Source organism: Tsuneonella troitsensis, from assembly GCF_001441535.1.
Lineage (GTDB): Bacteria > Pseudomonadota > Alphaproteobacteria > Sphingomonadales > Sphingomonadaceae > Tsuneonella > Tsuneonella troitsensis.
On record NZ_LMAU01000001.1, the window covers coordinates 614,569 to 672,080 of the forward strand.

Below are 57,512 nucleotides of genomic sequence, written 5' to 3' on the forward strand. Positions count from 1 at the left end.
GCGATATTGGCCGCCGTCGCGTCGGTCGGATCGATGTTGTTGCCCGACAGGTAGTTGAGCCACGTCGCCACCGCATCGCGGCCGATGGTGTAGGTCCCGTCGTTGCCCTTCTTGTTCGAGGCGTCGACGACCTTTTGCGCATCGGATAGCGAGATGAAGAGCACGTCTTCGCCCGGATCGCGAATGCCGTCCATGTCGTAGTCGCCGATCAGCAATCCGGCCTTGTCCGCTCCGTCGATGACGCCGTCACCGTTGCTGTCGACGGCATAGAGCAGGTCCTGGTTGCCATCGACCTCTGGATCGCCATCGGGGAACGTGTCGCCCTGATGCGGCTGGTTGTCGGCGATGCCGTCCCAGAACTTGAGCCCATTGTTCGGGCCCTGCCAGAAACCAGGCGTCCGCACGCCCGGGCCTTCGTTGACGAGGACGTAGTAGTACGCGTCGTCCGAAATCGGCCCGGCCTCGTCGAACTCCACCGTGACCGTGTTCTTGTGATAGCCCACGTCTAGCGGCTGGTCGTACAGCAGTGTCCAGGTCTCACCCACGTCGAGATCGCCGTCGCCGTCGTCATCGCCCGACAGCACTGCACCGCCGAGATCGATCGTCGTGCCGTTCACCGTGTCGAAGGTGTAATTCACGTCCTCGATCGTGAAGCCGGTCAGCGTGATGTTGCCCGTGTTCGCGATCGTGATGAGGAACGTCGGCGCCTGCATGATGCTGGCCTGCGGCCCATCGGGATCGTCTGCATCGTCGAATGTGACGCCGTCGAACGAGACGGCCTTTTCGACGGTGAAGGAGGGCGAGTAGTCGAGCGGCACGTCCTCGCTGTCGTCGACCTCTTCGGTCTCGTTGGAGTCCGCGGTGGCGGTGTTGTCGATGTCGCCATCGCCGCCGCCCTTGCCGTCGAGGTCGGCCTGGGTGACCTCTTAGAACAGGTCGTCCGAGGTCCAGGTCGCGCCGGGTGCGAGCGTACCGACCGCGACGTCGAGGCCGGTGAGGGGGTCGACCACGGTGACGCCGGTCAGCGTGATGTTGCCCTCGTTCTTGACGGTCACCTTGTAGGTGATCACGTCGCCGGCCGCGTCGGCGGTGCCGTCCGGACCGTCGCCGTCCACGTCGACCACTACCTTGTCGATGGCGATTTCGGGATTCGGAAGCAACGGTGCGTCTTCACTGTCGCTGTCGGAGACCTGCCCAGAATCGCCCAAGAACGACCAGTCGCCGGTTACGCTGGCGGTGTTGTCGACGTCGTTATCGGCACCGTCGGCACTGTCGTTGCCGCCCGAATCCAGGTCTTCCTGCGTGACGGTGTGTTCGGCCGTGTATTCCCAGATCTCGCCTGGATCGAGGATCTGATCGAAGTCGACATCGCCCACGTTGTAAACCTGGCCGAGCTGGCCATTGGTTCCATCGCCGTCGACAGTGGTGGCGAGGATGCTACCGGGATCTGCGTTGTCGTCGGTAACTACGATGTTCGTCAGGCCCAGATTGCCTTCGTTGAACACCAGCAGGTCGTAATTGATGACGTCGCCAGCGTCGTCCGCTCCGCCCAGGCCGTTGGGGCCACCCACTCCGCCGGTGATCGACGGGACTTCCTTCTCGATACGAATTTCGGGATCGGGCAGGAAATTGCCGACCACAAGGGTCGCGTTCACGCCCCCGGTGGTGATGGTCACCGCGTGGTCGCCGTCTACGCCGGTCGTGTTGATCCAGTCGCCGTTGGGGACTTCGCGGATGATGTAGTTGCCGGCCAGCAGGCCGTAGAACGTGAAGCTGCCGTCGGCTCCGGAAGTCGCGGTCACCTCGCCAACGTCGTAGATGTTGTTGTTGTTGCTATCGATGTACATCACGAAGCCGGCAAGGCCGCCCTCGTTGCCGTCCTTTACGCCGTCGCCGTCCAGGTCGTTGAACTTGACGCCGTTGATGCGCGAGGTCGTCTGGACGCGCCATTCCTCGGGTGTCGCGCCTTCGTCGGGAGACGGGCCGAACTGCGAGAACAGCGTGAAGTAGGAATCCGGTGACGCGCCTTCGAAGGTGCTGAGCGGAATGTAGAAGATGTAATCGTCCTTGCCGCCGCCGGGATTGGAATCGAACAGCAGGATCGTGTTGTCGCCGTCGGCATCGAGATCGAATACGAGGTTGAAGTCGTCGCCGAGGGCGCGATCCTCGTAGTTGTCCGGATCGTAATCCTCCAGCACCGCCTGGCGCGAGGACGTGTAGATCTGCATCTCGGTGAGCGCCAGTTCGCGATTGGGCTCGCCGGTGCTGTCGATGCCTTCGTTGTTCTCCTCGTTGATATCGAGGCGAATTTCATAATACGCGACGGGATTGTCGATACCGTCGTCGGTGAAATCCTTGAAGACGATCGGAATGTCGCCGAGCCGCAGCGCTTGCGTGCTCGATGCCGACATGTCGAGGCCTGCATCGTTGTTCGATGCGGTCGCGTCGCTATCCCTCGAACTACACCGGATCGAACTGCGACTGGAGGTCGGGAAGACCCGCTTTTCGTCGAGATACGATCGACCCGTTGCCGGAATAATGTTTTGGGGACCGGTGCTGCGACTCGCCGAACCGAACGTGACAGTTAACCTTTCGTTAGTTTGAGTCAAACGAAAACCGGTTGAGCCAAACCTGTGTCAAAACGGCACAATATGGCGAGGCGCTGGCGAGATTGCGTTCGCTTCGTCCCGCGCCTAGTGGCGCTCGGCATGACGGCATATCCCAAGACATCCGCGCTCATGGCGCGGGGCACCGCGTTCCTTGGCAGCGAATACGCGATCCTGTGCGGCGCGATGAGCTGGGTTTCGGAGCGCAGCCTCGTGTCCGCGATCAGCAACGCGGGCGGGTTCGGTGTGATCGCGTGCGGCGCCATGACGCCCGAACTGCTCGACGCAGAGATCGCCGCCACTCGCGGCCTGACCGACAAGCCGTTCGGCGTGAACCTCATCACCATGCACCCTCAGCTGTTCGACCTGATCGAAGTGTGCGGACGGCACCGGGTCGGCCATGTGGTGCTCGCCGGCGGCATTCCGCCCAAGGGGAGCGTCGAGGCGATCAAGGCGTTCGATGCGAAGGTGATCGTCTTCGCCCCCACGCTCGCGCTCGCGAAGAAGCTGCTGCGTTCCGGCGGGGACGCGCTGGTGATCGAGGGCATGGAGGCCGGCGGGCACATCGGCCCGGTCTCGACCAGCGTGTTGGCGCAGGAGTTCCTGCCCGAACTGGCCGCAGATCACCTGGTGTTCGTGGCGGGCGGCATCGGCCGCGGAGAAGCGATCGCCGGCTACCTGGAAATGGGCGCGGTGGGCGTCCAGCTCGGCACGCGCTTCGCCTGCGCGAAGGAAAGCATCGCGCATCCCGCTTTCAAGGCGGCCTTCTTCCGCGCCAATGCACGCGATGCGGTGGCCAGCGTGCAGGTCGATCCGCGCCTACCGGTCATTCCGGTCCGTGCGCTCAAGAACAAGGGCACCGAAGCCTTCACCGCCAAGCAGCTCGAAGTCGCGCGCGCCCTCGACGAGGACGGCATCGCGATGGCCGAGGCACAGCTCCAGATCGAACATTACTGGGCGGGCGCGCTGCGCCGCGCGGTGATCGACGGCGATGTCGAAGGCGGCAGCCTGATGGCCGGTCAATCGGTCGGGATGGTCAAGAGCGAGGAGCCCGTGGCGGATATCATCGCCCAGCTCATGGCCCAGAGCGAGGTAGCGCTCGGCCGCCGTTAAGGCCTATTGCATCGGCTTGGGCTGCCACAGCTCCAGCTTGCGGCCTTCGGGGTCCATGATGTGCGCGAAGTCGCCGTTCGCCTCGCCGAACATCTCGAGCACGGGCTCGACTCCGTGTTCGGCACAGCGCGCGAGCATGGCGCGCAGATCGTCGACCATCAGGTTGATCATGAAACGCTCCTGCGACGGAGCGAAGTATTCGGTCTCGGCCTTGAACGGGCTGAACACCGTGCCCGCGCCCGGGTGCGCCGCGGCGGTTTCCGGCAGGAAGACCGTGCCGCCCCATTCCTCGAACGCGATGCCCAGCACGCGGCCATACCATTCGCGGGTGCCGTCCGGGTCGTCCGACTTGAAGAACAGACCGCCGAGGCCGAGAACGCGCGCTATCTCAGCGGAACCAGCGAAAACGGGGCTTCTGCTGGGGAAGCCGGCCCGACAGCCCGAACAGATAGTTCGCCAGCACCGCGGCCTGGTTCTTGGTCATCATGTAGTGGAATTCGTCGAGCGGCGCTTCGGAATCGGGCGATGGCGGGCCCTTGCTCTGCAGGCAGACAACTACCCGGTCCCCCAGGTCCTGATGGGTCCAGCCCGCCAGCGCGCCATAGCAGCGCTGAGGCGCTCCGTCGGCTGCCGCCATCTCCGCCGCGTTGTCGTTCGCCATTCCCGTACTCCCTCCCGAAGGAGAATACCCCTCAACCATCGTAAGTTAAACAGCCAAACTAACGCCGTCCGGCAGCGGGACGCCGCGCGCGTCCCGCCAACCGGCGATCAGGCGAAGGCGTCCTTCTTCACCGTGATGACCTGGGCATAGGTGAATTCCTTCAGCCCATCGATGCCGTATTCGGCGCCGAAGCCCGACTGCTTGTGCCCGCCGAAGGGGGCGAACGGGCTGATGTGGAGATACTCGTTCACCCAGACCGTACCCGTCTCGAGCTGTTCGGCGATCTCGACCCCCTTGTCCGCGTCGGCTGTCCAGACGGCGCCGGCGAGCCCGTATTCCGAGTTGTTCGCACGCGCGATCACTTCCTCGGTCGTGGAGAACTTCATCAGCGGCATGACCGGGCCGAACTGCTCCTCGGCCACGATGCGGGCATCCTCGGGCGGATTGTCGAGAATGGTGATCGGCACGTAGTAACCCGACCCCGACGGGTCGACATCGCCGCCGACCAGGAACTTGTAGCCATTGTCCTTGGCATCCTCGATCAGTTCGCAAACGCGGTCGAACTGCTTCTTGTTCTGGATCGGGCCGACCCCGGTGCCCTGCTCCGAGCCGTCTCCGACCTTCACCGTCTTGGCGTAGTCGGCGATCGCCTGGCTCAACTCGTCGTAGATGTCCTCGTGAATGTAGATCCGCTTGGCCGCGACACAGATCTGGCCCGCGTTGGAGAAGCTCGACCAGAACAGTTGCTCGGCCACCTTCGACACGTCGGCATCGGGCAGCACGATCGACGCATCGTTGCCGCCCAGTTCCAGCGTGATGCGCTTCAGGTCCTTCGATGCGCCTTCCATGATGCGCTTGCCGGTCGCGGTCGAGCCGGTGAAGGTGATCTTGTCGATATCGGCATGCTCGGTGATCAGCGGGCCGAGGCTGTCTTCGCCCGTGATGATGTTGACCGTGCCGGCGGGCACCACGTCCTTGATCAGCTCTGCGATCTTGAGGGTGGTCAGCGGCGTGAACGGCGAGGGCTTGAGCACGATTGTGCAGCCCGACATCAGCGCCGGGACGATCTTCTGGATCGCCATCATGACCGGGAAATTCCACGGCACGATGCCGCCCACCACGCCCACGGGCACGCGACGGGTGCGCGACAGGCGCGTATCGTCGTCCTGGTTCACCACTTCGTCGAGCTTCAGGGTCGATTGCGCGGCAGCAAGACCGGCGGCACCGTGAATCTCCATCTGGGCCTGCGCGTGCGGCTTGCCCTGTTCGGTGGTGAGCAGGCGAAACAGTTCGTCGGCATTGGCCTTGATCGCTCCGGCGATGCCCTGGACCACGGCCTGGCGTTCCTCGAACGAGGTCTTGCGCCAGGTCTTGAACGCCTTGCGCGCCGCGGCGACCGCGCGGTCGAGTTCGTCCGGCCCGCAGGCGGGCACCAGGCCGACGACCTGCTCGTTCGCGGGGTTGAGCACCTCAAGCGTCGCGTCCGTGGTGACGAGTTCGCCGTCGATGAGGCAAGGGTAGGTCTGGGTCATTGGGTCTCTCCCGTAAGGCGGGCTGCCGAAAGCGCCCGGCCGATTCGAATCCGGTTGTGGGCTGCAACCTAACATGGCCAGCCGCCTCGCCAATGGCTATTGCGGCAATGCGTGCGAGACGGTCTGGACGAGGCCGGACGCGATGCTAGGCTGGCAGCCGACGGGACCCAGTATGAGGACGCGAACCGATGTGCGATGAAGACCAGATGACGGCATTCGAAGGCAAGGGATTGAGCCGGCGCCAGTTCGCCGCGACCGGCGCGTTCGCGGGGCTTGCCGCCTGCACATCGATGGACCCGGCGGGCGATGCCGCGCTGACCGAACGAATGGTCTCTGTCGCGACACCGGACGGGACGGCCGAAGCGTTCTTCGTACACCCAGGGAAGGCTGCACCTGCCGTCATCCTCTGGCCCGACATCGCCGGTTTGCGCGAGGCGAAGAAGGCGATGGCGCGGCGCCTTGCCGCTAGCGGTTACGCGGTCCTCGTTCCCAATCCCTACTACCGCGACGTGCCGTGGGCCCAGTTCAGCGATTTTGCGGATTTCCAGGCGAAGAAGGGCTTCGAGAAGGTCGGCCCGTGGCGTGCCAAGGCGACGGCGCCGGATGCGGTCAATCGCGACGCCAAGGCGATGATCGCCTGGCTCGATAGCCAGAGCGCGGTCGACAAGAAGCGCGGCATCGGCAACCAGGGTTACTGCATGGGCGGCCCCTACACCGTCTATACCGCGGCGGCGGTTCCGGGCCGGGTCAAGGCAGCGGCGAGCTTCCACGGCGGCGGCCTTGCGACCGACAAGCCGACCAGCCCGCACCTGATGCTTCAGAAGGACGCCGGCTACCTGATCGCGATTTCCGAAGACGACGACGCCAAGCAGCCCGAGGCCAAGACGATCCTGCGGCAGGCCGCCGACCGGACGGGCGCCTTCGCCGAGATCGAGGTCTATCCAGCCAAGCACGGCTGGTGCGTGCCCGACAGCCCCGTCTACGACGCGGCGCAGGCCGACCGCGCGTGGGGCAGGTTGCTGGCGCTCTACGAAAGGCTCTAGGCCGTCAGGCGAAATCCTCGGTATCGATCGAGGCCTGCATCGACGGGCTGTAGCGCGGGCCGCTGACGGTCTCCTGGCTGATCAGCGCCCCGGCCTCGTCCAACACGGCAGCGGGAATATCCAGCGACAACGTCGCGAAGTTTTCCTCGAGGTGCGCGATGCTGGTCGTGCCGGGGATGGCATGAACGTGCGGCCCTTGCGCCAGGACCCACGCGAGGGCGAGCTGGCCGGGGGCAAGCCCGTTGCGTTCGGCCAGTGCCTCGAAACGAGCGATGAGCGCCCGATTGGCGGGCCAGTGTTCGGAAGAGAAACGCGGCATCCCGGCGCGTATGTCGCGCGCGCCGAACTGCGGCTCGTCTCCCAATTCGCCGCCCAGCGCTCCGCGCGCCACCGGAGAGAACGCCACGAACGCGATCCCCAGCTCGCGGGTGGTTTCCAAAACGGCGATTTCCGGCTGGCGCGTCCAGAGCGAATATTCGGTCTGGACAGCTGCCATCGGGTGGACGGCGTGTGCCTCGCGGATGTGGGCGGCGCTCCATTCGGATACGCCGTATCCCCCGATCTTGCCCGCCTCGATAGCGCGGGCGAGCGCGCCGACCATGTCCTCGATCGGCACCTTCGGATCGAACCGGTGCATGTAGAACAGGTCGATCCGGTCGGTCTGCAGGCGCGCCAGGCTCTCTTCGATCGAGCGGGTCATCGCGTCGGGCGAGCAGTCGATCCCGCGCCGCTCGCCTTCGACGACGATGCCGGTCTTGCTTGCCAGCAGGTAAGAACCGCGCCGGTCCGCGATCGCTTCGCCGATGAGGGATTCGTTGCGGCCGAGGCCGTATATGTTCGACGTGTCGAGATGGTCGTAACCCAGCTCGATCGCCCGTTCCAGCAGGCGGATCTTGTCGGCGTGGGGCGGCGGATCGCCGTAGGCCCACGACAGGTTCATGCAGCCGAGGCCGATCGGCGCGACCGAACGGCCGGCGAGTGTGCGTTTGTCCATCGCCGGCGACGCTAGACCGCGGCCGCGCGGATTAGAAGTTGCCGCGCACCGAGACCTGGAAAATCGGTCCGATAGACCGGTCCCGGCTTTCCACGAAAGCGATCGGGCTCGCGCCGCGAAGACCGGTGTAGACGGTGCGTTCGCGCCGGGACCGTGCGCCGAGGACATTGTTCACTTCGGCCCGCACGGTCAGCCCCATCACGTCCTTGTGCTCCACGAACACGCCCGCGAACCACGGGCCCTCCCACGCGCGATCCACCTCGTTTCGGCGGTAGCGGGGCAGCACGTAGTTGTGGCTGGCATAGGCGCCCCAGGCCCAGTCGGTGTCCGGCACGTCGTGCCGCAACGTGGCAAACGCCTGACGGGTGACGAAGCCCCGCCACTGGCGGATTTCGCCGGTGAACGGATCGCGCAGGCGCGAAGTCTGCAACACGAACGTGGCGTCGAGCCGCAGGCCCTTCAGCCCGGCTGGATCGAACTTGATCGTGCTGGTCGAAACGATCGCGGCAGCCCAAGTCTTGTCGATGTTGCCGATCGACTGTCCGGTGCCGATCGGGATCACGTCCACGTAATCGGACACGTCGCGATAGACGAGGCGGACCTGCTGCGATCCCCAGGCGCCGAGGTTCTTGTTGATCTCGCCCTCGAAGCTCCAGTCCTGTTGGGGCCTCAGGTCGGTGTTGCCCGAGTTGACGTTGCCGTCGTTGAGGAATGCGCGGGCGAGGAAGTCGTAGAACGACAGCTGCAGGACCCGGCGCCTGATCTTGAGCGACATGTCCAGCGTGTCGCTCGGCTTCCACGCGAGCGACAGCGTGCCCTTGGGCCGGAAGAAACTGCGCGTCAGGCCGTTCGCGCCGGTCTGCGTGATCGTCGAGTGTTCGGCGCCTCCGACGATCTGGAACGACAGCGTATCGGTGAGCGGCCGCCCGAAGCTGAGCATCGCTTCGTAGCGGTCTTCCCGGACGCCTCCGGTGCCGCCGGGGAAGGGCGACCAGACGAAGTCTCCCGCCGGGTCCAGCGTCGCGATACTGGCGACGTTGTCGAGCGTGTTGAAGGCCGCTTCGCCCGAAAGCTGCCAGTCGCCCCCCAGCATCTTCCAGCTGTATTCGCCGCGGGCGATCGTTTCGCCGAGGTCCCCGGTCTGGGCGTACCCGTCCCCGATTGCGGGGCTGCCATCGGCGAACTCGCTGACGATCTCCTGCCGATAGGGTTCGCGGCTGAAACGGCGCAGGCCGATGGCTTTCAGGCGTCCCGGTCCCAGGCCGAACTCGTAATCGCCGCCGATCTCGTAGTTCCAGGTATCGTTGCGGTCCTTCACCGTCCGGACCTGCTCGGGTAGGCCGGGCGACGTCCGCACGCCGATCTCGTCGTAATGGTTGTAGGTCCGTTGGTAGTGCCCGTTGAGATGGGCGACTGCGCCGGTTGCGCCCGTGTGGGTCAGCTTCCCAGACAGCTTGGGCGCATCGTAGTTGTTGGTCCACACGTCGTCGCGGGTTTCGATTATCGCGCCCGTGCCGTCGCGGATCAGCGTGATGCCGCCCGCCGCACTGCGACCGGCCTGGTTGTTGTCGAGGCCGACCTCGTATTCGAGCGCTCCGCTGCGCCCGCTGACGGATACGGCACCTCGGGTGAACAACGGATCGGCGAAGCGCGCGCGGGCTTCTCCCGTCCAACTGAACTGGCCCGTGAGGGCGCTGGTGGACTTGTAGACCACGTTGGCCACCTGGCCCGACAGTCCCGGAAGGTCGAGCGTGGCGCCGTCGACGATCTCGATCCGCTCGACGTTGGCTGCGGGGATGCGCGAAAGGAGCGTGCCGAGGTCGTCCGATTTGGTGGACGGTCGCTGCCCGTTGAACAGGACGTTGCCGGTCGCCTGGCCGAGCCCCCGCAGGTTCTCGCTGTCGCGAATCTGGAAGCCGGGTACCTGTCGCAGCATGTCGGCGGCGGTTCGAGGCGCAAACTGGGCGAAGTCGGCCGGCAGGTAGGTCATGCGCCCACTGGCTTCGGCAGCAGGTTGCACGGCTTCCGTCGATGATGGGACGCTGCCTTCCGATGACGTGGGCTGTGCCAGCGCAGGCGACGCGAGCGTCGACGACACCAGCATCGAAGCGGTCAAGGCCAATCTCATGCAATCCTCCCCTCGGCCCCGAAAACCGTCCCCTTATCAGCCCCCTAGGGAAGCCGGCCGGGTTCGGCCCGCCGACCTCGACGAGGGGGACCGTCGGGTCGATGGATGACGGATTTACGGACGAACTGCCGATGCCGGCGGACGAACGGCCCGATCCGATGATTCAATGAAGCGGCGCTCGATTTCCGCCGATCGCGGTCCGGTTTTCCTTGCTAGGAAGGCGGCGGGCTATACGATGCCGGAAGAGGCAGGAGGTGTTCGACATGGGTTCGCTGATCACGCTGGCGCTCGTCGTCGTCGTATTGTTCATCTTCGTGTTGTCGTCGATCAAGGTGGTGCGGCAGGGGTACGTTTATACGATCGAGCGGCTTGGCAAGTTCACCAAGTCGGCCGATCCCGGCATGCACATCATCATCCCCTTCGTCGACCGGGTCGGCCAGAAGGTGAACATGATGGAGCAGGTGCTCGATATTCCGGGCCAGGAAATCATCACCCGCGACAATGCGATGGTCGGCGTCGACGCGGTAGTCTTCTTCCAGGTGCTCGACGCGGGCAAGGCCGCCTACGAGGTGCACAACCTCTACGGCGCGATCATGGCGATCACGACGACCAACCTGCGCACGGTCATGGGCTCGATGGACCTCGACGAGACGCTGTCGAAGCGCGACGAGATCAACGCTCGTCTGCTGGGCGTGGTCGATCACGCCACTTCGCCATGGGGCGTCAAGATCACGCGCGTTGAGATCAAGGACATCCGCCCGCCGCTCGACATCTCTGAAGCGATGGCCCGACAGATGAAGGCCGAGCGCCTCAAGCGCGCCGAAATCCTCGAGGCGGAGGGCGAGCGTGCCAGCCGCATCCTGCGCGCCGAGGGCGAAAAGCAGTCCGCCATCCTGTCCGCCGAGGGCAAGAAGGAAGCCGCATTCCGCGACGCCGAAGCGCGCGAGCGTGCCGCGGAGGCCGAAGCGCAGGCGACTCGCGCCGTCAGCGACGCCATCGCGCAGAGTGGCAGCCAGGCGATCAACTACTTCATCGCGCAGGAATACACGAAAGCGGTCGCCAAGTTCGCAACTAGCCCGAATGCCAAGACGATCCTGTTCCCGGTCGAAGCGACGCAGTTGATCGGCTCGCTGGGCGGCATCGGCGAACTGGTGCGCGAGGTCGTGAAGCCGGGCGACGTGACGACGCCGACACCGGACCAGGCGGGCGTCGCGCTCCCGCACCAGCGTTCGCGCAGCGCGGTTCCGCGCACAGGCGGCGAGGCATAGGGCGCACACGATGGACTGGCTTGGAGACTTCGACGCCTACTGGGCCTGGTTCGCGCTCGGCCTGGTCCTCGCGGGGCTCGAGATGGTCGTTCCCGGCGTTTATCTCTTCTGGCTCGCGCTCGCCGCGCTGGCGACGGGAGCGCTGACTTTTGCGTTCGATCCCGGGGTGCCGCTGCAGATCGTCAACTTCGTGTTCCTGTCGCTGATCATCGTGTTCAGCGCCAAACGGATCCTGAGGGAGCAGCCGATCGCGAGTTCCGATCCCCTGATGAACAACCGCATGGGCCGGCTTGTCGGCCAGACCGGCACGGTCGCGGTGGCCATCGAGCACGGCGAGGGCCGCGTGCGGCAGGGCGACAGCGAGTGGTCGGCCCGCGGGCCGGAGCTTGCCGCCGGCACCCGGGTCCGCATCACGGGATTCGATGGCGGCACGCTGATCGTGGAGCCGCTCACCCTGATCGCCGGCGCGGGGAGCGATCTGGAGGTCGACGGAGGCACTGCCGCACCTACGGGCGACTGACGCCCGATCAAGACTGCCTAGCCTGCGATCTTGTCGTTGAACCGGCCATGCTTGCGATGGCGCACCATCCAGCGGTCGAGAAACAGGCCGAGAGGCCGCGGTGCGATCCCTAGCTCCTTCATCCCTGGCAGATTGCCCGACGGACGGTTCCCCGCCTTGAGCAAAGTCCACTGATCGGTGTTCATCGGCGTACCCGGCAGCATCGCGAACACCGCAGAAGCGCCATCGGGGACGTTGATGAAGGTGCGTTCGCGGAATTGCGCCCTGGCGATCCTCTCGTTGAGGTCGCGCATCGTGATCGCCTCGGGTCCGGCAATCTCGTAGGTCTTGCCGCCGTGCCGTGCGGGATCGGCGAGCGCCGCGACGACCGCGGCCGCCGCATCGTCGACATAGAGCGGCTGGACCGGCGCATTCGGCGCGAACACCGGGAGGATCGGCATCTTGGCGATCAACCCGGCGAACATCTGGATGAAGTTGTCGTCCTCTCCGAATACGATCGAGGGACGCAGGATAGTCGCATTCGGATAGGCGGCGAGCACCCCGGTTTCGCTCTCGGCCTTGGCGCGGGCATATCCCGCCAGCGATTCGGGATCGGCACCGATGGCGCTGACGTGGACGAGCGCCGCGCATCTCGCATCGGCAGCGGCTTGCGCCACGTTGCGCGCGCTGCCCGCGATGGCTTTCATCAGGTCGCCGGAGAACGTGCCGACGAGGTTCACCACGGCATCGGCGCCGGCCACTGCGGCGGCCGCGCTTGCCGGACGGGTCGCGTCGCACTTCGCGAACTGAAGCTGCCCCAGTTGCGCGAGCGGCTTGAGGTCAAACGCCTTGTGCGGATTGCGGCTGGCGATGCGAACCCGCGCGCCATGCGCCAGCAGCGCCTGGGCAACGTGGTCGCCGAGGAAGCCGCTGCCGCCGATGACTGCCACCAGCTTGCCGTTCAGGGTATGAGTCTGAGCCATAGTGTCCTGCTTCGAATTGCGCGCCGGCCCTGCCGCAAACGGGGCAATGTATCAACGGCCAAGCGAAGCCACGTTGACAAGTCCGCAGCCCCTCCGTATCGGCGCCCCCCTACCCGGCAGCCACTCCACGATGGATGGTTGCTACCGTGCCCAGATGGCGGAATTGGTAGACGCACCAGCTTCAGGTGCTGGCGCTCGCAAGGGCGTGGAGGTTCGAGTCCTCTTCTGGGCACCATTTGTTCTTTCGCTGACGTTCGTCAGTGGATTCACAAACCCATTGGAATATGGTACAAAATCCTCGGATTTGATCGCTGGCGTTCGCCTGCGTCCGTTTACGACCTTGGGGGCTCTGGGGGCCTTTTTTGCCCGAGGCCCCATCCGTAAACGGACTCGCAAAACGCCACTTTTCGAGGTGAGGCCCCATGGCGTTGACCGATCTTCAGCTGAAGCAAGCGACTCCACGCGAGCGCGACTGGAAGCTCTCCGACGGCGGGGGGCTATACATTCTCATTCGCACCAACGGCTCTAAGTTGTGGCGCATGAAGTACCGCCAGGACGGCCGGGAAAAGAAATTGACCTTCGGGCGCTATCCCGAGGTAGGCCTGCGCGAGGCGCGCCTTAAGCGCGACGAAGCCCGGGTCGAGATCGGCCGGGGCGGTGATCCGGCCCGGCGCAAGCGTGAGGAAAAGATCGCCGCCTATATTCGCGCTGGCGACACGTTCGAATCGGTTGCGCACGACTTCATCGCCAAACGCGAGGTCGAGGGGCTGGCGATGGCCACTCTGGTCAAAATGAACTGGCTGGCTGCCGTGCTGAACAAATCGATCGGCAAGCGCCCGATCGCCGAAATCTCTCCCCACGAGATGCTCAGCGTACTCAAGAAGCACGAGCACGAAGGCAATTACGAAAAAGCGCGGCGCCTGCGCAGCTTCGCCTCTCGGGTGTTTCGTTTCGGGGTGGCAACGCTACGCTGCGAACATGATCCCTGTGCGCCGCTTCAAGGGGCGTTGATCGCACCGAAAGCGAAGCACTATGCGGCGATCACCGATCCCGCGGAGCTCGGCGGTTTGTTGCGGGCGATCGACAAGTACGAAGGCAACTACACCACTCGCTTTGCCCTCCAAATCGCGCCTCACGTGTTTGTGCGCCCGGGCGAGCTGCGGCACGCCGAGTGGGACGAGCTCGACATTGCAGCATCAGTATGGCGGATCCCGGCTGGGAAGATGAAGTCACGGCGCCCGCATGCGGTGCCGCTTTCGCGCCAAGTGCTCGCGATCATCGAGCAGATCCGAACCGTGAATGGCGGGTCGCGGTTCGTCTTTCGGTCGATGCATGCGCGTGGTCGGCCGATGAGCGAGAACACGGTCAACGCAGCGCTCAGGCGCATGGGATACTCGGGCGACGAGATGACCGCTCATGGTCTGCGCGCGACTGCGTCCACGTTGCTCAACGAGTCTGGTTTGTGGAGCCACGATGCAATCGAGCGGGCGCTCGCGCACCAAGATCACAATGCCATCCGCGGCATCTATCACCGGGGTCAGCATTGGGATGAGCGCGTGCGCATGGCGCAGTGGTGGAGCGATTATCTCGACCAATTGCGCGGCGCCCAATGAGGTTCATGCGTCTTCTTTGACCCTCGTCAGAGCTGCGGTGAAGGCCTCGTCGGCGGGTTCGATCTTGGTGAAACGCCACGCATGCCATCCGACCGCCGGCGGCCAGTGATCGAGATCCTCCAGTTCAACGCCGAAGTGTGGGCCGCTCGAGCTTATGCTGGCGACACGATAAGCCCGGCCAGCCTTTACCCAGGGCTCACCGATCCGAATGATTTTCTCCGGAAGGGGCTTGTCGTTGATGCAGATGACGAGGTCGCCGGGTGCAAACGGATGCATATGGTCTTCTCCACGTGTCGGCAGGAGAAGGCTTGCGATGTCGCTCGAGACGCCCGCTTGATTGCCGCTCGGCCACATCTCCCCTTGGGGAAACCACCTTACCCGGGCGGGCAGGTTGGTGAGGGCTGAAGCCCCGCTCCTGATGCTGTCTTATCCTTAGCATACCAATGAATCCGGGTGCAACCGCGCCGATTCAAACAGTCAGCACGACATCCCGCGAGAGTCGTTCGCGTCCCGAGTGTATGGAGTGAACAACACACTCCCCGCCTGACCTATTCTTCTCGGATCAGCAGCGGAGAATACCATGCGCCGGTTTGAACAGCTTCTCGTTTCGGTCGAAGACGCCAGAGCCATGCTCGGGAACATAGGAAGAACAAATCTGTATGCGATGTTGTCGAGGGGCGAGCTCGAGAGCCGCAAACTCGGCAAACGGCGCCTCGTCCTGGTTGCCTCAATTAGGCGTTTGATTGACAGCGCGCAGGATTAGACATGACCGAACAACTGGGTGCCGGCCTCGAGCAATGGCACCACTGGAGCATCACCCTCGGGCTGGCCGAGCATCTGCTGCCCGTGGTGGTCAACCCCGACGCGCCAATCTCGCCTGACAGCAACATGAAGGCGCTGGGCAAGACGCCCAGCCGCTACAACTACAAGCACGAGGTCTCTGGGTTCGCGAAGTGGACCGACCACCGCGCGACGCTCAAGGAGATCGGCAAGTGGGAGCTGGAAGAGGACTACGGCATCTGCATGCAGAGCCGCGAGGGCGGGCTGCGCGCGATCGACATCGACGTGCCGGGGACCAAGCGCAGCCGCAAGATCGTCGAGCACATCGAAGGGCACTTCCCGCACCTGAAGTTCTACCGCCGGTCGCGTGAGCGCACCGGGAAGGTCCTGCTGCCGTTCAGGCTCGAGGGGCTGCTCACGAAGCGGGTGCTCAAGGTCAATGGCGGCATCATCGAGGTGCTCGGCGATGGCCAGCAGTGGATCGCCGAGGGGGCGTACGTCAAGGACGGCAAGGTCGACGGGCGCTACCTGTGGCCGGCTGGCCGGCCGGAAGTGATCGAGGACGTGCCGGTGCTCACGATGGAGCAGCTCGAGGACCTGTGCGAGGTGCTGGCCATGCTCTTCGAAGAGGGCGACGACGGCTGGTCGATCGCGCGCGAGCGGCGCACGGGGCTGGGCGAGTACAAGGGACCGCCGCGTGACGACGAGATCGGCGCGTGGCTGATCGAGAACTGGGAGATCACGGGTGACAAGGGCGACGGCACGCTGTTCGTGCGCTGCCCGTGGATCGACGGGCACAGCGGCGACAGCGGGCCGAGCGAAACGCAATACGCGCTTCCAGGCAATGGCTTCGGCAGAGGCCACTTCAAGTGCCTGCACGCCTCGTGCCAGCAGCGAACCGATGGCGAATTCCTAGAAGAAATGGGATTTAAGCACGATTTAAGCGACGCGCCGGACCTGCCGGACGTCGATGCTGGTAAGAGGGACAGTTTGGATCTGGCGCTACCTCGCCGAGGGCAGCGGGAAGCGCCTAAGTTCCTCCTGAATCGAAGCGGGCGCAAGGAAAGCCGGGTCTACAACCACGAGCTGTTCCTTCAATGCTCCGAGCTGTGTGGCATTCAGATCGCGTGGGACAACTTCACCGCGGCAATCGTATGGTCATCGGCGGGAGATGCAGTCGGTGAGGAACACTGGAAATCGTTCAGTGATGAGCACTACGCGCGGATCGTGCGCCAGATGGATAGAAACGGGTTCGTAGCGCAGGCCGCTTCCTCGATCCGGCCGGCAGTTTACTCAGTAGCGAGGCAGCGTCCGATCGACACGGCCATCGAGTGGGCACGGCGGCTACCGGAGTGGGACGGGATTTCGAGGATCGAAACTTTCCTACCTACTTATTTCAAAACCGAAGATCGGCATTATACGCGTTCAGTAAGTCGCTACATGTGGACCGCCCAAGCAGGGCGACTCCTCGACCCGGGCTGTCAGGCTGACATGGTGCCAATCTTTGTCAGTGCGCAGGGCACGCGCAAGACTTCGGCGATCCGGGCTCTGGCGCCAAGCATAACGATGTTCACGGACGTCAACCTCCTGGATCGGGACGACAACACTATTCGGAAGATGCGCGGCAAGTTGGTGCTCGAGCTGGACGAACTCCGAGGATTGCGAGGCCGGGCAGCGGAAGACGTGAAGAGCTTCATTACTCGCCGTGAAGAGGAGTGGGTGCCTAAGTACCAAGAGTTCACGAAGACATTCAAACGACGTTTTGTGATGTATGGATCCACTAACGACGACGATTTCCTTGGCGATCCTACCGGAGAACGGCGCTATCTGCCTGTGGAGGTAGGTGTCGCAGCTCAGATCGACGTGGAAGCAATTGAGCGAGACCGGCTGCAGCTGTGGGGAGAGGCAATCTTTCTGTGGCAGCGGGATGGAATCGCATGGGAGGAAGCTCAACGGCTCGCGATTAAAGAGCACGAACGCTTCAAGAGTTGCGATGAGTGGATCCCCCTGGTCGCTGAGTGGGCATTGTGTCCTGGTGGCTTGAGTGACCCTCACGCGTCGCCCTGCGACATGCCCTACAAGTGGCGAATTTCAGACGCACTGGCAGGGGCCGTCAATATTAGCCGGGCTACCAAGGCTGACGAGATGCGGATGAGCAAGGTCTTGACAGCAATGGGAGCAGTGAAGCGAAAAACGAACGGTTACTCTCAGTGGCACCTGGACCGATTTTCCGCACATAGCCGAATCTCGCCAAACGCTGACGGTTGAAACCGATCAATCACATCAGGGCGACTGTGGGGCGGCCGCAAGGCGACCTCGAGACCTACCGGTGTGATTGAAAAGATTGCTGGCAGGGAGGCCAGGGAGACCAGGGCAGCTTATTTTCACTAATATGCAGGACTAGTGCGGTATTGAACTGGCGCGGGAAGGCACGAGAAAAATGCTCGCCCTGGTCTCCCTGGCCTCCCCATTGATCTGCGTTGCTTCATCTTTCCAACCATCACGACCCCGCCAAGTCGCTAACAGCCATTCATGAATCCCTCAGAGCGCGGTGTTGCTGGGGCCTGGTCAGGGGCTTCCAGCGCGTGGGCCACCACTTCACCGCCTCAGTAGGGGGTACCGCTGCAGGACTCAAACCTAACACGTACTGAAAACATTACGGTAAATTGGTTTGTCTCACCCGACGCTACCGGAAGAAAACCAGTCCGACGCCGCTCGATTTTGCGGCGACGCCGTTTCACTGGTGAAGACGATCTGCGCCGACAACCGTCGCCGATGCTTTTCATCCTCAGCGATGCATGGAGTGGGCGGTGCGCGTGATTTCGAATGAGTGAGGGGCCGCAGACCCCTCACCCAAGCCGTCAAAAGCCGCGGACGATTGCGAGTGAGACCACGGGGTTCGGAACTCCACGAGCTGCCCACTTGGCATTCTGCTCACGGGCACGCGATTTGACTTCGGCGAGCAGTCGGTCGATTTCCCGCTGATCGTCCGCGATGACGATTGCCGCCTCTACCAGCTGGTTGGGCTGAGCGCCGTCGAACATCGGGTGCAGCGATTTGATCTTGCTGATCGTCTGCCGTCCTACACGATCCAAATTGGGTGCGTGCATTCCAGTCCTTACGGTAGTGATGTTCTGGGGCTTGCCCGTCTTGTCGCAGGTGAACCGGACATAGGTGACGCCGGTTTCGCTCCGCGAGATGTTAACTCGCTCCAGCGCGGAATCGACGCTGCGTGACGTGCTCTCCACCCAACTCGGGAGAGAGGGATTGCCTGTCACTACCATTTGCTGGGGCTTGGCGGACACGGACGTGGCGAGACATGCCGCAAAAGCGGCTAATACCAGCTTGTTCATAAGTAAGGTTCCCTCTGCTGAGCGAAATGCGATGCAAAAAGACCAGCGGGTCGAGCGACCCGTGCGACCTTATGAGAACCGTTGGTCGAGACCAGATATCGTGAGGCAAACTATGAGCGCAATCCTGCGAATCGCCGAAGCGAGAATGTTCGGATAAACGCCATGTGACATCACGATAATTTGTTATCTTGACTGAGATTGCGGAGTTAACTGCATAAAAGTCAGTGACTAAGATTTACAATATTTTGTCACCTCTTTGTCGTTTGTACTATTGAGAGATTCGCTCGCATAGTATCCGGTGATCCGTCAGACCTTGTGCCAATGGGTTAATAGGTGGCCGATCAGCTACTGCACATCACGCGTCATCGCACGAGCGAGTTTTCGGCCTCGGTCTTACAGTCATAGGTCAATTTGGGATCTGCGCAGAAGTCCGGCCACTCGCGCCGTGCGATCCAACTCTCGACGTGTCCGATCTCTTTCATTTTGGCGAAGAAACGCCGATCTCGGCGCATCCCGCTAGCATCAGGCCAAAAGAGGGTGGCGACTCCCCTTGCATCGCGGGGAGCGCGCTCGAGCCATGCGAACCCCCGCTCTAGATCGCCCATGCGCACCGCTGAGAAGGCATTGTACCATGCCTCCTTGGAATCCTTGGCAAAGGCCGCTGACGCAAAGCGATCGAAAGCCGCCCAGTTCAACTGGCTTGGCGCCGCGCGCCACTGCAGCTCGAAGCGCTGGCGTGTGGCAAGCGACGGATTGACCGGGGGGTCGCGGTCGAAGGCGGTAAGGGCCCGGATCGGATCGTTCTGGTAGAAGAGGATGGCGTTACGTGTGTATCCGGTGTTGTGGCTGTCGTTCCAGATGCGCTTGACCTGGGCATCAAGCCGGGCCGCTTCGTCCAGCTCCCCGGCTCCCAGCAGTGCGAGCAGTTGGGCCTGCGCCGCAAAATAGCTGTTGGGCTCAAGGGCACTCGCCCTTTGCGCGGGATCCACAGCGGCGCGGACGTATCCCAGTTCGGCAAGCGCGCGCGAATACCGGGCAAGCAGTCCCGAGTGCTCCGGGTCGCGGCGCACTCCCTCCTCCAGCATGGGCATCGCTGGTCGCCCCGTCAGCTCGGACGCGGCGGCCATGGCCTGATGGGCCAACCCCGAGTCCGGATCGATCGACAGGGCCTCGCGTGCCTGACGCTCCGCCTCGATTGCCAGTGCCGAGCGTTGCTCGGGGGTGGCATGGGCGAGGTTTGCGGTGGCGAGGGCCAGACATGCCCAGCTTGCCGCACTGTCGGGGCGTCGAGCCACGATCTGCTTGGCGAGGCTATGCGCGCGGGGCCAGTCGAACGCCTCGACCGCGTCGCAGGCCGCGAGGTAGAGGCGCTTGCTCACCGGATCACCCAAGTCGCCCGAGGACCGATGCAGTCCGCAGCGAAGGACGCCGGCTATCCCGTATGCAGCCCGCTCGCGCACGATGGCGGGCGCGAGTCCCGTGAACTCCCTGGCCCAGACGACAGCGCCGTTCAGCCTGTCGACCAATTGGACTTGGGCCGAGTGTTCAGTCGAATCGGCGGCCGGGGTGTATGAAACTTTGAGGGACAGGTCGGGCGCGGTCGATCCCCCCGGCTCAACCAATGTCAGAGCGGTCATGGGGCTCATCAACCGCGAAATTTCAGCGTTGAGGTCGCTTGCAAAACCCACAGTGCCGCGGCTGGCGGTCACGGGCTCGATCGTCATCGCCAGAGTGTCTTGCGACCGGGGGATCATTGCCGAACCGAGCAGCGCTGCGATGGCGACTGTTACCGCCACCGCGGTCGCATGAACGCCGCGGCCAGTCCGGGGCGCGATTTCGGCAATCTGCCGCCCGGCTTCGTCCCCCGGTTCGATAGCACCGGCGGCGACCTGCAATCGGTAGCCGACCTTGGGAATGGTCTCGATCGCAACCGCGTCTCCCGCCACAGCGGACAGGTGTCGGCGCAGGATCGAGATGATGCGGTTGACCGCGTCGTCGCCGACTATCCTGCGATCCCAGCATTCCGAGACGAGATCGTCGCGACTGCATGGTACCTCGCCGGAGCGGGCCAGTGCGACCAGCACCTGCATGACCAGCGGCTCGACGAGCGCCTGCTTTCCGCCCGTGCCGACCAGCTTTCGCAGGGCCGGTTCGACGGTTATCGGGCCGACGGTGAACATCCTGAGATGCGCCAGCGGCTCCGGCCCTCGCAGGTGCCGGGAAGGGTAGTCGAACGGTGTCTGCTCGATGTTCACCCCGCCGCCTCCAGTAGAAACGAACGCCTGCGTCATACCACATTGGCGGCGAACAGTATAAAATCGTTGAGACATCGGAAGGAAATCAGGGAAACATCAGGATTTCCCGAAACGCGTGGTGCACCGTTGCCCAGTGAAAGTGCCCTCCGGCACTCGACTATCAGGGAAGGATCCGCGCTGTGGCCAAGCAAAAAACTCCATTCATTTCATCCTGCCACGCCCGCCAGTTGGCGGTGCTGACCGCCGCACTGTCACCCTTTATCGTCGGCGGGGCTCTCGTGGCCAAGGAATACGGCGACTGGAGCACCCCAGTGAGCGCCGAGATCGGATCGGACGTCGATCTCAACACGGCCTCCAATGATGGTTGCCCCATTCTCTCGCCCGACGGACTGAGCCTTTTCATGGCCAGCAACCGTCCGGGTAGCCAGAGTCTCGATATCTGGGTGGCGAAGCGCGATCGCACCGACGAAGGGTGGGGCAAACCCGAGAGGCTGCCTGCTCCGGTCAACTCGGAAACGGACGATTTCTGTCCGACGCCTGTACGCGGGAACCGGCTGTTCTTTGTCAGCAGGCGCGATGAAGCGAATGGCGACATCTACTCGACCCGGCTCACGAAAGATGGCTGGGAAGCGCCTGTGCGCTTGGGGCCGAACATCAATGGGAGCGCGCAGGAATGGAGCCCGTCCTATTTCGAGGACGATCAGGGGCGACCCGTTCTGTACTTCTCCAGCACGCGAAGCGGCAGGCAGGAGATTTATGCCAGCGTGAACTGGGGCCCGGCCAAGAAAGTCGCCGAACTCAGCCCGGATTCAAGCGATGCGGCACGCCCCAATGTCCGTCGCGACGGCCGCGAGATCGTCTTTGACTCGACGAGATCGCCCAACCTTGGCGGTCCCGATGTCTGGGTAGCCACCCGCCCGTCAACGAGTGCGAGTTGGTCGGCACCCCAGCACCTGGCTGGCGTCAGCAGCGCCGCAGCAGACACGCGGGCGTCGTTGTCGTGGGACGGCACGATCATGATGGTCGGCTCGGGCCGAGCTGGGAACGAGGGACCCGCGGATATCTACGTCACCCGCCGGCCGCGGCTGACCGGGATGGGATCTAAGGAATGATGAGAATGGCCATCCTGGGGGTCATGGGCGTGTTTCTGGGCCTGCTTGTAGTAGCGGTCTCTGGACCGGGTTCGAGTGAATCGACGGCTGAAGCCGATCATGGTCAGGCGTTGGGCGGTGCCGATTTCGCTGATCGCATCGGGTTGGATCCGCTGCCGATTGGCGACGACGAACATGAGCCGCCGGCAACCGGTCCATATCCGCGCGGGCCAAGCCCAAGCACCTGGCCGGACGATCTAAATCCATCGGCGCCAAGAGGCCGCGATGCGGGGATCTGGGGAGAACCCGCTCAGTTCGCACCTACTGATCCCGTCAGTTAGCGAGGAGGCAATGAGAATGCACTGTTGTCCCAATTGCGGCAGCAACCTGGGTGCACTTGAGCCAGTCGAGTTCGGCAATGTCGCCATTGATGAAGATGGCACAATCATTCTCGATGGCCGAAGGGTCCGTCTCACCCGCACGCTCTACAGAGTCGCAGAGTGCATAATACGAGCGCGAGGAAGAGGGGTTACGAGAGACATCCTTGCCGCGCGCTTGGATAGCGACGTCTTCGACGGCTCGATCAAGAAGTACATCGAGCGCGTTCGTAGCAGCTTTAGGGCAATCGACCCGGGCTTCGATCAGATCCGGTCGCTGCACGGATTTGGCGCGTACTGCTGGCGATTTCGAGCGGCTCGAATCAGCACGACGCTTTCGAGGAGTGCGGATGTACGGAGCACAACCCTCGGAGGGCAAGCCTCTGGCGGAGCGGTACTGGGGTTCGGCCAGTAAATATGGCGTCGCTGGCGGTGGCGGCAATAGTGGTCCGGCTCGTTTCTACCTAGATGGCTTCTTGTGCGCGATGTCGTCCAGCATGTGACGTCATCCCATCAAATCCCGTCCGCTTTTGGCCGGAATAACATGGGACCGTAGACGAACAGATAAACGGCGAACGCTGCACCCCAGGCAAGCGCCGAGACCTGCATTCCTGGTGTGAAATCGAAGAGCCCCAGCGGAGCTAGCACCCTTAGGGCGGCTCCTACGGTCACGAGCGTGTAAAGAAGTACCGTTGGCGCATCAGCGCGAAGTTGATGACCGGTGTGCCCGAGAGTGGCCCGCGTCATCACCGCGAGGATCATCGTGGCCATGGCCCCCGAGGTCAACGCGTGGATCGCGGCAGAGCGCGGGACGATGTCGCCGAGTATCGAAACTGCCAGGAGCGCGAGGCCGATAGGAATCCACAGATAACCGACGTGGAGTATCAGGACGAGGGGATCCCGCGCGGCCCGCACACCGCTCCAGCGCGCTAGTCGCACTGTCTGGAATACGGCAGCGGCCCCAAGCAAGATTCCCGCGAAAAGGGCATTCGGTGCGGCTACCCAGACCAGAAGAGCGGCACCCGTGAGGACGAGCGTAGCGATATCGTACCTTGTCGGCTGACCCGGCAGTCCTTCACGTACGCCGTTTCGAGAGAGCCAGTTGCGCGTGAACGAAGGGATGATCCTACCCCCGATCAGCGAGATCATCAGCACAATCACCGCGAGACCGGCGCGCCATCCCAGCCCCTCGTCGGCGACGAACCCGAGCGCGACACCGTGGTCTACCGCGTTGGCCACGCCGAGCATCATGACCAGCGCCACCACCGGCAAGTTGCGGTTTTTCGCCGCAAGCACTTCGCGTGCCGCGAGCGCTGCGAGCACGACATAAAAGCCGACATCGATCACGAACGCCGCCATTCCGATCGTTGCCGACCAAAGCACTGCCGCGCGTCCCGCGACCCATAACAGGAGCAAGGCCAACAGGGGCCGCCCGGCGATAGGCAGTCTGCCGGTCCAGTTGGGAATCGCCGTAAGGAGAAACCCCGCAACGACCGCTCCGACGAATCCGAACAGCATCTCGTGACGATGCCAGGACAGAGGATCGAACGCGCTGGGTAGAGTCACCGTCCCGGCCAAGGCCATGAGCCACAGGGTGAGTGCGATGATCGCCCAGGCAGCGCCGCCGAAAAAGGTCTGAAGCCTCCGCGCAGGAAGGCCGGCGACGCCGCCATCCGGGCGCGGCGCAGAGCCAGCATGCGCTCACCTCGGGTCAACACCAGCAAATCTCCCTTGGCAGTTTATTCAAGGTCTCGCCCCTGACCGCGTCTGCTCGATCAAGTCGAAGCATCGGTCACGGCGTTCGCATCGCCTCCTATGACAAAGACCCAGATCAGCGCGCACGCTATCCAACCAGTGTTGAAGATCGCCAGCGCGAGCCACACCGCGGACGTTGGCGCACGCCGCCTTCCCGGGCCGGGGACCAACTCGCCTTCGTGTCTACCCGATACCATCCGCACCACGTCGCGCATGTGAAGCAGCAGCCAGAGGCCCGCGCCGAGACTGATTATTGCGAAAAGGCCCAAGAGGGCGGGAAAAAACCAGAGGGGCACCGAAAGTCCTTTCCTAATCTCAAACCGCCGAGCTGAACCTCTGGAGCGATTGCTCCCGATAGGGGTCGAACAGGGCCGCGATCGTACGCACGTAAGGCAGCCCATCAGGTGCAATCGACAGATGGCCTTGCTCGAGCGTTGCGAGGTTGCGCATAATGAACGGACGAAGGGTTTCGGCCACCTCGGTCTCGAGCAAGGGCGGGAGCGTGGCGCGCCCCTGACAGAGCAACTGCTCGATGATCCGCCCGCGCATCGCGTCGCCAGGCGACCGCAATATCCCTCGCCGAGCTGCGGCCTGGCCTTGCGAAACCATCATCCGATAGCGGCCGCTGTTCTTCTCGTTCTGCGCCAACAAGTGCGGGAACGCGCTGATTGCGGAGGCGCCGAGTCCAATAAGGTTGGGCGCGTCATCGTCCGTAAAGCCCTGGAAGTTGCGGCGCAGGTTGCCTTCGAGCGTTGCGTGGGCCAGCGGGTCGCCGCCGGGGCGAGCGAAGTGGTCGAAACCTACCGGTACGTAGCCGTGTGTGCACAGGTAAGCGTAGCCGAGCCAAGCCATCGCGAAGCGCTCCGCTTGGGCTGGCAGCCGGGTCGCGTCGATCACGCGCTGGCGCGGCACGATGTGCGGCACATGCGCGTAGCCGAAAAGGGCAATGCGATCGGCGCCGAGCACCCGGGTACGCTGAAGGCTGTCCAGCACATCGTCACGCGACTGGCCGGGCAGGCCATACATCAGATCGAAATTGAGCGAAGTCACGCCGGCACTCCGAAGCCAGTCAACCGCTTGGACGATCAGGTCTTCGCTCTGCACCCGTCCGATCGCCTCCTGACAATGCACCGCGAACGTCTGCACACCGAGGCTCGCGCGCTCGATCCCGATCGACTTGATCGTTGCGGCCCACTCGGCCGTTATCGTGCGAGGATCGAGCTCGATCGAGAACACCGGATTGTCCAGACGAAAACGGATCGTCAGGTCATCGACCAGCCGGACGAAGTCGGTTGGCGTGATCGCATTCGGGCTACCCCCGCCAAAGGTCACGCGACGAACGCGCGCGCCCGCCGGTATGCGATTCGAAACGACCGCGATCTCGCGATGAAGCGCAGCGAGGTATGAATCTAGCCGCTGGCGGCGCCCCGCCGCACCGGTGTTGCAGCCGCAATAGTGGCAAATCTTCTCGCAGAACGGAATGTGAAGGTAGAGCGACACATCCCCCTCAAGGTCTTCGAGCGCGGCCGGGTAGAGCGCGGCGTCGATGTCCCTGAACTCGGCAGCTGTCGGGAAGCTGGTGTAGCGTGGGACCGGCGTTTGGAGCAGCTCAGGGTAATACGGCCAGCCTGCGGTCATGGCGTCTCGTCCTCTTCGTCGATCAGGATGCGATTGGCGGCGCCGTCGAGGTCCTCGAATTGTCCATTGCGCATCGCCCAGAAAAACACGCCAAGCCCGGCTAGGCCCATGAGCAGGGCAAGCGGGATGAGGACGGCCAGCCCGCTCATCGGGCGGACCTTGCGAGGCGGAGCGAATTGGCGACCACTACAAGTGAGCTCGTCGACATCGCCAAGGCGGCGATCAGGGGAGTCACCAGTCCAGCGAGAGCGAGCGGCACGGCAAGCAGGTTATAGCCGATCGCGAAGACGAAATTCTGCCGCACTACCACCATGCACCGCCGGGCCACTCTGACCGCGATCACGACGGGCATCAGTCTCTCACCGATGAACACCGCGTCGGCCGCCTGCTGGCTGGCGTCGCTCGCAGTGCCGGGCGCGATCGAAGCATGAGCCGCAGCCAACGCAGGGCCATCGTTGAGCCCGTCGCCAACCATGAGCGGGCGGTGCCCCTCGCTGTTCAGCGCCTCGAGGAGGGCGAGCTTTTGCGCCGGAATCATCGACCCGGTGCCCGCGATGCCCAGCTCGCGTGCGACCGCACTTACGGCGGCTTCGGCATCACCCGAGGAAATCGAGACGGAAATGCCCATGGCTTTCAACGCGTCGACTGTACTTCTCGCGTCCACGCGAAGCCCGTCGTGGAACGCGATCGCCGTTTCGGTGGCGCCAATGCGCAGGGTCACGCCCATCTCACCGGGTAAACCCCTCGGTCGCTCCAGAGCGACCTTTACCCCATCGGCGGTGCCGTGCAGTCCGGTTCCGGCGAGCTCCCTGACATCTACTACGGCCGCGGGGACGATGCTGTGGGCGAGCAGCGTCTTCGCCAGTCCAACACTCAGCGGATGCCGGCTGTGTTGGGCGAGTGCGAGTGCGATGGATTTTGCACGTGCGTCGAGATTTCCAACAAGCGCCCTGGGTTCTCCCAGGGTCAGCGTCCCGGTCTTGTCGAACAGCGCCACATCCACTTCGGCGAGCCGTTCCAGTGCGCTGCCGTCCTTGACCAGCAGGCCTTTCCTGATCAGCGCTCCGGACGCCACGACTTGCGCCGCGGGCACCGCCAGTCCCATCGCGCAGGGGCATGTGATGATGAGAACCGCGATTGCGATCACCAGAGACTGGTGCCAGCCAGCCCCGGCGAGCATCCAGCCGGCGAACGCGAGCGCCGCCAACGCGTGAACTGCTGGCGCGTACAGCCGGGAGGCCCTGTCGGCGATGCGGACGTAGCGGCTCCGCGACTGGCCAGCCTCGTCCATAAGCCGGGCGATCTCGGCAATCGCGGTATCGCCCGCGACCGCGGTTATCCGCACCCGTAAGGGATCAAGCAGGTTGATCGCACCGGCGTGGACAATCTCTCCCTCCTTGACCGGCTGTGGCGCGCTTTCGCCGGTCAGCATGGCATTGTCGATTGCGCCCCTGCCGCTTTCGACGATGCCGTCCGCTGCAAGAGCCTCACCTGCCGCGATCAGCATAAGCATCCCGGGTTCAAGACGAGCGGCTTCTATCCGCCGTAGCGAGCCGTCGGGCTGGACTACCCCCGCGCTGCGGCCCATTCGTCCGAGCAGTGCTCCCATTCCCGCTCGGGTGCGACTGCGCATCGATGCATCGAGCGCACGGCCTGCAAGGAGAAAGAACAACAGCATCACCGCGCCGTCGAAGTAGGCGTGCGCACCTCCGATGGCGGTCTCGTACACGCTCAGCGCGGTGGCGAGCAGCACGCCGATCGAAATCGGCACGTCCATGTTGGTGCGGCCGCGACGCAGCGCGGTAAGCGCAGAAGCAAAGAACGGCCGACCCGAGTAGGCAACCACCGGAAGTGCGATCAGCGCAGACAGCCAGTGGAATACGTCGCGAGTTGCCCCACTGGCGCCCGACCAGACGCTTACGGACAGCAGCATGATATTCATCATTCCGAACCCCGCGACGCCCAAAGCGCGGATGAGCGTGCGGGCCTCGTGGTCCTCCTCCTCGCGGAAACTCATGATTGCAGGATGGGCCTCGAAACCGAGGTTGCGAAGCGCCTCGGTCAGCGCACTTTCGTCAAGGGAGGGCTCATGGCGCACCGTGACCCTTTTGGCGGACAGATTGACCCGCGCCGCCGAGACTCCGACAACATCGCCTAGACCGCGCTCGATCTTGGCGATGCATGCCGCGCAACGCATGCTGGGCACCGTGAAGCGAGTTACTTCAAGTGCTTGCGAGGTCTCCGCCGCGATGGTCACGGGCGCGTTCATTCGACCGGCTCCTGCTTGGACCAGCGCCGGCCCTGCGCCTCGATATGCAGGCGAATGGTCCAGCGCCCATTCCCGACCGGCGTGTCTGAAGCGAAGTGGCCCGGTGCGACTTCGGTGAAGGTCAGCGCGGTGGTTTCTGGCTTTCCGAGCGGGCGCCGCAGCGTAGCTTCGACCGTGGCTCCGGTGGGAACCGACTTGGTCGCGATGTCGATCACACCATCGTCGTTACGCCTTACATCGGCCGCCCAGCCTAACGCATTCTGCCGATCGGCTTCCTGAAGCCAGCCGTTGAACTTCTGGCTCGCGACATAGGAGTTTTCGACCACGACCCCGCCAAAGCCGCGCGTGGCGAGCGACGCCATGAACAGGTTGACCGCGACGACCACACCAAACCCGGCGACCAGGATGATCGCCATTTGCCGCCCGGTGAACTCGCGCCTCATCCGTCCTCACCCGGTGCGGAAAAGCGGGTTTCTTCGAGCGCGGTTTCGCGTTGCTCATCCTGCGAAGTGACGCGGAAGCTGAAGTCTTGGGCCGGAGTGCCCCGGGGAACCGCGACATAAGCGCGCACCGCGCGGGTCTGGTCGGCAGGGACACTGATCATCTGTCTTGGCGCGGCACCTCCGCGCCCGATTGTGTCGGTCCATATGACCGCGCCGGGCAGCCCTTCGATTGCCACTTCCATATCGCGCGGGCGCCCTTCCATATTGCGGAGCCTCAGCGTGTAGGCGTTGCGCACCGAACCGTCGCTCATGAGCATGAAGGGCGGGTTCCTGTCAGGCGAAACGGTCAGGTCCGTGCGGGTGCGAGTGCCAAGCGCGAACAGCATGGCGGCCCCGATGCTGCCCCAGATCAGGGAATAGGCGACCGTCCGCGGGCGCAGCAGAGTTCGCCATGGCGAGCGCGGGGTCTCGCCCCTTGCCTCCCGCTCGCAGTCCTCGAGCGTCGCGTAGTCGATCAGGCCGCGCGGACGACCGACCTCAGCCATCACCCGGTCGCACGCGTCGATGCACAGGGCGCACGTGATGCAACCGATTTGGGGTCCCTCGCGGATATCGATCCCTGTCGGGCAGACGGCCACGCATTGCAGGCAGTCGATGCAGTCCCCGAAGTGAGCGGGATCCTTTTCCGCCTTCTTGACGCTGCCCCTTGGTTCGCCGCGCCAGTCCTTGTACGTGACGAGAAGCGACTTTTCGTCGAGCATTGCCGACTGGATGCGGGGCCATGGGCACATGTAGATGCACACCTGTTCCCGCATGAATCCACCCAAGGTGAAGGTCGTCAGAGTGAGGATGCCAACGGTCATGTAAGCCACGGGATCAGCCTCGCCCGCGAAGAACTCCCGCAGCAGTGTCGGCGCGTCGGCGAAGTAGAGGATCCACGCCCCGCCGGTCACGAGGCTGACGAGCAGGTAGATCGACCACTTGAAGCTGCGCTTGGCGATCTTTCCTGGCCCCCAAGGCGCTTGGTCGAGGCGAATGCGGGCATTGCGGTCGCCGTCCACGAAGCGGTCGATGTGCTGGAACAGATCGGTCCACACCGTCTGCGGGCAGGCATAGCCGCACCACGCGCGGCCCACCGCGCTGGTTACCAGGAACAACCCGATTCCCGCCATGATCAGCAAACCCGCGACGAAGTAGAACTCGTGCGGCCAGATCTCGATGTCGAACATGTAGAAGCGTCGGTTGGCTATATCGACCAACACCGCCTGGTCCGGCGCGTAGGCACCGCGGTTCCACCGTATCCACGGCGTCACGTAATAGATGCCCAAGGCGACCAGCATCACGAGCCACTTGAATCTGCGGAATGGCCCGTCGATGCGCTTATTGTGGACGCGCTTGCGCTTCTCGAACAGTTTTTGCGGCAGGTGCTGGCGGGGTGGTTGGTGCGGCTCGTGCCGGTGAGTTGAAGCTTCCGGCCCCGCGACGGCACTGCTTACCGGTTCGTTGGTTTTCGGGATGCCGTCCTCGGCGACCGAACGCCCCTTGATGATGGGGTCCTCAGGGTTGTTCATCGACCTGAATTTCCGGGTCTTTGGCGACCTCCACGAAATCTTCGCCTCCCCCGAGGGAATGAACATAAGCGGCGAGCATCTTGATCGTCACGGGATCAAGTCTGCGTTCCCATTTAGGCATCATGCCCATGCGGGGATCGAGGATCTGGCGCGCGACATCTTCGCGCGCGCTTCCGTAAAGCCAGATCGCATCGTTAAGTGCCGGGGCCCCTTGGGCCCGATCTCCCCCGCCGGCAGGTCCATGGCAAACCACGCAGTTGTCGGCATAGATCTGCGCGCCGGCAGCGGTGGGTGGTGCCTTACCACTGAGTGAGAGGACGTGGCTTACCAATTCGTTCAGTTGAGCTGGCTCGAATACACCTTCGTATGGCGGCATAGCGCTCATGCGGGTCTTGTCGTGGGCCTGCTGGCGGATGCCGTGGGTGATCGTGTACTCGATCGCCCTCAGGTCACCGCCCCACAGCCAGTCGTCGTCGTTGAGGTTGGGATAACCGGGGCTGCCGGCTGCACCCGAGCCGTGACATTGGACGCAATTGACGAGAAACGCAGCGCGGCCGCCCGCTACCGCCTGCGCCATCAAAGGGCTGTTGTCGGGGAGGCGCTCGATCGGAATTTGGGACAGCGCCTCGCGTACCGTCTGTCGGGACTGATCGGCGACGCGCATCTCTTGGGCGAGCTGGCCGCGGCTGGACCAGCCAAGGACACCTTCCGTGCCTCTTTCTATCAACGGCCAGGCCGGATAGAGGACGATGTAGACCACACCCCAGATGATCGTGAGGTACAAGGTCCATAACCACCACCGCGGCATGGGTGTGTCGAGTTCCTCGATACCGTCCCACTCATGGCCGACGGTCTCGGTCCCGGTGGGCAGGTCGATGCGTTTGCCGCTCGGGCGCTCATTCGCCATCGTCTTGATCCTTGAAGATCGAATGCGCAGCATTGTGGTTGTGTGTGCGGGCCCCGGGCCGGAAGGGCCAGGCACACAGGCCAAGGAAGATGACGAAGATAGCTACCAGCGCGTAGCTGTCGGCGAAGTGCCGAAGCTGCTCGTACAAGCTCATCGTCCCTTCTCCTCGGCGAGTTCCTCGAGTGGTGCGGCACTGTCGAAGTCCACGAGCGTGCCAAGCATCTGCAAATAAGCGACCAGCGCGTCCATCTCGGTCAGCCGTTCCGGGTCGCCATCGAAATCGCGGACTTGCGCCTTGGGATAGCGCTCGGTCAGATCGCCCGCGTCGAGGTCAATACTGGCCTGGGCCCGCAGGTCGTGGCTCGCCAGCGAAACATCCCTATCGCTGTAGGGCACGCCTACTCGTTGGAGTGCCCGGAGCGTCGCCTCGGCGTCGGTGTCGATATCGGTGTCTGCCAGGAAGCTGTACTGGGGCATGACGCTTTCGGGCACGACGCTCTGCGGGTCCTTGAGATGCTGCACGTGCCACTCGTCGGAATAGCGCCCGCCTACGCGCGCGAGGTCTGGCCCGGTACGCTTGGAGCCCCATTGGAATGGGTGGTCGTACATGCTCTCGGCGGCGAGGCTGTAGTGGCCGTAGCGCTCGACCTCGTCCCGGAAGGGCCGGATCATCTGGCTGTGGCAAAGATAGCAGCCTTCGCGGACGTAGATGTCCCGGCCGGCCTGCTCGAGCGGGGTGTAGGGGCGCATACCCTCCACTTTCTCGATGGTATTGTCGATCCAGAACAGCGGAGCGATCTCGACGATGCCGCCAATCGACACCGCGATCAGCGTGCCGAGGGCAAGTAGCGAGACGTTCCGCTCCAGTCGCTTGTGGCCGGTGACTGGGACCCTGACCTCGGTCGGCTCCACGACCATGCGCCGCTCGCCGGGAAGGTTCGAATGCGTGCTCATGCTTGAGGCTCTCTGATCGCGGTGGCGAGGATGGGGCGGTCTGCGGCTGGATCGTAGGTGGCATCGGACATCGGCGCCTCGCTCCGAAGCCGTCCCGCCAGCGTCATCCAGACGTTGTAGGTCATCACCCCAGCGCCGATCAGGTATAGGATCCCTCCGAACGCGCGCATCAGGTACATCGGGTGAAGCGCTGCGACCGTGTCGACGAAGCTGTTCACAAGATAGCCGTCCGGTCCGTACTCGCGCCACATCAGGCCTTGGGTGATCCCGGCCACCCACATGCTCGCGGCGTAGAAGACGATACCGATGGTCGCGAGCCAGAAGTGCCAATTGATCATGCGCAGTGAGTACATTCGATCGCGCTTCCACAGTCTCGGCACGAGGTAGTAGACCGCAGCGAACGTAATCAGCCCGTTCCACCCCAGAGCGCCGGCGTGAACGTGACCGATCGTCCAGTCAGTGTAGTGGGATAGGCTGTTGACCGCCTTGATCGACAGCATAGGCCCTTCGAAGGTGGCCATGCCGTAGAACGCCAGCGCAACCACCATCATACGGATGATCGGATCGGTGCGAACTTTGTCCCAGGCGCCGTTGAGGGTCATCAGGCCGTTGATCATGCCGCCCCAGCTCGGCATCCACAGCACAACCGAAAACACCATGCCCAGCGTCTGCGCCCAGTCGGGCAGCGCCGTGTAATGCAGGTGGTGCGGTCCGGCCCAGATGTAGAGGAAGATCAGCGACCAGAAGTGAATGATCGAAAGGCGGTACGAATAGACTGGCCGCTCGGCTTGCTTGGGCACGAAGTAGTACATCATCGCCAGAAAGCCGGCGGTGAGGAAGAATCCGACAGCATTATGCCCGTACCACCACTGGGTGAGCGCATCCTGCACTCCAGCAAACGCGCTGTAGCTGCGTGATCCCAGGAAGCTGACGGGCACCGCCAGATTGTTGACGATGTGAAGCATCGCGATCGTCAGGATGAACGCGAGGTAGAACCAGTTGGCGACGTAGATATGCGGCTCGTGACGGCGCACGATGGTGCCGATGAACACGGCAGCGTAGGCGACCCAGACTATCGTCAGCCAGATGTCGACGTACCACTCGGGTTCGGCATACTCGCGGCTCTGCGTCACCCCGAGCAGGTATCCCGAGGCGGCGAGCACGATGAACAGCTGGTAGCCCCAGAACACAAACCGGGCGAGGGCGGGGAAGGCTAGCTGGGTACGGCAGGTGCGCTGCACGACGTAGAAGCTCGTCGCGATCAGTGCGTTGCCGCCGAACGCGAAGATCACCGCGCTGGTGTGCAGCGGCCGGGCGCGACCGAAGGTCAAGTATGGTTCGAAATTCAGCGCGGGGTACGCGAGTTGAAGGGCGATGAAGACCCCTGCGAGCAGGCCAACCATGCCCCAGAACATTGTCGCGATTACGCCCCAGCGCACCGGATCGTCGTCATACCGGGACGGCTCCTCGGGCATGCGGAAAAACCCTTGAGCTTTACCCAGGGGATCGAATCGCCCGGCTGACATGGTGAGCAGGAGCAAGGCGACCCCCGCGATGATACCGGCATGCGCCGCATACGCCGCGTCCTTCGCCACGGCGGCGGCGGCGATCGCAAGGATCAGCACCGCAAACCACAGACCCGCCCTGAAAAGAGCCGCTTCAGCTTGCATGGAAATCTCCGTCGGTTTCCAGTGTGCTAGGGACTTCGGATCACACCTGCATTGATCTGGCTCAAATTTGACTAGATTGTTTGATGAGATGGCCAGCACATGCAGCAAGCGCGGCAAGATCAAGCAAGCGAATCGTTGAGCGGCCAGCGGTTTCGATCAACCCGTCGCCGCGAAGATCACCGAGTTGCCGGCTGATCGTCTCGATCGTTAGACCCAGGCTGTCGGCAATGTCGCGCCGGGACATCGGCAAATGCAGAACGCACCTATTGCCCTCGGGTAAGCCAATCCGATCTGCCATCGAGATCAGGAAGCAAGCCACGCGCTCACGCGCGGTCTTGCGCCCTATTACGATCGATTTCTCCCTCGACCGACGGAGCGAGGTATACGCCGAACAAACGATCCGCCCCATCATCGCTGGATGCTCATGAGCAACGCTGAGGAGCTCGCCGGCTGGGAAGACGATTGCTTCAGATGCTCGTAGCGCAAGTAGTGCATAGGCATGGGCGCGCGGTGCGGGAACCGAAATCAAGTCGCCCGCGAAGTGAAAAGCGACCACTTGTTCGCGATCTTGCGAGGCAAATGCCACCAGCTTTGCCGCCCCGGAAGCGAGATAGACGAGCGTGTCTTCCGACTCCTCGGCAACGATCGATCCGCCGCTTGCGACGATGCGCAGTCGGCCTAACGCTTCGAACTGAGCCAAAACCTCATCCGCCGCAACGGAAGGTAGCATCCCTGCTCTGAACGCCTCGAAGGCGCAGGATGCCGCTTCGTTCGGTAGGGGGGAGGGGTGGCGCATGGCTTCGCTTGGCCGTGCCGCGCGTCGGCGTCATTGATCTGCGTCAACGGCACCGTCTCATATACAATACGCATGCGAATTTCTGTCGGCGGAATCTTAGCCCGCGCGCACTGCCAGCTCGGCAGGTCTGAGGATGGCGACCTGCCGGCGCGACTGGAGATCGATCAGACCCTCCATCTTCATCTTGCTGAAGAGACGACTGACAGTTTCAATGGTCAGCCCGAGCACGTCAGCGATCTGCTGACGCGAGAGAGGCATGGTAAGACTGGAGGGCTCCGCGCGTTCTGCGGTCTCTAACAGGAAGCTAGCCAGCTTCTGCTCCGCGGTCATCCGGCCGAGCAGAAGCATCCAGCGGCGAGTGCGGTCGAGTTCCTTGAGCGTACGTTCGAGGAGCTTGTGTTCGAGCCGAGGATGTTCGCGCGCAAAACGGTCAAAGTCAGTGCGCTGGAATATGCATACCTCCGCCTCGGTGAGCGCCTGAACCCCATAAGGCGTGATTTGGCCGAATGGACGGCCGACGAAATCGGATGGATAAACCAGCCCCAGGATCTGCTCCTTGCCGTCGGAGGTCTGCGTCGAGAGCTTGAGGACTCCTCGGACGACATTGGCGACGATGATTGCCTCGTCGCCTTCCCACAGGAGTTGTTCGCCCGCGGCCAGGTTGCGGCGGCGGCCGATTGAATTGAGCACCTGAATCTCATCTTGATCGAGGTCCGCGCAGATCGCTCGGCTGCGCACAACGCAGGCCTGGCAAAAATGGGCCTCTTGTGTGACGTCGGTCATGAGTTGCGCTCTATACACCTACGGTCCGAGTGCCAATCACCGCAGTGCCACGGCCCTCTTGTCACTTGTCGGACAGAATAGCGATTATGGACCTGTGATTACGGGAGCGATCAGGAGCGGTCTCATTAGATGAACTTTTTTCACTCGGTGGTCGGAACAGTTTGCAACGGAGCTTAGTCACTTTCTTCAAGGGAACGAACCGCGTGGGAGTCACGTTGGCCAGTCAGAGGAGACTGACCATGGCTACCAAGGCAGATACCGACGCAACACATATCCTGGCCGCCGACCATCGCAAGGTGGAGGACTTGTTCTCGAAGTACGAAGGTGCGTCGGGTGTGAAGGCGAAGGCAGAGATCGCAAACCAGATCTGTAACGAACTCAAAATCCACACCGTCATCGAGGAAGAGATTTTCTACCCTGCGCTCGAGGGCAAGATCGACGACGATCTCCTGAAAGAGGCATACGTTGAGCACGATGGCGCCAAGATGCTCGTCAACGAGATCGCGGCGGGATCACCCGATGAAGAATTCTACGATGCGAAGGTGACAGTGCTCAAGGAGCAGATCGAGCACCACGTGAAAGAGGAAGAGAAGCAGCACGAGAACATGTTCCAGCAAGCTCGTGCGGCGAATGTTGACCTCGATGCGCTGGGGCAGCAGATGCTCGCACGTAAGGAAGACCTGATGGTGCTTGCCGAAGGGGAAGGTCTCCCGCCGGCAGAAATGCGAACCACCTGACTAGCCAAAGCCGACAGGCCCCCGACAGCGGAATTTGCGGTTGGGGGCTCTGTGGCGCCTCACCCTCTCAGCTCCGCCAGCATTTGTAACCGCGTCGCTACCTGTCAAAATCCTTCAAGGAATGACAGGTCCGCAATTTTCTTGCCGTCCTCGAAAACAACCGCTCGGCGCTTGTTGGGAATGGCGTCCAGGCGCGATATGGCGACGTCGGATGCAGGGGCATCGAACTCGATATCCTCGGATTGGTCGTCATATCCGTGATTAAGGCGGATCAGGTAGTGATGATATCCGCGCGTCAAATGCATGGCCGCGACTCCTCCGCGCGTCCGATGGCCAAGTCCGACGAGCTAAGACGGGCGTCGAATCTAGCCCGCAAGGACTGTATTCCGTCGATCTTGCGGCCTCGGACAGCGCGGGTTGTCTTGGGGGCACCTTGGCCGTCCTCTGCGGGCCTTGCCTTGGTTTTGCGGCGCTAAAGTTCTAAATTGCTCATGATTGAGCTGGCGAAGCTTTTTTGCGAGCGGGCTTAGCGGCGGACCTTCGGTCCGAGTACGTCTTGATAGCATATCCGCCGGCCGCTGCGGCCAGAATTCCGGGAATGCCGAAGCGGCGAGCCAACGCCACCGAAGCCACGCCCATGAGTGCTCCGCCAGGCTCACTCACGCCGCGACGTCTTTTTGCAGCCTTTGCACCGACAATCCCACCCAGGATTTTTCCTAACATCTCAAGTCTCCTTTGATCTTAAGACGCCTCAGGCACGCCCAGGGTTCCTGATTGTGGTAAGTTGGGTGACGCCGTGCCTGCTCATCCGCGTAGTGACCTCTTCTCATCGCTGTGCTGCGCAGCCAGGCTCCCCGCGAATGATCCATGTTTTCGGCAAATAGCTCACGTGACAACTGTGGAAGCACTAGAGAGAAAGCCTGCCAACACCGGGAACGATCCCATTGAAGGCGCCGCGCCCGATGGTAATCAAATCCCGTGGGGCAATGGGATTGACGCCCGGTCGTCGCATTTCATCTGCTGCTTGCTGGTTTGCCGCCTCCACATCATGATGTGCGCGGGGAGGCCATGAAATGAAGAGTTTTTCTGCGTCAATGCAAACGGTACTCGGTACCGCACTCGGAGCTGCCATGCTGACTGGGGTTGCTCAAGCCGATCCGCGGGAGCACGAGTTGAATTTGCCGATTGGCGGCGAGCCGGGCCCCCTTAATGCAATCACCGATGTTCCGGGTGTCGAAGTGGGCCACTCAACCATCATCTCTGGTGAAGGTCTTCTGGTTCCTGGAAAAGGGCCCGTGCGCACAGGGGTGACGGTCGTTCTGCCGCGAGGCAGAGAAAACGCCGATCCTGTTTTTGGTGCCTGGTTCACACTCAACGGCAATGGAGAGATGACGGGGACGACTTGGCTGGAGGAGGGTGGATTCCTTGAGGGCCCGATCGGCATTACCAACACGCATAGTGTCGGCGTGGTTCGCGACGCGATCATCGCTCACGAGGTCAATCGAGAAGGTGCACTCCAGCCCTTTTGGCTTCCCGTCGTGGCAGAGACGTACGATGGCGTCTTGAACGACATAAACGGTTTTCATGTAAAGCCCGAGCATGTCGAAGAGGCGTTGGAGAGCGCACGTGGGGGCGCCGTGCCTGAAGGTAACGTAGGCGGCGGCACTGGCATGATGTGCCTGGGCTTCAAGGGAGGCATCGGAACAGCATCTCGAAAAGTCACTCAACGCGCTGGAGGTTACACCGTGGGCGTACTTGTCCAATGCAACTTTGGGCGGCGGCGAGACTTGAGAATAGCGGGCGTGCCCGTTGGGGAAGCCATATCAGGCCACGATCCATGCCTCACACGGGTATTTCCAGAAACGCGGGAGCTTGCCGCGCGCATAGGTATCTGCGGGGAGCGTAAAGTCGAAGGTAGTGAGCAGCGAGAGCTTGGATCAATTATCGCGGTGGTTGCGACGGATGCTCCGCTATTACCACATCAACTTAAGCGGCTGGCAACTCGTGTATCATTGGGAGTCGGGCGTCAGGGTGGTTACGCAGGAAACGGCTCCGGCGACATCTTCGTCGCTTTTTCGACAGCCAATGAAAACAGTTGGGCCTCACCTGAGGCGACCATCACAATGTTGTCTAATGATCGCCTAGATCAGTTATTTACTGCGACGGTGCATGCGACCGAGGCAGCTATAACGAACGCAATGCTAGCTGCCGAGACAATGACTGGTGCGAACGGAGTCCGCGTCCACGAACTACCTGTGGGCCAAATGATGGAAGTGATGCGAATGCACAATCGCGTGCCGGAAACTGATAACTAGGGTGGTAACGGCGTATCGTCTCGCGTGAGTGAGGCACGGCCCCGCGGTTTCGGCAGCTGGTCGATGAGGCCTGACAATTCGGCCACGGCCAAGTGCACCTGACGATCTGGCGAGGACCAGTTCGATCGTCGTAGCCAATCATCGTCGAGGTGCACATCATCCCCGTTTATAGATGAGGCTTGCATGAGCCCTGGAGATCGCAGCCGATCAGTTGGGCCGCAACACTTTTAAACGGCCGGCTCCATCAGAGATCGCGAGGAATTCAGCTGTCTTCCGTGAGAACCGGACCTGATAGGTTCGAGTGATATCGTCGCCGCTTGCTCGCTCCGAGAGCAGGGTCACCGACCGGACCGGACCCACCCCTGCAAGGTACGCCTTTCCGAACGTCGAGCGAAGCGGCTCGAGCGCGCGGGAGCCTTGCGCCTCGGTAGTCGGGTCGAGCGTGTCGAGCGCGAGCCTGAAGCGCCTTGCGATTTCGGGCTTTTGATCGGGTAACGCGGCGACGGGAGGCTCGGGCAGGTATAGATCGACAATTCGCTCGGCCAGCAGCGGATAAAACGTCTGCGCATTGGTAAGCGCGATCACCGTAATTCCTTTCGAAGGTATCCGGATGATGTCGGCGAGCGCTGGCCCACCGCTGTGGCCGACCACGGGGACCCCTCGGTAATTCTTGACCGTCCAGCCTATCGCGAAGCCCGCTTTTGAACCGTCCGGGAGAGTCGCAGGCATGGTCAGTTCCTGCATGCTGGCAAGCGAGATCAACTCTCCCCGATCGAGCGCAGCGCTGAACCGGGCAAGGTCTCGCGCAGTTGAGTACAGGCCCCCGGCACCGTAACCAAGCGGCTCGAAAAAGAACTCGCTGGTTCGCTGCCGCTTTCCATCCCAGGCATAGATCGATGAGCGCTTGGTAAGCACTTCGCCCGTGCGAACTCCGTCGTCTTCGTCAGCCATGGCGAACCCGGTTGCTGCCATGCCAAGCGGCCCCGTGATTTCGGTGCGAAGGATCTCTGGCAACGACGTGCCGGTTGCTTTCTCGAGTACCGCGCGGAGGATTGTGAAGTCCGTGAAGCCATATCGCGCCTCGCTACCCGGCTTGTACGCAAGGGGACGCTTCATCGCAGCGGCAACGGTGTCACCAACCGTCTTCGGCCTCGGCTCCCCCAGGTTCTCATCAAGACCGGAGGTGTGATTGGCGAGCATGCGAACCGTGATAGAACGCCAACTCTCAGGTGCTTCGTCGAAGAAGTGGGATATCGGCTGGTCCAGCGTCAGCCGCCTCTGCTCGACAAGTCTCATCAAGGCGACAGCGGTGAATATCTTCGTGGCGGAGGCAAGTTGGAAACGAGTATCCGGATCAACCCTCGCGTTCCATTCGAGGTTCGCCAGGCCGTACCCTGAGAGCTTGGTGACCTCCCCGTTCTGAACTACCGCCACTGCAACTCCAGGAAGGTTGCTGGCGTCCATCTGGTCGGTGACGATCATGTCGATGTGATCTGACTGCTGGACTGAAGCTTCCGCGGGCTTCGCTTGCAGAGGATCAGTCAGTGAGGTTGCCCAGCAGAGCGAAGCAAGGCAAAGAATGGTGAATCTGGTCATCGCTCTTTCAACAACACGCCATCCGCTGATCACGGTTAGCGAGAATAGATGGAGACACGACTTTCGTCGATGAGTGGCGGGGATAGGCCCTTAGATTGCGCGATTCGCTCCATCAGGACTCGAACCCTATTCACTCGTTGGGTCGTGGGGCCTCGGTCGGGGCTCAGTTCAAGATCGCAAAAACAGAAATCTAACGAAATCAATTTGTTGAGAGTTGAGAGTGAGTCCTCTTCTGGCACCAAGTTATTACAAGAAATGCCGATCGATAGAGAATCGCCCGGAGGGCGACCGTCTACATAAGCGAGACGTGGCGGTAACCTGCCCAGATCGGGTCAGCGGATTCCGTCTCGCTAAGGCAGCGCTTGACTACTTGAGCCGTGCCACCGCTCGACATGAGGCCCATTAGTTCTGCGCCAAAGGGATCGTTGACGAAGCGGCGGTCATTAAGATGCCACAGCCAGGCCTCGAAACCTGTCGAAATGGCGGAGTGGTCGAGGCCTTTGCGGGACAAGTCTACTATGGTGTCGAGCCAGCGCTGGGGTATCTTCTGGGTGCCATCCATGGCGATTTGGTCGAGACGATGGCGCAATGCGGGGTCAGCGAAACGGCGGAAGAGCGCATCGGCATATGCGGCGAGGTCCTGCCCCTTTGCCGGCGAGATTGTTGGCAGCGCTTCGCGGCGCATCAGGCACTCGGCCAGTTCGCGCAGCGCCGGATCGCCGACCGCTTCGTGGACGTATTCGTAACCTGCACGAAGTCCGCAATAGGCCAGCAGCGAGTGAGCGCCGTTCAGCATGCGGAGCTTGGCAGTCTCGTACGGCGTCACGTCTGCGACGATTTTGGCGCCATGCCGTTCCCAAACAGGGCGAGGGCCTGCAAAGTGGTCCTGAATGACCCACTGGCTGAACGGTTCGGTGAAGGTGGCGCCTGCATCCTGCATACCGATCCGCTCCTCGATCTGGCCAAGATCGGCGGCACTTGTGCGCGGAACGATACGGTCGATCATCGTCGACGGAACGCGACACTCACTATCGAACCACTTTCGCAGCGCGGGATCCTCAGTCTCCAGCCACTGACGAACGAGCTCGGCCAGCACACCGCCGTTGTCGGCAAGGTTGTCGCACGGCAGGATGGTCACGCCCGGCAATCCGGCGGCACGGCGCGCAGCAAGGCCGCTTGCAAGCAGGGGATAGAAGGTCTCACGGGCCTTCGCCCTGTCGAGGCGATTGCCATCGCCGCGCGCATATCCCTTCTCGGTGACTGTCAGCGAAACGATGTGGCATGCCTTGTCGGCAATCCGGGCGATGACCTGTTCGGCCTGGCTCGGTGCGAACAGGACTTCGCGGACCGCGCCGATCAAACGCGTCGACGCCGTGTCGCCGGTGCGTTCAGTCAGGGTGTAAAGGCCGTCTTGCGGATTGATCTGCTCCGACACCGCGGGTGAGCGTAAGGACACGCCGCAAATCAGCCAGTTTCGGTCACCCGCTGAGAGGGCGAGGTCAGTGTACCAAGCTTGGTGTGCCCGGTGAAAGGCTCCGATCCCGAAATGGACGATACCGATCGCCTGGCTGTCGCGATCGTAACCTCCGCGTAAAACGTCATCGGGAAGGCAATCTGCAGTCTTGGTGCAAAGCCTCACAGGCGATAGGCCTTCTTGACGAGGTTGTAAGCGAGGTCCCGGGCTGTTTCGGCCGCTTCCCAATCCTCCATCCGGTGTTCCGCCACCAGCTGTGCGAGGAAGCCGCAATCGATCCGCCGTGCCACGTCGTGGCGAGCCGGGATCGACAGGAAAGCGCGCGTATCGTCGTTGAATCCGACAGTATTTTGGAAACCTGCCGTCTCGGTGGTCATCAGGCGGAACCGACGCATTCCTTCTGGGCTATCGTGAAACCACCAGGCCGGACCCAGCTTGAGGCACGGATAATGTCCCGCCAGCGGCGCGAGCTCGCGGGCATAAGTGCTTTCGTCCAGCGTAAAGACGATGATCGAGAGGCCTGCCTCGTTGCCGTACTTTCCGAGCAGAGGGCGCAGGGCATGGACGTAGTCGGTGCGGGTCGGGATGTCGGCGCCCTTGTCGCGGCCGAAGGCTTCGAACAGGTGGCGGTTATGGTTGCGGAACGAACCGGGGTGTATCTGCATCACCAGTCCGTCATCGAGGCTCATCCCGGCCATCTCGGTCAGCATCTGGGCACGGAACAACTCGGCATCCGCTCCGCTCGCATCTCCGCCCTTGATCCTGTCGAACAAGGCTGCAGCCTCTATCTGCGAGAGGTCCGCTGTTGCGGCGCTGGGATGGCCATGGTCAGTCGAGGTCGCACCCATCTCGGCGAAAAATGACCGTCGTTTGCGGTGCGCCGCGAGATAGCCCTGCCATACGAAACAGTCTTCCCCCGTCAGTTCGGAGAACTGTTTCAAGTTGTCGGAGAAACCCTCGAATTCCGGATCTACGACTGGATCGGGGCGGTAGGCGGTAATGACGCGACCGGCCCATTTGCTCTCGCGCATGGTCCGATGGTGTTCGAGCGTGTCCAGTGGGCTTTCGGTGGTTGCCAGCAACTCGATGCCATATCGGTCGAACAAGGCACGAGGCCGGAATTCATCACTCTGGAGCGCGTCGCTAATTGTGTCGAAGTAAAAATCGGCTGTCTCGCCGTCGAGCCGCACATCGATGCCGAACGCCTCGGCGAACACCCAGTCGAGCCACATCCGGCTTGGCGTCCCGCGGAACAGGTGGAAATTCTCTGCAAGGATGCGCCAGGCCGCGCGCGGATCCGCTTTGTGACTGCCGATCCCAAGATCCTCGAGCCGGATGCCTTGCGAATAGAGCATGCGGAACAGGTAGTGGTCGGGCGCCAGAAGCAGCTCGGTTGCATTGCCGAAGGGCTCGTTGCTGGCAAACCACTGCGGATCGGTGTGCCCGTGTGGGCTGACAATGGGAAGTCCGGCAACCTCGCGATACAGCACCTGCGCTATTGCGCGCGTGTTCGGGTCAGCGGGCAAGAGACGATCAGGGTGGAGGGTGAGAGGTAGCGGCATGGGTGTGCTTTCAAAGGCGGGCCGGAGCGCACTTTCGCCGTTCGTTGTCGCGGCCGCGCGATTGTGGTAACCGGTGTCAATGCGATGGATTGCATGATTTCCCGGAGTGATCAACCGGCACTCCACGAATAGGACAACGACAGGCAAATGAACGAAGAGGGTGCGCTTCGCACATTGATGCCGGACTGCTGGCGATGCCATGACGCCGATACGGTTGGGATCGCGCTCATCGATCTGGCGGCAGGGAACGTCGTTACTGTCGCAGGCCAGCGGTTGTCCCTGCAAGACGCCATCCCTTCAGGACACAAGTTCGCCCTTGTCGATCATTCTGCGGGTGAGCCTGTCGTGCGGTATGGGGAGCCAATCGGGCGAGCGACCGCTTCGATCGTGGTCGGGGCTCACGTCCATTCCCACAACCTCGCAACTGCTCTGGCCGGAGAACAAAGCTACGCCGCAAGCGACCTTGCGCCGGGCGAGGTCATGGCAAAGCCCCTTGGGCAGTGGCTCGGATATCGGCGCGCGGACGGACGGTATGCGACGCGCAACGAAATCTGGCTGCTACCTACTGTGGGCTGTGTTGCACCTCTCGTCGAACTGGTCGCACGTGAGGCGCAGGTGCGCCACGCGGGAAAGGTGGATGCGATCGTTGGGTTTGGGCACCCCCATGGCTGCTCACAATTAGGAGATGATCTTGCAGGCACCCGAGCGGTTCTTGCGGCTCTTTGCGATAACCCCAATGCCGGAGGCGTGGTGCTTGTCGGGCTGGGATGCGAATCGAACCAGCTAGACGATCTCGTAGCGCTCGTGCCCGAACGGAGCCGTCTGAAACTCCGCGTAATGCGGGCGCAGGACCCCGGTGACGAAATGGCGCGCGCCATGGCTATGGTCGACGAGTTGGTGGAGGAACTGGCCCCGCTACGGCGCGGGCCGGCGCCTGCCTCTGCTTTGACGGTTGGTCTCAAATGTGGTGGCTCGGATGCGCTGTCCGGCCTTACTGCGAACCCGATGCTTGGCCGGTTGAGCGACCGGGTCGCGGCGAGCGGCGGAAAGCTTATCCTGACAGAGATACCGGAAATCTTCGGTGCCGAAGATGCATTGCTCGGTCGCGCTACGTCGGACCGTGTGTTCGAGGCCGCAGGAATGCTGCTCAACCGGTTCAAGCGCTACTTCCTCGACCAGGGCGAGCCGGTGTCCGAAAACCCTTCGCCGGGAAATATTGCTGGAGGTATCACGACGCTTGAAGAAAAGTCGCTCGGCGCGGTGCAGAAGGCAGGCAAGGCACCGCTCGCTGATGTGATCCACTATGGCGGCACCGCCAGCGAGCCCGGTGTCACGCTGCTGGAGGCACCGGGCAACGACGCAGTCTCGTCGACCGCGCTCGCCGCAGCAGGTGCGACGGTGATCCTCTTCACAACCGGCCGGGGCACACCGCTCGGCTTCCCGGTTCCGACTGTGAAAGTGTCTTCGAACACGGCGCTCGCCCTGTCGAAGGCCGGTTGGATTGATTTCGACGCAGGCTGCGCATTGGCCGATGGGGCCGAGGCGGTCAGCGACAGGTTCTCCGATTATGTCCTCGAGGTTGCAAGTGGGCGGATGACTGCCGCCGAACGCAGCGGCCAGCGCGTCATATCGGTCTGGAAGCGGGGAGTGACTCTCTAGGCGTCACTCGCCACCCAGGACGCTTGGCAGCCAAAGTGACAGCGCCGGGACGTAGCTGACGATGATGAGCGCTGCGATCAACGTAAGATAGAACGGCCAGATCGTCTTCACGAGGGTCGTGACCGGGATTTTGCCCACCGCGGAGCCCACGAACAGTACCGATCCCACAGGTGGTGTAACCAGACCGATCCCCAGGTTCAGCATCATGATGATCCCGAAGTGAACCGGATCGACACCCACGTCCATCGCCACCGGAAGGAAGATTGGCGTCGTGATCACGATCAGCGGCGCCATGTCCATGAAGGTCCCGAGGGCCAGCAGCATCAGGTTGATGACCAGCAGCGTCAGAATCGGATTTTCAGTGATGAACCCGATCAACGCGCCTAGTGCCGCGGGCACCTCTAGCAGCGCCAGTGTAAATCCGAATGCGGTTGCCGCAGCGATGATGAACAGCACCATCGAAGCCGTGCGCACGGACTTGCCCGCTGCCTCCCAGGTGCCACGCCAGCCCAGGCTGCGATAGACAAGCGTTCCGACAAGCAGCGTATAGACCACTGCCACAGCCGAACTTTCGGTGGGGGTGAAGAACCCGCTGAGGATGCCGCCCATGATGATTACTGCTGTCATCAGTCCGGGGATGGCATAGGCCGCGGCGCGGATGAATGCGCGCCAGCCGGGGAACTCTCCCATCGGCAGGTTTCGGCGGCGCGCCACCAGCCATGCCATGAACATCAGCATGAAGCCCGTCAGCAGGCCCGGAAACACGCCCGCGAGGAACAGGTCGCCGATCGACACGCCGATGCCCGATGCGGCGGAATAGATGATCATGTTGTGCGACGGCGGGATCAGAAGGCCGACGATCGCAGCCGTGACGGTCACGTTCACAGCGTAGTCGCCAGGGTAGCCCTTGTCCTTCATCAGGGGCACCATCGTCGATCCTATGGCAGAGGCGCTGGCGATGGCCGAACCGGACACCGCGCCGAACATCATCGAAGCCCCGACATCGACGATGCCAAGACCACCTCTGACCCGGCCGACGGCGGCATCCGCTACTCGCACCAGCCGCTCGGCAATGCCCGCCCGGTACATCAGGTCTCCCGCGAATATGAAGAACGGGATCGCCATCAGGGTAAATACGCTGATGCCCGAGGCGATGCGCTGCACCGCCACGATCGGCGGGATGCCCATGGCAAGGAAGCAAGCCAATGCCGAGCCGAAGAGGGAATATCCCACTGGCACTCCGATCAGGAGCAGAAGGAACAGCACACCGAACAGGACCAGTAGTTCCATCAGTGTGTCTCCTCTTCACCATGAGGCTCCACGGGATGGGTTCCGCTCATGATCTGTGGCAGCGCGAACAGTGCCATGAGCAACCCTGAGACAGGCAGCGGGATGTAGGCGACCGAACGGCTTATCCCGAGCGATGGGACCACGTTTCCGCGCACCAGCCAGCACAGCTGAAGTCCATACACCAGCAGGACAAGGCCCAGGAGGGCGACAACCAAGGCCACCAGGCGAAGGATCGGCTTGGCCCGCTCACCCAGCTTCTCCTCCAGCAGGGCGATTCGGATGTGAAACCCTTCGTGGACCCCGGCTGCGGCCGCGAACATGACATACCAGATCATCAGGATCAGCGAAGCCTGCTCGGTCCATGACGGGCTGGCATCCAGAATGAATCGCCCGAAGACTTGCCATCCCACGATCGCTGTCATGGCCAGCAGCCCCGCCGCGCCGAAGCCTATCAGCCAGCGGGATACCGTGTCTGCCATGGTCATGCCTCCCTCATGGCGAGAATTCGTTCCACCACGGATTTCTGTTCGCTGCTCGTAACGAATTGGTCCCAGACCGGGCGCATGAGCGCAGCGAACGGTGCCTGGTCCATCTCGTTCACTTGCACTTTCGATTGGGCGATCGTGTTCATTGCCTCGGTTACCCGGCGGTCCCACAGGCGCCGCATCTCGACGACCGAAGCCTTGGCAGCCTCGCGCACCAGCGCCTGATCGGGCAGGGAGAGCTTGTCCCAACCGATCTTGCTCATCACGAAGGCTTCCGGCGTCAACAGATGGCCCGTCAGGCTTAGGTAGCTCGCAACTTCGTAGTGTCGCTCCCCAAGAAAAGTCGGCCAGTTGTTCTCCGCGCCGTCGATCACGCCTTGTGCAAGCGACTGGTAGATTTCGCCGAACGGGATAGGCACCGCGTTCGCGCCAAGTGCATTGACCATGGCGACATAAAGGTCCGATGCGGGCACCCGCATCTTCAGGCCCTGCATGTCCTCTGGGGTCACAATCGGCCGCCGCGCATTGTAGAAGTTGCGGGCTCCGGAATCGTAAATGGCGAGGCCGATGAGCCCGTGCTTCTCCATAGACGCGAGGACTTCGTCGCCCACTTCGCTGTCGACGACGCGCCGCATGTGGTCGACTGAATCGAACACAAATGGCAGCGAAAACGGCAGGGTCATCGGCTCGGTCGAATTGAGCGGCGCAAAGTTTACCCGGTTGAAGTCGATCCCGCCAAAGCTCGTAATCTCGAGAGTGTCGGTTTCATTCCCGAGCTGTCCGCCTGCGAACACCTTGATGCCGATGCGCCCATCGGTCTTTTCAGACAGATAACGGCCCATGAACTCGACCGCGCTAACCGTGGGATAGTCGGCCGGATGCGCGTCTGCACTTGTCAGAAGCCCGGACATGACAGGTTTGCATGCAGGCAGGGCCGCGATCGCTCCCAGCGATATTGCGCCCCCGATCAGTCCCCGCCGCGTGGCATGGAATGCAGTCATCCGGCGATAAACTCCTGTCCGTCATCCAGCGCGGTAAAGCGGAAATCGCGGAACTTTGCAGCGCCGGGCCCTGCGGCGTAGAGGCCAGGCCGAAGCATGAGGAAGCCTCCACGAACGTTGTGGTGATAACCCGACACTTCCATTCCACGGTCGAAGCGATGCCATGTCTTGCCGCCATCACCGCTGGTGTCGTAGGTCACGATATGGCGATTGTTCGTCACGCGAATGCGCATGCGGCTGCCGTGCGGATTGACCGGCCGCCCGCGCTCGATCCCGTACTGATGAGTGACGAAACGGTCGATATCGAAGCCGAGACCGCAATAGAGCTTGTCGTCGTAGAACAGGATGAGCCCGGCCCGTCCGTGCGGCGGGATCTCGACGTCGCACTCGAAGCGGTAGCTGCGATCGCCCGCTGTGAGCAGCAGTGGCGACCCGCTTGATGGAGCATCGCCCTTGCCGGCGAAGTGGAGGACGCCGCCTTCGGTCCGGACGCGCGATGCTTCGTCGGGTGCGGGACGGAAGAAGGCCCACTTGCTTCCCAATGCCAGCGGCCCGGAGAAGTCGTCGGTAAGTGCGATGCCGTGGGGCAGGACATCGCCATCGGCTGGTTTCGCGATCGGTCGAGACAGATCGCCGCCGGTCATCTCGAACCAGCCATCGGGAGTGAACCGAACCGGGTCGAGCAGGCACTGCCTGCCGAGCGTCCAGAAGCCGTTCTCGAAGCCGTGATAGAGGGACCACCAACTGCCGTCGGGCGCCTCGACCAGCGATGCGTGCCCCCGTGACCACCAAGCCTCATCCATCGACTTCGTACGTACGATCGGATTGCCCGGATGGTGCTCCCACGGACCATGCAGTGAGCGGGACCGTGCAGCGATGACCATGTGGCCCGTCGGTGGCCCGGCCGTACCCCCGACGGCCGTGATCATGTAGTACCACTCGCCGACCTGGTGGATCTTGGGCCCTTCGGGCGAGAACCCCTCGACGATCCAGTCGGACGGATAGCGCCACGGATCGTAGACATGCTCAACTTCACCCGCGAGCGAGAGGTTGTCGTCCGACAGTCGCACGCGGTCACCGCCCGACAGGAATAGCCACTTGCTGCCGTCCTCGGCCACCGCGTGACACGGGTCGATATGGTTAGGCAGACCCAGTGGAACAGGATCGCTCCACGGTCCTTCGACCCGGTCGGCCCACGTCGCGAAAATGTCGTTCTGCGGTTCGGCCTTGACCGGAATATAGAGAAGATACCGCCCGCTATCCTTGTGGAGGCTGGGAGCCCATACTGACCCGATGTTGCGATGAAGTGCGGGTTTCAACGGACGCCAGTTCACCAGGTCTCGTGAATGCCAGATCGTCAGTCCGGGGTAGGCGTCGAAGGTAGAGAACGTGACGTAGTAATCGTCCCCGTCCTTGAGCACTGCCGGATCGGGCCGGTCGCCGGAAAGCACTGGATTGAGGAATGTCCCGTCGCCGAGATCGGGAATACGCTGGTTGTCGAACCCGCGCCTGACTTGAACGATTCCCTTTGGCGCGGAAGTGGGCGTGGCGGACGCCAATTGACTGCGCGCCGCGACCGACGCGACGCCGAAGGCGCCGGCTCCGGCAATGAGGGTGCGCCTGTCGCTGCGCATCAACCTAGGCCGCAACTGCGGGACCAAGCCCGCCAGAGGTTCGGCCATGCCTCAACCGGTTTCCCAGTCGCCTTTCGCAAACCGAAGCCATGCCCGCCGTGCTCGAACAGATGCATCTCAGTTCTAATGCCGCGCGCCTTCAGTGCGGCGCGCAGGAGCAGGCTATTCTCGACGGGAACCACATCGTCGTCCTCTGCGTGGAGGATAAAGAACGGCGGTGCATCCTTCGGAACGTTGCGGTCGGGCGAATGCGTAGTTTCGAGCGACGGTGTTGGGTTCGCGCCAAGCAGTCGCTCGCGCGAGCCGGGATGCGCTTCTGGCAGGCGCATGGACACAACCGGATAGATCGGTGCCGCGCAGACGGGCTTCGCACTCAGCTTGTCCGCGTCGTCTATGGGATGATATGTCTGGGCCGCGAAACGAGTGCCGAGGTCAGCGCACAAGTGGCCGCCGGCCGAAAAGCCCATTGCTGCGACCCGTTCTGGATCCACGGCATAGTCGTCATGCTTGAAGCGGATCAGCCGCATTGCTCTTTGCGCATCCGACAGACAGACGTCCGGGCCCGCCGCCCAACCATCATAAGGTAGGCGATAGAACAGCACGAACGCAGCGAACCCGCGCGCCGTCAGCCAGCGCGCCATTTCATAGCCTTCCTTGTCGACGACGACGTGACGATAGCCCCCGCCCGGGATGAGCAGGACCGCGGCACCATTGGGGCGGTCCGGTCGGAACACGGCCATGCGCGGCACAGCAATGCCCGCCACCGCTCGATCGGTCACAAGCGTGTCGTCAGACCGTTCGGTCACCTGTTCGATGGGGCGCGATGCAGGCATTCCGGGCGCGCCACCTGGCCACAGGTCGATCGTCTCGACCGGCTGGGGCAAGCCAGGCGGCGATGCTCCGCTTACGGATGGCGGAGCAGTTTGTGCCGAAACCCTACTTGTACCCAGGATCGAAAGCACGAGACCCGCGCCAAGGATAGATCTGCGATCATTCCTCATGCACGGGCCTCGCTCGCTCGACGTCTATTGGAAAATGATCAGTACTTGACCCGCGCACCAAACAGGATGGTGCGGCCGAAATGGTTGTTCTCGTAGTTCCGGTCAGCATCGAAATCTGTGAAGCGATAGCGATACTCGTCGGTCAGGTTGTTTCCTTCTACAGAAAGCTCCAGCCATTCGAGGAGCTTGTACCGCATCGACGCATCGATATTGGTTGTTGCGCCGTACCCTTCAAAGATATTTCCGGTGCCCGAGTTAGCGTCGATGTAGCGGCTCCGATAGCTCGCCGACACACGAGCGCTGAACCGGCCGTCATCGTAATAGAGCGTACCGTTGTATGCTCGCTTGGAAACGCCGAAGAGCGTCGCGTTGCGCGTCGTCGTGACCAGCGGGCCTCCGGGGACGACTGCAGGACCCTGAACGGTGTAATCGGCATCCGAACTGATGAATGTCGCATTGGCGAGAATGCCGAAATTCTTGATGACGCCCGCTTCGGTGAATGCGCTGAACGGTATTTGTGCGGCAAGTTCCACGCCCTTGAGCGTGGCCCCTTCGCCGTTGATCTGCGAGGAAACGACGTAAATCTGGCCCGGATCGTAATTGATGTAGGCGGGAGAACTGGTCGCCAAAGCACTTCGGTCGAGACCTAGTTGCGGTAACGTCGCGAGATAGGACCCTGAAACGGGAAAGCTGACGATCTTCTTGATGAAGCCAGCAACAGAAAGGATGGCCTGCGGAGCGAAATACCATTCGATCGAAGCGTCGAAATTCGTCGCCCGGTAAGGATTGAGGAACGGATTTCCGAAAGTCGCTCGCAAATTGAACCCGTCGACGGAACCCGCGGGATTGAGATTCCCCAGAGATGGCCGGGTCATCACCTTGCCGACCGCCCCGCGCACGATGAGGTCTTCCGTCGGATAGAATGCGATGTTGCCCGATGGCAGCCAGTCATCGTAGGTCCGGCGCACGTTCACGCCGTTCGATGCCTGCGAGTACTGGATCGTCTTAACGTAGCGAGTTCCGAAGTTGCCCGCGTATTCAAGGCCGAATAGGTCACCCTTGAAATCGAACTGGAAGTATCCTCCCTTGGTGGTTTCACGGACTTGCCTGGTGTTGCCCGCATCGACCCGCGGAGTGCGGCCATATAGTCCGGTAAACGCGGTGGTCGCTTCTAGGTTGGGGATGAGCCATTCCGTGGTCGTTCCGCTAGGCTGACCCGCGTTGCCCAACGTGAAGAGCTCCGAAAGCGCCTCCGTAACCGGAAAACCGTAGACTGCGGTTGGGCCAAACAGGCTTGATGGCGAACAGGCGATTGTTCCGGACGTACTCGTTACGAGGCTCGTGCCGCCGTTGCCGCAGACCACCGTATCGCGTTGAAAGGCTTCACTGGCGAAATCAAACCGCCGCCACACCGCGCCTGCCTTTACCGTGAAGCCTTCTGCAATGTCCCATTCGGTACGCAACTGGGCGGTCTTGAAGCGATTGGTGACGTTGGAGGGGCGATCGCGGATTTCTGCGAGCTGGAACGTAGACGGACTGGTCACGCTCGGAGTTCCGAACGACAGCAACGGGAATGCCATATCCGTATAGTCGAACTTGTATCCCTGCGAATCGCGATCGTCGAAAACGATTGTCGTTTCCACGGGGATATCGGCGTTGGATTTCGAGATACCGCCGAGAGCGGTGATGCGGAAGGAATCACCGAGTTCCTGCTCTAGCTTTCCGCCGAGCTGATAGAATTCGGTCGACGATTGGCGGAGGTAATGCTCCATCCGGACGTAGGCGTCGTTGAGAGTCGCCGAGATCATGTTGCCGTTGGCGTCATAAGTCGGATTGACTACGTCGATCGACCGCTCGAGCGAACGGAGGAGGACTTCGCCCCATTTTTCCTCACGATCTTCCGTAAACCGGGAAAACAGACCGTCGAGCGAGATGGTCGTCGTGTCGGTGGGGGCGATTTGGAGTGAGCCGGTCACACCGAGCCGCTCACGGTCATGACCGATCTCGCCATAGCGGGGAATGCGGGGGTGAAACGCGAGCGCTGCCTGATCGCACACGGCGCTTGGGCGATAGGTCCCACCAGTATTGGGAGAAGGCGTGGTGCTGGTTGCGCTTGTGTAGAAACAGGGTGTTCCGTTCACGCTGTCGAAGCGTGCCTGCGCCCAGCGAACGGTGTTGTTGCCTAGTTCGAGCGTGTTGGTCTTCGAATAGGCGACCGAGACGGCACCACCGATCGTACCGGCGTCGTTACGCCAGCTGAGCAGTCCGGCAACGCGCGGTCCTACGTTGTCGGAAAGATCGTTGTAGCTACCCACCAGTGAGAGCGCGCCGGTGAGTCCAGCCTTGCCTGCAAGCGGGTTCCCGGTGTTGAGGTCGACGACCGCCCCAAGCGAGCCTTCATCGAGGCTGGCTTCGGCCGTCTTATGAACGACCAAGCTGCTGAAGAGCTCCGATGCGAACACATTGAAGTCAAACGCGCGATCGCGGTTCGAGCTCGCGCCATCGGTGGAAGTAGCGATCGTCTCAAGCCCGTTCACCCTCACACGGGTAAACTGCGCGCCGAGGCCGCGAACTGTTATTGCGCGACCCTCGCCGCCGTCCCGTTGGATCGAAATGCCCGGTATGCGCTGGAGCGACTCCGCGAGGTTCTGGTCGGGGAACTTCGCGATGTCCTCGGCAACGATGACGTCGACCGCGGATACGCTGTTCTTCTTCACGTTTAGCGCGGCCTGGAGCGATTCGCGGAAGCCCGTCACGACGATGACGTTTTCTTCCGCCTCGACATCGGCAGTGGCAGTTGCAGTTGCTTCCTGACCCCAGGCTGCCTGAGGCGTGAGGACGGCACCGCCCAGCAACAAAGCCCACTTCATTCGCGAAACCGTACGCACGCTAGCCATGCAAACCTCCCCTTATGCAGCGGGGTCGGTGACACCGGTTTCCTTGCGGGGCGCGAAAAGTGGCCCCGGTATGCATCCGACTCTCCAACCCCGATTTTGGTAACCGGTGTCATTTATCATTGCCTCAGTGCGCCCGCTCTGTCAAGTTGAAGGCACAAGCATGGGAGAGAGGCCGAAATGCATTCCCTTTTGACGCGTATCACGTTGGTTTTACTGACAATTATTGTTAGCGCTGGCGGCGCTCTTGCCCACCCTGCAGATCCGACCGAAGGCGGTCGCGGGGGGCAGGTTGTCCGTGTCACGACGCTCGCAAAGGATGGTCCGGGAAGTCTCGCGGCGGCCTTGGCAACCAAGGGGAAGCGCATCATTGTGTTCGAAGTCGGGGGTGCGATCGACCTTCAGCGCAGCACCATCTCGATCACTGAGCCATTTGTCACAATCGCCGGTCAGACGGCTCCTTCGCCCGGCATTACGATCCTGCGCGGCGGTATCGATGTAAAAACCCACGACGTCAAAATGCAGCATATAAGGGTCATCACGGGCGCCGACGGCCAGGTGAAGCGCAGCGGGTGGGAGGCGGACGCCTTCTCGACTGCCGCAGCGGCGCGCGTTGTCGTAGAGAACTGCACATTCTTGTGGGCACTGGACGAAAACATGTCCGCTTCCGGACCTCGTTTCACCGGCAATACGGTGGCGGAATGGCGAGCGGGGACCAGCCACGATATCGTCTTCCGACGGAATCTTGCAGCCGAAGGCCTCGCTGATTCGAGTCATCCTAAGGGCGAGCATTCGAAGGGTTCGCTGATCCACGACAACGCTACCGGAATCGTCTTCGATCGCAATGTGTGGGCTCACAATGTCGAGCGCAGCCCCTTGGTAAAGGGGGGCGCGCAGGTCCTCATGGTCAACAACCTCATCTACAATCCGCAGCACCGTGCGGTGCACTACAACCTGATGGATCTCGAATGGGCAGGACATGAACCAGTTACGGGGGAGATCACTGCGATCGGCAACGTTATGCGCGGAGGTAACGACACCAACGAGGGGCTGCCATTCCTGATGCTGGGCGGCGTGGGCGACCTGGCCTATTACGGAAAGGATAACCGCGCGGTAGACCGTCACGGAAAGGCGCTTCCAATGTTCGGTCGCTATGGCGAAACCGGGGCTCGCCTCATCGAAGCCGCCGCGCCGCTAGCCAGCATCGAGGGCTATGACGTCCTGCCAAGCGAAGCCGTGGAGACTACCCTTTTGGCAACCGTCGGTGCGCGGCCATGGGACCGGGGTAGCGAGGAAATCCGCGTCCTTTTCTTCATCGCGGAGGGCCGCGGCGACATTATCGACGACGAGAGCGAAGTGGGAGGGTATCCCATGATCGAGGCAACTGCCGCGCGCTTCGTTGCTGCCGACTGGGATATCGGCACGATGACTCCGAAATCGGGCATGTACCCGGGACAAAAGGTCGGTGCGCAAGAGCACCTGTCACCGCGCGACCGTGCAATGCGAAGCGGGAGAAACTGACTTGCTTTGGCCAATCCTCCTGCTGATGCAGGCCCCGCCAATGGTGGTGATCGACGAGGCTGAGACAGTGGTGCGCGAGGCTCCGCCGCACGGCGCAATCGGCATGTCGACCGCTTATCGCATCAGCGACGCTGCTCCGCAGCCGCGCACCATGGAGTTTCGGCGACGGGTGCTTGATGTTGGTGCAGCGATCGGGGAGCACCCGATTGCGCACGACGAGGTGTATTACGTGACGGCCGGCAAGGGGGTAGTGACATCCGACGGCAAGGAAAGTGAGATCACTGCTGGAATGGCGGCCTATCTCTACACGGGAGCGAATGTCGGTATTCGTCAGATCGGTAATGAGCCCCTGTCGATAATAATCGCGTATCCGGTCGCTGCGAAGTCAGGCCCCTGAGCCCAGATCCTAGCTGCCCGGCTGGATGTAAGGAGCCTTGGACCAGAGTTCGCGCTGCCACCCGCGCGGATCGTTCTCGGTAATGATGCGGTCCTCTGCGATCATCAGGGTGGGGCGCTCGGGAAGGCGGTAGGGCTTCCAGTAAGGAAGATTCGGCGCTCCAGTACGGGCCAACCCTGCAAATGCGCCCATCATTGCCCGACTAATTTCTCGCGCTCGTTCCCCGGTTCCCGAAAAACTACCCTCAGCATCCAGTGTTCCGAAAACATAAGGTAGGTCGTCGGTATGCGCTGCTCCTCGGTCCGGGTCGATTGGACTGGGACGGTCCAGTTGATAGACCCATGTCCGGGCTGCACCAGCGCGTGCGCGTTCGTCTGCTTCGATCCATTGTCCAGGCCAGCTGCGCCCGTCGGTCGTCGCAGCGTAGAACACTTCGGTCGCGGACCATTCGGGAAAGTGTTGCCGATACTGCTCGACCACCCATTCGGGCTTAAGGTCGATGCGAATCTGCGGAGCCAGTCGATCAGCGAGGTTCGACCAGTCTAGCCCGCTTAAAACCGGTCCCTTGGGGCTGATGAACGCGCGCGTTTCATCGGTCGTGTTGCCTAGGATCATCGGGATATCCCGGGATTGCGGCGCTGCATCGGGCCAGAAGGGGTGCCGCAGGAGGTTCTTCATGTCGAGCGTCGGCCCGAAGTAGATCCCTCCGCCGAGGATGGGATCGCGCGTCTGCAAACCTTCAAGTAGCCGTTCGACCGGCAGGGTCAGGAGGCTTTCCACGTCGGCCTCAGAGAGACCGAGATGGTTGAGGAGCGCCTGCGTGCGTTTCCATGCGTTGATCGGACCTTGCGCCGTCACCTGCTGGCCGCTCATCGTCGCAGCCGCATGAAACAACCCCTTGGCAGCGGGCATCGCCATCAGTGTCGCGATCTTCGCTCCTCCGCCCGATTGACCGAAAACCATCACGCGTCCGGGATCGCCACCGAAAGCGCCGATGTGGTCTCGGATCCATGCCAGCGCGCAGACAAGATCGAGTTGTCCCAAGTTGCCGCTGTCGCGAAATCGTTCGCCGAGTGGGGCCAGCCACCCATAACCGAACATGTTGAGGCGATGATTGACCGTGACCACTACGACGTCTTCGCTTGCTGCAAGGTAGGGGCCTTGCGTTACCGGATCGGTTACTGAGCCCCAGTTGTATGCCCCGCCGTGAAAGTAGACCATTACCGGACGCGCTGCGCGAGAGTCCGGATCGGGTGTCCAGATATTGAGGAACAGGCAGTCTTCGCTGATTTCGGGTGTGATTGGGCGGATTTGGGGCGCGAGCGGTCCAAACCGGTCGGCCCGCGAATGCGATGTCGGCAGGGACTCGCGGACGGGGGCTGCAAAGCGCGCCGCACGCGCATAGCGAATACCGAGAAACGCCGGAGTGCCACGATCGACGATGCCGCGCCAGGCCAACGCGCGGGGTTCTCGAGGGCCAGCGAGAAGCGGTGCGCCGAGCGCCAGCCCTCCACCGGCAGATCCAGCCAACATGGCTCGCCGACTGATCAGGTCAGCGACTGACATCGGCCCCGGTAGGATCGAATGCATCGAGCTCGTCACGGGTCACGCAGAGTGAATCGCCGATGATGCCATGTTTAATTGCGGCGAGCGCGAGGCCGGTCTCGGCCATGGCACGCGCGTTGCCGCCGTCGAGCCACCGGAACACGACGCCGGCGGCAAAGGCGTCGCCGGTTCCGATGCGGTCGACGACTGGATCGATGCGGACTTCGTGGGTCTGCCAGTGATCGTCGCGCGAATCCACGCGACCGGCCAGCCGTTGCGCGGTCGCGCTTTCGACATGGCGAGCGGTAGAAGCGATTACCTGTAAGCGGGGGAAAGCCACGAATGCCGCTTCGGCCGCTTCGCGTCGACGGTCGGGACTTTCTCCTGAGAACGTCTTGCCCAAAAGCAGGGAAATATCGCGATGATTGCCGATCAGGATTGTCGCATCGCCAACCAATCGGGTCAGGATTTCGCGCGGGTTGCTGTCCCAAGAAACCCACAGGTTGGCGCGGTAATTTCCGTCGAAGCACACTGGCACTCCGGCGATCTTTGCGGCCGCGACGGCTGCCAGCGCCAAGTCAGATCCCGCGGGACCTAGTGAAGGTGTTATGCCTGACAGATGCAACAGACCCGCGCCATCGAGAGCACCGGTAAAATCCAGATCACTGCCGCGCGCATTGGCAAATGCGCTGTTCGCGCGGTCATAAGTTACTCGACCGCCAATCGGACCCGACGGAGGTTCGAAGAAATAGAGGCCTAGCCGGCCCCGCGCATGCCTGATGTAGCCGGTGTCGACGCCCGCTTCACCAAGCGAGGCAATCGCACGGCGGCCAAGAGCGTTGTCGGGAAGCACGGTGAGCATACGGGATGGGCGTCCCAGTCCGGAAAGAGCAATGGCGACATTTGCCTCTGCCCCGCCGACGGCAAGGTCGAGTGAACCCGTTCGCGAGAGCGGCACTCCTATCGGCGGCGAGAGGCGCAGAAGCATCTCCCCGAAACAGACGACCGGCTTCTGGTCGCCCGCCATTGTCATCGTGCCAACCATCCGCCGTCGACCGCAAGAATGTGGCCCTGCACGTAGTCAGCCGCACGGCTCGCGAGGAAAACTGCGGCGCCCCCGATGTCCGACGGATCGCCCCAGCGCCCCTCGGGAATGCGCTCCAGAATTTGACGGCTGCGATCGGCATCGGCTTGCAGAGCCGCGGTATTGTTGGTCGCAATATATCCGGGTGCGATGGCGTTCACGTTGATGCCTTTCGAGGCCCATTCATTGGCAAGCAGTTTGGTGAGTCCGCCGACGCCGCTCTTCGATGCGGTGT

48 protein-coding genes, 1 tRNA gene, 1 pseudogene and 1 riboswitch (2 of these 51 only partly in view) are annotated in these 57,512 nt (G+C 62.3%); of the genes and pseudogenes, 14 read left to right on the top strand and 36 right to left on the bottom strand.

Features of this window, described 5'->3' with window-relative positions; all coding sequences use genetic code 11:
* Together AR323_RS03095 and AR323_RS03100 are read right to left on the bottom strand one after the other, a co-directional pair.
* Positions 1-818, bottom strand: the 5' portion of a protein-coding gene (locus tag AR323_RS03095) for a hypothetical protein (RefSeq protein WP_057882454.1). It extends 355 nt beyond the left edge of the window; the window shows 818 of its 1,173 coding nt (coding positions 1-818); its start codon is at positions 816-818; its stop codon lies off the left edge, out of view.
* A gap of 108 nt (positions 819-926) precedes the next feature.
* On the bottom strand, positions 927-2,411 hold the full coding sequence (locus AR323_RS03100) for a DUF7507 domain-containing protein (RefSeq protein WP_057882455.1): 1,485 nt from the start codon (positions 2,409-2,411) through the stop codon (positions 927-929).
* 297 nt (positions 2,412-2,708) lie between these two features.
* Between AR323_RS03100 and AR323_RS03105 the strand changes: the two genes are divergently transcribed.
* Positions 2,709-3,719, top strand: coding sequence for an NAD(P)H-dependent flavin oxidoreductase (locus AR323_RS03105; RefSeq protein WP_057882594.1), 1,011 nt, complete (start codon positions 2,709-2,711; stop codon positions 3,717-3,719).
* Between the two features lie 3 nt (positions 3,720-3,722).
* Here the strand turns inward: AR323_RS03105 and AR323_RS03110 are convergent, their stop codons facing one another.
* The 3 genes from AR323_RS03110 to AR323_RS03120 form a co-directional block, all read right to left on the bottom strand.
* A complete protein-coding gene (locus tag AR323_RS03110; protein ID WP_321164526.1) occupies positions 3,723-4,169 on the bottom strand; it encodes a VOC family protein in 447 nt (148 codons plus the stop codon).
* The gene (locus AR323_RS03115) at positions 4,108-4,380 is read right to left on the bottom strand and encodes a hypothetical protein (RefSeq protein WP_057882457.1); all 273 of its coding nucleotides are present in this window, start codon (positions 4,378-4,380) and stop codon (positions 4,108-4,110) included. Before AR323_RS03115 ends, AR323_RS03110 begins: the two co-directional genes overlap by 62 nt.
* A 107-nt stretch (positions 4,381-4,487) precedes the next feature.
* Positions 4,488-5,912, bottom strand: a complete 1,425-nt coding sequence (locus AR323_RS03120) for an aldehyde dehydrogenase family protein (protein WP_057882458.1) — start codon at positions 5,910-5,912, stop codon at positions 4,488-4,490.
* Positions 5,913-6,100: 188 nt separating this feature from the next.
* On the opposite strand from AR323_RS03120, the gene AR323_RS03125 reads away from it, so the two are divergent.
* The gene (locus tag AR323_RS03125; RefSeq protein WP_057882459.1) at positions 6,101-6,955 is read left to right on the top strand and encodes a dienelactone hydrolase family protein; all 855 of its coding nucleotides are present in this window, start codon (positions 6,101-6,103) and stop codon (positions 6,953-6,955) included.
* A gap of 4 nt (positions 6,956-6,959) precedes the next feature.
* Here the strand turns inward: AR323_RS03125 and AR323_RS03130 are convergent, their stop codons facing one another.
* A complete protein-coding gene (locus AR323_RS03130; protein ID WP_057882460.1) occupies positions 6,960-7,949 on the bottom strand; it encodes an aldo/keto reductase in 990 nt (329 codons plus the stop codon).
* A gap of 31 nt (positions 7,950-7,980) precedes the next feature.
* Positions 7,981-10,077 carry a TonB-dependent receptor plug domain-containing protein gene (locus tag AR323_RS03135; RefSeq protein WP_057882461.1) on the bottom strand — a complete coding sequence of 699 codons (2,097 nt, stop codon included), beginning with the start codon at positions 10,075-10,077 and terminating at the stop codon, positions 7,981-7,983.
* 263 nt (positions 10,078-10,340) lie between these two features.
* On the opposite strand from AR323_RS03135, the gene AR323_RS03140 reads away from it, so the two are divergent.
* Entirely contained in the window at positions 10,341-11,345 is a 1,005-nt protein-coding gene (locus AR323_RS03140) for an SPFH domain-containing protein (protein WP_057882462.1), read from the top strand.
* A gap of 10 nt (positions 11,346-11,355) precedes the next feature.
* A complete protein-coding gene (locus AR323_RS03145) occupies positions 11,356-11,865 on the top strand; it encodes an NfeD family protein (protein WP_057882463.1) in 510 nt (169 codons plus the stop codon).
* Positions 11,866-11,882: 17 nt separating this feature from the next.
* On the opposite strand, the gene AR323_RS03150 is transcribed toward AR323_RS03145, so the two are convergent.
* Positions 11,883-12,827, bottom strand: a complete 945-nt coding sequence (locus AR323_RS03150) for an NAD-dependent epimerase/dehydratase family protein (RefSeq protein WP_057882464.1) — start codon at positions 12,825-12,827, stop codon at positions 11,883-11,885.
* A 148-nt stretch (positions 12,828-12,975) separates the two neighbouring features.
* Between AR323_RS03150 and AR323_RS03155 the strand changes: the two genes are divergently transcribed.
* Positions 12,976-13,062, top strand: a tRNA-Leu gene (locus AR323_RS03155).
* Between the two features lie 187 nt (positions 13,063-13,249).
* On the top strand, positions 13,250-14,440 hold the full coding sequence (locus AR323_RS03160) for a tyrosine-type recombinase/integrase (protein ID WP_057882465.1): 1,191 nt from the start codon (positions 13,250-13,252) through the stop codon (positions 14,438-14,440).
* A 3-nt stretch (positions 14,441-14,443) separates the two neighbouring features.
* On the opposite strand, the gene AR323_RS03165 is transcribed toward AR323_RS03160, so the two are convergent.
* The gene (locus tag AR323_RS03165; protein ID WP_057882466.1) at positions 14,444-14,794 is read right to left on the bottom strand and encodes a hypothetical protein; all 351 of its coding nucleotides are present in this window, start codon (positions 14,792-14,794) and stop codon (positions 14,444-14,446) included.
* Positions 14,764-14,867, bottom strand: a riboswitch (SAM-I-IV-variant riboswitch). It overlaps the preceding gene by 31 nt.
* Positions 14,868-15,020: 153 nt before the next feature.
* Between AR323_RS03165 and AR323_RS15245 the strand changes: the two genes are divergently transcribed.
* The gene (locus AR323_RS15245; RefSeq protein ID WP_057882467.1) at positions 15,021-15,203 is read left to right on the top strand and encodes a helix-turn-helix domain-containing protein; all 183 of its coding nucleotides are present in this window, start codon (positions 15,021-15,023) and stop codon (positions 15,201-15,203) included.
* A 2-nt stretch (positions 15,204-15,205) separates the two neighbouring features.
* Positions 15,206-17,488, top strand: a complete 2,283-nt coding sequence (locus AR323_RS03175; RefSeq protein ID WP_057882468.1) for a virulence-associated E family protein — start codon at positions 15,206-15,208, stop codon at positions 17,486-17,488.
* Between the two features lie 593 nt (positions 17,489-18,081).
* Here AR323_RS03175 and AR323_RS03180 read toward each other — a convergent pair.
* Entirely contained in the window at positions 18,082-18,573 is a 492-nt protein-coding gene (locus AR323_RS03180) for a hypothetical protein (protein WP_152980288.1), read from the bottom strand.
* A gap of 362 nt (positions 18,574-18,935) precedes the next feature.
* Positions 18,936-20,864 (bottom strand): winged helix-turn-helix domain-containing protein, encoded by a 1,929-nt coding sequence (locus AR323_RS03185; protein WP_057882470.1) that lies wholly within the window; start codon positions 20,862-20,864, stop codon positions 18,936-18,938.
* 143 nt (positions 20,865-21,007) lie between these two features.
* On the opposite strand from AR323_RS03185, the gene AR323_RS03190 reads away from it, so the two are divergent.
* Complete coding sequence (locus AR323_RS03190) at positions 21,008-21,940, top strand: TolB-like translocation protein (protein WP_161808709.1); 933 nt, start codon at positions 21,008-21,010, stop codon at positions 21,938-21,940.
* 869 nt (positions 21,941-22,809) lie between these two features.
* Here the strand turns inward: AR323_RS03190 and AR323_RS03200 are convergent.
* From AR323_RS03200 to AR323_RS03260, 12 genes and pseudogenes are all read right to left on the bottom strand, one after another.
* A pseudogene (locus AR323_RS03200) lies at positions 22,810-23,916 on the bottom strand (NnrS family protein); the annotation flags it as partial.
* A 450-nt stretch (positions 23,917-24,366) separates the two neighbouring features.
* Entirely contained in the window at positions 24,367-25,689 is a 1,323-nt protein-coding gene (locus AR323_RS03210) for a radical SAM protein (RefSeq protein ID WP_057882475.1), read from the bottom strand.
* Positions 25,686-25,838, bottom strand: coding sequence for a cbb3-type cytochrome oxidase assembly protein CcoS (ccoS, locus tag AR323_RS03215; protein ID WP_057882476.1), 153 nt, complete (start codon positions 25,836-25,838; stop codon positions 25,686-25,688). Before ccoS ends, AR323_RS03210 begins: the two co-directional genes overlap by 4 nt.
* Positions 25,835-27,958, bottom strand: coding sequence for a heavy metal translocating P-type ATPase (locus AR323_RS03220; RefSeq protein WP_057882477.1), 2,124 nt, complete (start codon positions 27,956-27,958; stop codon positions 25,835-25,837). Before AR323_RS03220 ends, ccoS begins: the two co-directional genes overlap by 4 nt.
* Positions 27,955-28,401: a FixH family protein gene (locus AR323_RS03225; protein WP_057882478.1), complete on the bottom strand. Its 447-nt coding sequence runs from the start codon at positions 28,399-28,401 to the stop codon at positions 27,955-27,957. Before AR323_RS03225 ends, AR323_RS03220 begins: the two co-directional genes overlap by 4 nt.
* Complete coding sequence (ccoG, locus tag AR323_RS03230; protein ID WP_083495201.1) at positions 28,398-29,972, bottom strand: cytochrome c oxidase accessory protein CcoG; 1,575 nt, start codon at positions 29,970-29,972, stop codon at positions 28,398-28,400. Before ccoG ends, AR323_RS03225 begins: the two co-directional genes overlap by 4 nt.
* On the bottom strand, positions 29,959-30,879 hold the full coding sequence (gene ccoP / locus AR323_RS03235; protein ID WP_057882479.1) for a cytochrome-c oxidase, cbb3-type subunit III: 921 nt from the start codon (positions 30,877-30,879) through the stop codon (positions 29,959-29,961). The genes ccoG and ccoP overlap by 14 nt, the downstream gene beginning before the upstream one ends.
* On the bottom strand, positions 30,869-31,033 hold the full coding sequence (locus tag AR323_RS03240; RefSeq protein WP_057882480.1) for a CcoQ/FixQ family Cbb3-type cytochrome c oxidase assembly chaperone: 165 nt from the start codon (positions 31,031-31,033) through the stop codon (positions 30,869-30,871). The genes ccoP and AR323_RS03240 overlap by 11 nt, the downstream gene beginning before the upstream one ends.
* The gene (ccoO, locus tag AR323_RS03245; protein ID WP_057882596.1) at positions 31,030-31,797 is read right to left on the bottom strand and encodes a cytochrome-c oxidase, cbb3-type subunit II; all 768 of its coding nucleotides are present in this window, start codon (positions 31,795-31,797) and stop codon (positions 31,030-31,032) included. The genes AR323_RS03240 and ccoO overlap by 4 nt, the downstream gene beginning before the upstream one ends.
* Before the next feature lie 32 nt (positions 31,798-31,829).
* On the bottom strand, positions 31,830-33,503 hold the full coding sequence (ccoN, locus tag AR323_RS03250) for a cytochrome-c oxidase, cbb3-type subunit I (RefSeq protein ID WP_057882481.1): 1,674 nt from the start codon (positions 33,501-33,503) through the stop codon (positions 31,830-31,832).
* Between the two features lie 61 nt (positions 33,504-33,564).
* Positions 33,565-34,299 carry a helix-turn-helix domain-containing protein gene (locus tag AR323_RS03255; RefSeq protein ID WP_083495202.1) on the bottom strand — a complete coding sequence of 245 codons (735 nt, stop codon included), beginning with the start codon at positions 34,297-34,299 and terminating at the stop codon, positions 33,565-33,567.
* A 96-nt stretch (positions 34,300-34,395) separates the two neighbouring features.
* Positions 34,396-35,082 (bottom strand): Crp/Fnr family transcriptional regulator, encoded by a 687-nt coding sequence (locus AR323_RS03260; RefSeq protein WP_057882483.1) that lies wholly within the window; start codon positions 35,080-35,082, stop codon positions 34,396-34,398.
* Between the two features lie 239 nt (positions 35,083-35,321).
* Between AR323_RS03260 and AR323_RS03265 the strand changes: the two genes are divergently transcribed.
* Positions 35,322-35,819 (top strand): hemerythrin domain-containing protein, encoded by a 498-nt coding sequence (locus AR323_RS03265; protein ID WP_057882484.1) that lies wholly within the window; start codon positions 35,322-35,324, stop codon positions 35,817-35,819.
* 104 nt (positions 35,820-35,923) lie between these two features.
* On the opposite strand, the gene AR323_RS03270 is transcribed toward AR323_RS03265, so the two are convergent.
* A complete protein-coding gene (locus AR323_RS03270; protein WP_057882485.1) occupies positions 35,924-36,124 on the bottom strand; it encodes a hypothetical protein in 201 nt (66 codons plus the stop codon).
* A 768-nt stretch (positions 36,125-36,892) separates the two neighbouring features.
* On the opposite strand from AR323_RS03270, the gene AR323_RS14300 reads away from it, so the two are divergent.
* The gene (locus AR323_RS14300; protein WP_235510429.1) at positions 36,893-38,134 is read left to right on the top strand and encodes a DmpA family aminopeptidase; all 1,242 of its coding nucleotides are present in this window, start codon (positions 36,893-36,895) and stop codon (positions 38,132-38,134) included.
* Positions 38,135-38,341: 207 nt separating this feature from the next.
* On the opposite strand, the gene AR323_RS03280 is transcribed toward AR323_RS14300, so the two are convergent.
* The 3 genes from AR323_RS03280 to uxaC form a co-directional block, all read right to left on the bottom strand.
* Entirely contained in the window at positions 38,342-39,730 is a 1,389-nt protein-coding gene (locus AR323_RS03280; RefSeq protein WP_057882487.1) for a serine hydrolase domain-containing protein, read from the bottom strand.
* A 292-nt stretch (positions 39,731-40,022) separates the two neighbouring features.
* A complete protein-coding gene (locus AR323_RS03285) occupies positions 40,023-41,369 on the bottom strand; it encodes a mannitol dehydrogenase family protein (RefSeq protein WP_057882488.1) in 1,347 nt (448 codons plus the stop codon).
* Entirely contained in the window at positions 41,366-42,766 is a 1,401-nt protein-coding gene (uxaC, locus tag AR323_RS03290) for a glucuronate isomerase (protein WP_057882597.1), read from the bottom strand. Before uxaC ends, AR323_RS03285 begins: the two co-directional genes overlap by 4 nt.
* Before the next feature lie 177 nt (positions 42,767-42,943).
* On the opposite strand from uxaC, the gene AR323_RS03295 reads away from it, so the two are divergent.
* Complete coding sequence (locus AR323_RS03295) at positions 42,944-44,425, top strand: UxaA family hydrolase (protein WP_057882598.1); 1,482 nt, start codon at positions 42,944-42,946, stop codon at positions 44,423-44,425.
* A 3-nt stretch (positions 44,426-44,428) separates the two neighbouring features.
* On the opposite strand, the gene AR323_RS03300 is transcribed toward AR323_RS03295, so the two are convergent.
* From AR323_RS03300 to AR323_RS03325, 6 genes are all read right to left on the bottom strand, one after another.
* Positions 44,429-45,715 (bottom strand): TRAP transporter large permease, encoded by a 1,287-nt coding sequence (locus tag AR323_RS03300; protein ID WP_057882489.1) that lies wholly within the window; start codon positions 45,713-45,715, stop codon positions 44,429-44,431.
* Entirely contained in the window at positions 45,715-46,194 is a 480-nt protein-coding gene (locus tag AR323_RS03305) for a TRAP transporter small permease (protein ID WP_057882599.1), read from the bottom strand. Before AR323_RS03305 ends, AR323_RS03300 begins: the two co-directional genes overlap by 1 nt.
* A gap of 2 nt (positions 46,195-46,196) precedes the next feature.
* Positions 46,197-47,111, bottom strand: a complete 915-nt coding sequence (locus AR323_RS03310; RefSeq protein WP_235510430.1) for a TRAP transporter substrate-binding protein — start codon at positions 47,109-47,111, stop codon at positions 46,197-46,199.
* Between the two features lie 86 nt (positions 47,112-47,197).
* Positions 47,198-48,835 (bottom strand): family 43 glycosylhydrolase, encoded by a 1,638-nt coding sequence (locus tag AR323_RS03315; protein WP_057882491.1) that lies wholly within the window; start codon positions 48,833-48,835, stop codon positions 47,198-47,200.
* Positions 48,835-49,836 (bottom strand): alpha/beta hydrolase, encoded by a 1,002-nt coding sequence (locus AR323_RS03320; RefSeq protein ID WP_057882492.1) that lies wholly within the window; start codon positions 49,834-49,836, stop codon positions 48,835-48,837. The genes AR323_RS03315 and AR323_RS03320 overlap by 1 nt, the downstream gene beginning before the upstream one ends.
* Before the next feature lie 38 nt (positions 49,837-49,874).
* Entirely contained in the window at positions 49,875-52,733 is a 2,859-nt protein-coding gene (locus AR323_RS03325; RefSeq protein ID WP_057882493.1) for a TonB-dependent receptor, read from the bottom strand.
* A 177-nt stretch (positions 52,734-52,910) separates the two neighbouring features.
* On the opposite strand from AR323_RS03325, the gene AR323_RS03330 reads away from it, so the two are divergent.
* Positions 52,911-54,251: a hypothetical protein gene (locus AR323_RS03330; RefSeq protein ID WP_057882494.1), complete on the top strand. Its 1,341-nt coding sequence runs from the start codon at positions 52,911-52,913 to the stop codon at positions 54,249-54,251.
* A 40-nt stretch (positions 54,252-54,291) separates the two neighbouring features.
* Positions 54,292-54,648 carry a cupin domain-containing protein gene (locus AR323_RS03335; protein WP_235510432.1) on the top strand — a complete coding sequence of 119 codons (357 nt, stop codon included), beginning with the start codon at positions 54,292-54,294 and terminating at the stop codon, positions 54,646-54,648.
* A 9-nt stretch (positions 54,649-54,657) separates the two neighbouring features.
* Here AR323_RS03335 and AR323_RS03340 read toward each other — a convergent pair whose 3' ends face one another.
* The 3 genes in view from AR323_RS03340 to kduD are tightly spaced (at most 2 nt apart) and all read right to left on the bottom strand, a layout consistent with a single transcriptional unit that may run on beyond the window.
* Positions 54,658-56,214: a carboxylesterase/lipase family protein gene (locus AR323_RS03340; RefSeq protein ID WP_057882495.1), complete on the bottom strand. Its 1,557-nt coding sequence runs from the start codon at positions 56,212-56,214 to the stop codon at positions 54,658-54,660.
* Positions 56,201-57,220 carry a sugar kinase gene (locus AR323_RS03345; protein WP_057882496.1) on the bottom strand — a complete coding sequence of 340 codons (1,020 nt, stop codon included), beginning with the start codon at positions 57,218-57,220 and terminating at the stop codon, positions 56,201-56,203. The genes AR323_RS03340 and AR323_RS03345 overlap by 14 nt, the downstream gene beginning before the upstream one ends.
* Positions 57,221-57,222: 2 nt before the next feature.
* On the bottom strand, positions 57,223-57,512 hold the 3' portion of the coding sequence (gene kduD / locus AR323_RS03350) for a 2-dehydro-3-deoxy-D-gluconate 5-dehydrogenase KduD (RefSeq protein ID WP_057882497.1). 484 nt of this gene lie beyond the right edge of the window; 290 of the gene's 774 nt are visible here — the last part of the coding sequence; its start codon lies off the right edge, out of view — the gene reads right to left on this strand; it ends in the stop codon at positions 57,223-57,225.

Coding starts and splice junctions, on each gene's coding strand:
- AR323_RS03125 (WP_057882459.1), top strand. CDS start 6,101: ATGTGCGATGAAGACCAGATGACGGCATTCGAAGGCAAGGGATTGAGC.
- AR323_RS03135 (WP_057882461.1), bottom strand. CDS start 10,077: ATGAGATTGGCCTTGACCGCTTCGATGCTGGTGTCGTCGACGCTCGCG.
- AR323_RS03315 (WP_057882491.1), bottom strand. CDS start 48,835: ATGCGCAGCGACAGGCGCACCCTCATTGCCGGAGCCGGCGCCTTCGGC.
- AR323_RS03100 (WP_057882455.1), bottom strand. CDS start 2,411: ATGTCGGCATCGAGCACGCAAGCGCTGCGGCTCGGCGACATTCCGATC.
- AR323_RS03295 (WP_057882598.1), top strand. CDS start 42,944: ATGCCGGACTGCTGGCGATGCCATGACGCCGATACGGTTGGGATCGCG.
- AR323_RS03310 (WP_235510430.1), bottom strand. CDS start 47,111: ATGTCCGGGCTTCTGACAAGTGCAGACGCGCATCCGGCCGACTATCCC.
- AR323_RS03240 (WP_057882480.1), bottom strand. CDS start 31,033: ATGAGCTTGTACGAGCAGCTTCGGCACTTCGCCGACAGCTACGCGCTG.
- AR323_RS03325 (WP_057882493.1), bottom strand. CDS start 52,733: ATGGCTAGCGTGCGTACGGTTTCGCGAATGAAGTGGGCTTTGTTGCTG.
- AR323_RS03305 (WP_057882599.1), bottom strand. CDS start 46,194: ATGGCAGACACGGTATCCCGCTGGCTGATAGGCTTCGGCGCGGCGGGG.
- AR323_RS03140 (WP_057882462.1), top strand. CDS start 10,341: ATGGGTTCGCTGATCACGCTGGCGCTCGTCGTCGTCGTATTGTTCATC.
- AR323_RS03220 (WP_057882477.1), bottom strand. CDS start 27,958: ATGAACGCGCCCGTGACCATCGCGGCGGAGACCTCGCAAGCACTTGAA.
- AR323_RS03345 (WP_057882496.1), bottom strand. CDS start 57,220: ATGGCGGGCGACCAGAAGCCGGTCGTCTGTTTCGGGGAGATGCTTCTG.
- AR323_RS03270 (WP_057882485.1), bottom strand. CDS start 36,124: ATGCATTTGACGCGCGGATATCATCACTACCTGATCCGCCTTAATCAC.
- ccoG (WP_083495201.1), bottom strand. CDS start 29,972: ATGAACAACCCTGAGGACCCCATCATCAAGGGGCGTTCGGTCGCCGAG.
- AR323_RS03160 (WP_057882465.1), top strand. CDS start 13,250: ATGGCGTTGACCGATCTTCAGCTGAAGCAAGCGACTCCACGCGAGCGC.
- AR323_RS03180 (WP_152980288.1), bottom strand. CDS start 18,573: ATGAACAAGCTGGTATTAGCCGCTTTTGCGGCATGTCTCGCCACGTCC.
- AR323_RS03335 (WP_235510432.1), top strand. CDS start 54,292: ATGGTGGTGATCGACGAGGCTGAGACAGTGGTGCGCGAGGCTCCGCCG.
- AR323_RS03115 (WP_057882457.1), bottom strand. CDS start 4,380: ATGGCGAACGACAACGCGGCGGAGATGGCGGCAGCCGACGGAGCGCCT.
- ccoO (WP_057882596.1), bottom strand. CDS start 31,797: ATGGTCGTGGAGCCGACCGAGGTCAGGGTCCCAGTCACCGGCCACAAG.
- ccoP (WP_057882479.1), bottom strand. CDS start 30,879: ATGGCGAATGAGCGCCCGAGCGGCAAACGCATCGACCTGCCCACCGGG.
- AR323_RS03175 (WP_057882468.1), top strand. CDS start 15,206: ATGACCGAACAACTGGGTGCCGGCCTCGAGCAATGGCACCACTGGAGC.
- uxaC (WP_057882597.1), bottom strand. CDS start 42,766: ATGCCGCTACCTCTCACCCTCCACCCTGATCGTCTCTTGCCCGCTGAC.
- ccoN (WP_057882481.1), bottom strand. CDS start 33,503: ATGCAAGCTGAAGCGGCTCTTTTCAGGGCGGGTCTGTGGTTTGCGGTG.
- AR323_RS03105 (WP_057882594.1), top strand. CDS start 2,709: ATGACGGCATATCCCAAGACATCCGCGCTCATGGCGCGGGGCACCGCG.
- AR323_RS03185 (WP_057882470.1), bottom strand. CDS start 20,864: ATGACGCAGGCGTTCGTTTCTACTGGAGGCGGCGGGGTGAACATCGAG.
- AR323_RS03300 (WP_057882489.1), bottom strand. CDS start 45,715: ATGGAACTACTGGTCCTGTTCGGTGTGCTGTTCCTTCTGCTCCTGATC.
- AR323_RS03225 (WP_057882478.1), bottom strand. CDS start 28,401: ATGAGGCGCGAGTTCACCGGGCGGCAAATGGCGATCATCCTGGTCGCC.
- AR323_RS03130 (WP_057882460.1), bottom strand. CDS start 7,949: ATGGACAAACGCACACTCGCCGGCCGTTCGGTCGCGCCGATCGGCCTC.
- AR323_RS03255 (WP_083495202.1), bottom strand. CDS start 34,299: ATGCGCCACCCCTCCCCCCTACCGAACGAAGCGGCATCCTGCGCCTTC.
- AR323_RS03320 (WP_057882492.1), bottom strand. CDS start 49,836: ATGAGGAATGATCGCAGATCTATCCTTGGCGCGGGTCTCGTGCTTTCG.
- AR323_RS03260 (WP_057882483.1), bottom strand. CDS start 35,082: ATGACCGACGTCACACAAGAGGCCCATTTTTGCCAGGCCTGCGTTGTG.
- AR323_RS03210 (WP_057882475.1), bottom strand. CDS start 25,689: ATGACCGCAGGCTGGCCGTATTACCCTGAGCTGCTCCAAACGCCGGTC.
- AR323_RS03165 (WP_057882466.1), bottom strand. CDS start 14,794: ATGTGGCCGAGCGGCAATCAAGCGGGCGTCTCGAGCGACATCGCAAGC.
- AR323_RS03150 (WP_057882464.1), bottom strand. CDS start 12,827: ATGGCTCAGACTCATACCCTGAACGGCAAGCTGGTGGCAGTCATCGGC.
- ccoS (WP_057882476.1), bottom strand. CDS start 25,838: ATGAGCGGGCTGGCCGTCCTCATCCCGCTTGCCCTGCTCATGGGCCTA.
- AR323_RS03265 (WP_057882484.1), top strand. CDS start 35,322: ATGGCTACCAAGGCAGATACCGACGCAACACATATCCTGGCCGCCGAC.
- AR323_RS15245 (WP_057882467.1), top strand. CDS start 15,021: ATGCGCCGGTTTGAACAGCTTCTCGTTTCGGTCGAAGACGCCAGAGCC.
- AR323_RS03330 (WP_057882494.1), top strand. CDS start 52,911: ATGCATTCCCTTTTGACGCGTATCACGTTGGTTTTACTGACAATTATT.
- AR323_RS03120 (WP_057882458.1), bottom strand. CDS start 5,912: ATGACCCAGACCTACCCTTGCCTCATCGACGGCGAACTCGTCACCACG.
- AR323_RS03145 (WP_057882463.1), top strand. CDS start 11,356: ATGGACTGGCTTGGAGACTTCGACGCCTACTGGGCCTGGTTCGCGCTC.
- AR323_RS03340 (WP_057882495.1), bottom strand. CDS start 56,214: ATGTCAGTCGCTGACCTGATCAGTCGGCGAGCCATGTTGGCTGGATCT.
- AR323_RS03280 (WP_057882487.1), bottom strand. CDS start 39,730: ATGACCAGATTCACCATTCTTTGCCTTGCTTCGCTCTGCTGGGCAACC.
- AR323_RS14300 (WP_235510429.1), top strand. CDS start 36,893: ATGAAGAGTTTTTCTGCGTCAATGCAAACGGTACTCGGTACCGCACTC.